We start from the raw sequence: 57,671 nt of genomic DNA on the forward strand, positions 1-57,671 counted from the left end.
GGAGGAGATACCCGATCAGGATGAGATAAAACAGCGCATCTTCCAAAATATAGAAAGCCGGATGGCCGATGTGGCACCGCAAAGCACCGCACGCAGATATTGGTGGCTGCCTGTTGCCGCATCTATATTGTTGGTAAGCAGTATCGGCTTTTTCTATATAAACGGGCAAAAGGATAAATTAAATAATAAGGTTAAACAAGTTGCAAAGGTATCAGCACCCATACTCCCCGGAACTAACAAAGCCGTACTGATATTAGGCAATGGCGATAGGGTAGACCTGAATGCCGCTGCCAACGGGCGCATTGCGCAAGCCGGTGCGCTAACCGTTAATAAACTAAAGAATGGGCAGCTGGAATATGGCAAGGCCGTTTTGCCCGATGGCGGCAGCAATGCTATTACCTACAACACTATTATTACACCGCGCGGCGGCCAATACCAGGTAACCCTGCCCGATGGTACTTCGGTTTGGCTGAACTCAGCCTCATCATTAAAATACCCAACAGCTTTTACCGGCAGCGAAAGGCATGTTGAGCTTACCGGCGAGGCATACTTTGAGGTGGCAAAAAATAAGCAAATGCCATTTACGGTAGATGCAGGCAAAGTTGGTGTGAAAGTATTGGGAACCCATTTCAACATTGCCGCTTACGAAGACGACCCCGCCACAAAAACAACCCTGTTGGAAGGCTCTGTAAAGCTTACCGGCAACCAAACTACACTTACTCTTACGCCCGGGCAGCAGGGTGTAGCTACTAAAGATGGGCATGGTCTCACAACAAAAACCGTGAATGTAGAAGATGCCGTGGCCTGGAAAAATGGCTATTTCTCTTTCAGGAAAGAGAACCTGCAGGCATCTATGAGAAAAATTGCCCGCTGGTATGATGTTGACGTGGTGTACCAGGGCAAAATGAATGATAAACTTTTGGGCGGCTCGGTATTACGCACCCAAAGCATTAACGAAATACTTGGTTACCTGGAAACCATCGGAATAGCAAAGTTTAAAGTTGAAGGAAGGAGGATAATGGTAAAACCTGACTAAACCAATTATTAAGAACTAAGACTGATAAAATAAGATCAGGAAGCGTTGCGACCGCTCCCCGATCGGCCAGCGCATAGCGCTGTATCAGGCTACAGATCAATTCTCTTTACAAAACCGATTAATATAAACCTAACACTCAAATGTATAAAGAATTTATTAAAGTTCTCGGCCGGCCTATGCCCGGCGGAGTCCCCCAATTATTACTGAAGATGAAATTAACATTTGTTTTTTGTCTGCTTGCTTTCATGCAGGTATCGGCTTCGAGCCTTGCGCAAAAAATAACCCTTAATGTTAAAAACCTGGCGTTCGAAAACTTACTTGACGAACTTACCCGGCAGAGTGGTTATCATTTCCTGTACGAGGAGCAAGTTATTGAGCAGGCCAAAGCGATAAGCCTAAACGTTAAGAACGTGCCTTTTGGTAAAGTACTTACCGATGCCTTTGCCGGCCAGCCATTTACCTATGTGGTAAACAACAAAAATATACTGCTTGTTGCCGCTAAAAAAGTAGAGGTGGCTACACCGGTTGTAAGCGCCATTACCGTAACCGGTGTGATAACCGACGAAAAGAACCTGCCTATGCCGGGTGTTTCGGTATCGGTAAAGGGCACCACGCTGGGCACCGTAAGCGGCAGCAATGGCAGCTATACCCTTGCGCGTGTAGAACCTAATGCTACCTTGGTTTTCAGCTTTTTGGGTTACACCAGCAAAGAAGTTGCTGTTGATGGCAAAACGCAAATAAATGTAAACCTGCAACCGGCAGATAATAAACTGAACGAAGTTGTGGTAGTGGGTTATGGTACGCAAAAGAAGGCTACATTAACCGGTTCGGTTGCGTCTGTTAAGTCCGAAGAGTTAACCGCGGCACCCGTTGCCAGTACCATAAACACATTGGCGGGGCGCTTACCCGGTTTAATTGCGCAGCAAAGCAGCGGGCAGCCCGGTGCCGATCAGGCAGCTATCAGCATCCGTGGTTTTGGCGGTGCGATATGGATAGTTGACGGCGTGGAATCTGACTTCAATAATATCGACCCGAACCAGATAGAAAGCATCAGTATACTGAAAGATGGTGCGGCCTCTATTTATGGTGCACGTGCAGGTAACGGTGTTGTGCTGGTAACTACCAAACGCGGTAAAGAGGGTAAGCCCGATGTAACGCTCAATTCGTCGTACACCATGCAAACCAACACCACCATGACCGAGCCTGTAAACTCGGGCCAATACGCCGAAATTACCAACCTCTTCTACAAAAACCAGGGCAAGCCGGCGCAATATACCGACGAGCAGATACAGAAATTTTACGCAGGTAACGACCCAGCCTACCCAAATACTGATTGGAAGAAAATAGCCATGAAGCCATGGGCGGGCCAAACGCAGCAAAACCTATCGGTGCGTGGCGGTAGCGATAAGATAAAATACTTCGGCTTTATCGGCTACATGAACCAGGATGCTATCTGGAGAAACAACGGTGGTGGTTATAAAAGGTACAACCTGCAATCGAACCTTGATGCTAAGATAAACGACGACCTTTCCATCCAATTACTGTTATCGAGTGTAGACGAGGCTAAATCGCAAACGCAACGTGGCCAGGGTGCAGGCGTTGGGGTATGGGGCGACTTATGGAGTTCGTTGCCGATCTATCCAGCCACCTTGCCCGATCCTACAAAAAACTCTTACGCTAATGCTTTAGGTGTGGGCAGCGTACTGCTATCGAGCGATGAGGAGATATTTGGTTATAGCCGTAATAACAACCAAAACTACAAAGGTACTTTTATAGCCGATTATAAGATACGCGCCGTAGATGGTTTAAGCGCCAAAGCATTCATCAACTACGATAAATCGTACATATCGCAAAAAGACTTTACCAAGCCCTACAGTTTCTACACCTACGATTACGATACCGACAAGTACACCCTTGCAGGCTCATTAGGTACCCAGGCAAAATTGATATACTCGCTTACCCAAAGGCGTAACATAACCGGGCAGTTCTCGCTGAATTACGATAAGGTGCTGGGGCAAGATCATCACATAACCGCCCTTGCCCTTTACGAGCTTATTGATAATAACCAAACTTACGTAATGGCAGGCAGGGAGAACTTCCTTACCCCGGCTGTTGAAGAGTTGTTTGCCGGTGCTATTCAAACCAGCCAGGCCAATAGTTCGGCACTGCAGAACGGGCGCGCCAGTTATGTAGGCCGTTTAAATTATTCGTACAAAGATAAGTACATCCTCGAATCGAGCCTGCGTGCGGATGCTTCTGCAAGGTTCCCATCAGATAGCCGCTGGGGTTATTTCCCAAGCGTGGCTGCATCATGGAGGATAGGCCAGGAAAAATTTATGCAGAAGTATAGTTCTATCGATGAATTGAAACTACGCGCCAGCTTTGGTAGCTCGGGTTTGGATAATGTGGGTAATTTCCAATACCTAACAGGTTACCAGTTCAACGGCTTTTGGTTACTTGGCAGCGGCACCAACGTGGGTATATTATCAACAGGTTTGGCCAACCCTAAACTTACCTGGCAAAAAATAAACATCTACAACCTTGCTACCGATTTCTCTTTCTGGAACAGGAAATTATTCGGTACTGCGGAGGTATTCTATCGCACGCTTTCGGGCATACCGGCCACAAGAATATTATCGCTACCCAGCACATTTGGTGCAGCGCTTCCGCAGGAGAATCTTAACAGCCAAAACAACCGCGGTTTCGATCTAAGCCTGGGTACCAGCGGCCACATTGGCGAGCTGAAGTTCGAGGTTTCGGCAAACTTATCTTATTCGCGCGCAAAATGGGATCATTACGAAGAACCCGTTTATACCGATGGAGACCAGGTGCGCCTGTACCAGCAATCGGGGCAGTGGACCGACAGGATATTTGGTTACCGCGCCGATGGCATATTTACCAGCCAGCAGGAAATCAACGACCTTAAGTTTACCTATCCCGGCGGCAACGCTGCTTTAAGGCCCGGCGACGTGAAATACATCGACGTTAATGGCGACGGGGTATTAGATTTTCGCGATCAGCAACAGATCGGTACCAGCACCGTACCCAATTGGATGACAGGTGCCAACATAAACCTGAAGTATAAAAACTTCGATTTGCAGGCCTTATTCCAGGGTGCCTTTAACTACTACAGCAATACCAACCTGTTGCGCGGAAGCCTGAACTATTCGCAAGCGCTTTACAGGAATATGTGGACGGAAGAAAACAACCGTGCCGACGCTGTAATGCCGCGTATAGCAGGCGCTGCCACCAATGGCCTATTTTCTGACCTGTATTTTAAGAAAGCAAGCTACTTGAGGCTAAAAACCATGGCGATTGGCTATAACCTGCCTGCCTCGTTGCTCAGGCAAGCGAAGATCAGGAATGTGCGTGTTTATGTGGCCGGTACCAACCTGTTCACTATTAACCCGCTTAGCAAATACGATGTGGACCCCGAGGCTCCGTCGGGCCAGGCGGGCTACTACTATCCGCAGCAACGTACCGTTTCATTTGGTTTAAACGTAACCCTATAACTTATAAGGCCATGAAAAAAATATTATTATTCATTGTTTTGATCTGTGCCGGTGCAAGTTTTTCGTGCAACAAAGAAGTGCTTGATAAACGCCCGCTCAATATTATATCCGATGCCGATGTGTTTAAAGACCCGGCGCTGATAAACGCTTACCTCACGCAGATATATTTTGATATGCCCGTACTGGGGAACGATTGTAATGCCAATGGCGCCTTTGACGGCGACGCCAGCTGGCATGCTTTTGATATCAACGATGTGTCTGACGAGAGCTTCCCGCAATTCCGCGACTGGAACCCAAGTAACGCATTTACCTATAAATACGGTAACTTAAATATAGGCGGCGGTTTGCTGGATTGGTGGGGTTATAACACCGTGCGCAACATCAACCAGTTTCTGGAAAAATTGCCCTCATCGCCGCTTCCGGCAGATGAAGTGAAGGCAAAAATAGCCGAGGCTCGTTTCCTGAGGGCCTTCTGCTATTTCTCGATGGTTAAACGCTATGGCGGTATCCCGCTGATAACCAAAGTGCAGGATGCTAACGAACCCGAAGAAACACTATATCCTGTAAGGGCTACCGAGCAAGCCGTTTACGATTTTATAATTGCCGAAGCAGGTGAGAGTTCTGCCGACCTGCCCGAAGTAGTAAGTACTGACAATTTGGGCCGCCCATCAAAATACGCCGCTTTAGCACTAAAGAGCCGCGCAGCTTTATATGCAGCAAGTATAGCTCAATTTGGTAAGGTGGAGTTGGGCGGTGTTGTAGGGATACCTTCATCAGCTGCCCAGGGTTACTACCAGGCTTCGTTTGATGCATCGCAAGCTATTATAAAGAGCGGAAAGTACGCGCTTTACAATGCAGATGCCAATAAAGCAATGAACTTCCGCAACATTTTCCTGGTGAAAAATAACAGCGAGGTGATATTCGCTAAACGCCATGATAATGTTAACCGTGATGCCGGTGGTAACGGCTGGGGTGTTGACTTTTTCAATTGCCCGAGGCCACAGGCATGGTCGCGTGGTTTGTATGAGCAATCGTACCTCGATTTTGCCGAATCGTTCGAAATGGTTGATGGCACATCGGGTAAGCTTGATCGTGCTGCCCTGGCTACTAAATTAGTTACTACCGACGAACTTTGGGGCAACCGCGACCCGCGCTTTTTTGCTACTTTTTATACCCAAAATACCGCCTGGAAAGGTACCAAGCTCGACTTCCATGCCGGTATACGCCTGCCCGATGGAAGTATTAAAACAGATGGTGCATACAATGGCATCCCGGCTACCGGCGAGCAGGATTACCAGGGAACTGGCATAGGCGTATTAAAATACCTCGACGAGGCCCACGATAATATGGCCGGTGCCAATAGCGCCTGGGCTACGTCAGCGCAAGATTGGCTCATCTTCAGGTATGCCGAAATTTTGCTGAACAATGCCGAAGCCGCTTTCGAACTGGGTAATACTGCCGAAGCCATTACTTCTATAAACCAGGTAAGAACCCGCGCCGGGATAAAAACTTTAGGCGCGCTAACCCGCGAGCAGATCCATCACGAGCGCAAAGTTGAACTGGCATTTGAAGGCCAGCGCTACTGGGATGTACGCAGGTGGCGCACTGCGGTGGCCGACCTGTCTATCCGCTGGTCGGGCATACGCTATATTTTAGATGGTGCAAGCGGCAAGTTCCAAATACAGTTTATTGAGAACGTAGACGGCTCGTCGCGCATACCGCAGTTCAGGCAGGAGAATTATTATCTGCCTATTACCAACGGGCGTACTGCCAACAACCCTAAACTGGTAGAAAACCCGGGGTATAAATAGGCCCGTAACTACTACCTAACCCTTTGCAGTCTGCAAATACCGCAGGCGGCAAAGGGTTACTATGGCAAGCACAAATTGATAGAAAAATAAAAATACGCTGATGAAAAGGATAGCTTTTAAAATGGCTTTGCTGCCCGGCTGCGAAGCCGAATACGAGAAACGCCACAACGAAATATGGCCGCAATTGGTGGCAGAATTAAAAACGGCCGGCATCAGCGATTATTCCATCTTTTTGGATAGCGAAACCAACAGCCTTTTCGGTGTGCTTAAGCTAACTGATGAAAAAGCATTAGAAGCGCTGCCGACTAAAGAAATAATGCAGCAATGGTGGGCCTATATGGGCGACATTATGCAGACGAATGATGATGGCTCGCCGCGCAGTTTGCCCCTGAAGGAAGTTTTCTATTTACCCTAAACCCTGCATCTGAATATGAATTTACGCTTAATACAAAATACCATGATGAATACTAATCTCTACAGATCAACCACCCGTTTCGCCAAAGGCAGTACGCTCGCCTTGTGTTTCTGTATGCTGATATTGCTAACCCTTAATGCTTGCGCACAGCAGAAAAAGCAAACCAAGCAGAAATACGATGTTGCCGCCTTTTACTGGCCAGGCTACCACCCCGAGCCGCGCTTTAAAGATATCGGCGTTTTCCCCGATGGTAAAGGCGAGTGGGAGGCCATCTACAAAGCCAAACCCAAGTTTGCCGGGCACGAGCAACCTTTGGTACCACTTTGGGGTTACGAAAACGAAGCCGACCCAAAAGTGATGCAGAAGAAAATTGCTACCGCTACCAAGTACGGCGTTAACGTATTTATTTTTGATTGGTACTGGTACGATAATAAGCCCTTTTTAGAAGAAGCGCTGGATGATGGTTTCCTGAAGGCCCCGAACACTAACGATATGGGTTTCTACCTGATGTGGGCCAACCACGATCATAACTCGTACCTCGATCCGGCTAACCCCGACAAAAGCAAAATTTACTGGAAGGGCGGGGTCGACCGTAAAACCTTCGAAAACATGGTGAAGCACGTTATCAACGATTATTTTAAAAAGAAGAACTATTATAAAATAAACGGCGAGCCTGTTTTTTCTATCTACGAGCTTTCTACCTTCATCAATGGTTTCGGCAGTGCTAAAGAGGCTAAAGAAGCGTTGGATTATTTCAGGGCCGAGGTTGTTAAGGCGGGCTTCCCGGGCTTGCATCTGCAGGCTATACTATGGGGGAACATCCCGTCGACGCTGAACGATGTACCCGGCGATAAATCGCAAACACAAAATAGCACCGTGGAGTATTTTGGCTTTAAAAGCATGACCAATTACCAGTGGGTGCATTTTACAGCGCCGGCAGGGGAGTATAAAGATTGGGGTAAAAAGGCCATCTCGCAATGGAGCGTGTGGGATAAGGCATTTACCATACCTTATTTCCCGCATGTATCTATCGGCTGGGATAATAACCCTCGTTTCCCGACCACTACGCAAAGCTTTGTGAAGAATGTTAACCCAACAGATTTTGAAGCGTATCTTAAACAGTCTAAAGACTATTTGGATAGCCACCCTAATCAACCTACAATAATTACCGTAAACGCCTGGAACGAATGGGCCGAAGGCAGCATGCTGGAGCCGGAGAAGAAATATGGTTATGGTTACCTGGAAGCGGTAAAAAAAGTATTTCTCGATCCTAAATAAAAAACGTTTGTTGGCAAATATGCCTGTTAAAAAATATTGATAATTAGATAGCTATTCCTTTTTATGCGTTTCAAATTCGATCTTTCGTTATGCCTGCTGCTGGTGTTTTGTGCCCTAACAACACAAGCGCAGATAAAAACCATTCGGGCAAACTTTGCCGACCCCGGTAACCGGTATAAACCGGGCGTTTACTGGTATTTTATGGATGGCAATATATCCCGCGAGAGCGTAAAGAAAGACCTTGATGCCATGAAGAAGGCCGGTATTGGCAGTGTGTTGTTCCTGGAGGTTAACGTGGGTGTACCGCAGGGCAAGATCGAACTTTTAACGCCGCAGTGGCTATCTATAATGTCATATGCTTTTAGCGAAGCCAAAAAATTAGGTATCAGCGTTACATTAGGTATTGGTCCCGGCTGGCAGGGTAGCGGTGGCCCATGGGTTAAGCCCGAAGATTCGATGCAGATGCTGGTGGCCAGCGAAACCGTTGTTTCAAGCGATGGAAGCAAGCCTGTTGTGCTGCCCGTGCCCGATGCACCCAAACCCTATTTTGGTGAAGAGGGGCTTACCGAAGATATAAAACGCCAAAGAGCAAAATACTACCGAGATGTAGCTGTAATAGCTATGCCCCTGAATGCTGGTGTGCCTTTGCTTAAAGATTATAAAGAAAAAGCATTGTATTATCGTGGCCCGTTCTCTTCAACTGACACGGTTAAGCCAAATATTCCGCTGGAAATTATAAAAGACGGTGGCAAAGCTGCAGAGGCTGCCGATGTTGTGGTACTTACCGATAAAATGGATAAATCGGGTAAGTTAAACTGGCGGCCTGCAAGCGGTAAGTGGAAGGTTTTGCGTTTTGTGAGCCGTAACAATGGTGCGGTTTCGCGGCCTGCGCCAATGCCGGGTATGGGCCTCGAATCGAATAAGATGGAGAAGGCAGCTATTGCAGCCCACCTGAAGGCTTATGTAGAGAAAATTATAGGCAACTATAAAAATACCACGCCGAATGCCGACGCGGGGCTTACCGCACTGCATATAGACAGCTGGGAATCGAGTTCGCAAAATTGGACGCCGGCTTTTATTACAGAGTTTAAAAAACGACGGGGCTATGATGCGATGCCATATTTGCCGGTTTTTAACGGGCACATTATTGGCAATGCCGAAAAAAGCCAGCGTTTTTTGTGGGATGTAAGGCTCACCCTGCAAGATTTGATTTTTGAAAACCACATCGCATTTGTTAAAACCTATGCGCAGCAACGCGGCCTTGGGCTATCAATAGAACCTTATGACCTTAACCAAACCTCCGACCTTGATATGGGCAGTTTTGCAACCATCCCCATGGCCGAATTTTGGAGCAAAGGATACGGCTTCAACACAGGTTTTACCGCGGCCGAAGCTTCATCAATGGCACACATTAACGGGCGCAGCGTGGTGCAGGCAGAATCGTTTACGGCCTTAGATACCGAAGGTTGGAAACAACACCCCGGATCGATGAAAGACCAAGGCGACTGGGCCTTTGCAGCGGGTATAAACAAATTCTTCTTCCACACCTTTGCCAACCAGTTCCTGCCCGATTCGTTGAAGCCCGGCTCCACCATGGGGCCGTTCGGGGTGCATTGGGATAGCGGGCAAACCTGGTGGCCAATGGTGAAACCCTACCACCAATACCTCACACGCAGCCAGTATTTACTACAGCAGGGGCGGACTGTTGCCGATATACTTTACCTTACACCCGAAGGTGCCCCTAACGTATTTCTGCCGCCGCCATCTGCCTTAACACGCGATACCATTGGCGACCGCAAAGGTTTCAGTTTTGATGGCTGCACAGGCAACCAGTTGATGAAGGCATATGTGAAAGGGCATGAAATAATATTCCCGAGCGGCGCTTCATATAAAGTGCTGGTACTGCCTGCTATAAAAACCATGACGCCCGAATTGTTAGCTAAAGTGGCATCATTAATAAAAAGCGGAGCCATGGTAGTTGGGCAGGCGCCACAGGCATCGCCCGGTTTAACAAATTACCCGGCTTGCGATAAGCAGGTGGCAACGCTGGCGGGTACTATATGGGGCAGTACAAATGCTTCAACCAATATTGTTTACCGCAAATATGGCGAGGGTCAAATTATAACCGGCGGCGCGCTGAATGAATTGGATGGAGGGCTTTACCCGCACTACAACGCAACGGCTGATTTGCTGAAACATTTGGGTGCAGTTGAAGACTTTACTGCCAATGCCCCCGTACGCTATACTCACCGCACCGATGCTAATTGGGATATATACTTTTGTGCCAATACTTCGGATAAACCCATTTCTTTCGACGCAAAATTCAGGTCGGCAAAGGGTGCTCCTGAATGTTGGAATGCCGCCGACGGTAAGATAAGCCCCGTGGTATACTTTAGCCAAACAGCCGGTGTTACTACCATCCCCATGAACCTGGACGCGCACGAAAGCTGCTTTGTTGTGTTTGCCAAAGACGATACGCATAAAGCAAAGCCCGGCAAATTGCAGATAAGCACAGATACGCTTAAAGACTTGAGCCACGATTGGCAGGTGGCTTTTAACCCTAAATGGGGAGGCCCTGCCAATGCTGAATTTAAAGACCTTACCGATTGGTCCACAATGGCAGACGAAGGCATAAAGTATTACTCGGGCATTGCGGTTTACCGTAAAGAGTTTGATCTGGATGGCGTGGATAAAGCAGCCGATGGTACCGTTTATTTGGACCTTGGGCAGGTGAAAAATATTGCCCGTGTAAAACTCAATGGCAAAGACCTGGGCGTAGTGTGGACGGCCCCCTGGAGGGTAGATATTTCATCGGCACTGAAGCCCACCGGCAATAAACTGGAAATTGAAGTGGCTAACCTTTGGCCCAACCGCATGATAGGCGATGCCAAGCAGCCGTATGACGGACCTAAAAATGGGCAATGGCCCGATTGGTTGTTGAACGGCAAGCCGCGCCCAACAAAGCGTTATTCTTTCGCGAGCGCCACCCCTTACCGCGAAAATTCTAAATTGTTAAGTTCGGGGTTGTTGGGGCCTGTTGCAATTGTGCGTACAAAAGCTTTAATTGCCAATAAATAACGATGTGTGATCTAATTTAGGGCTATCCGGCTATGACCAATTATTTTAAATACCCATCTGTTGATACCGAGTACGAAAAGTGGGGGCTTAGTGTGCTGAACGCGGGGTATGCCCGTATAAGGGCGGCAGAGGAATATCCTGTAAAGAACCATCCATCGCACCATTATTTTAAGTGGGACGATTGGCGCACACTGCAGGAATACCAGGTGGTTTACATTTTGAACGGGCAGGGGCTGTTCGAGTCCGCCTCGGTACCACTTACCGAAGTTAAAGCAGGCACGGCCATCGTATTATTCCCGGGAGAACGCCATAGGTACAAACCCGATAGCGCTACCGGTTGGGATGAGTATTGGGTCGGGTTCCGTGGCACCATGATAGATAATTTATTACAGGGCGGCTTCCTGAGCCGGGAAACGCCTTGTTTTTCGGTAGGTTTTAAACCCGAGATACTGGATCTTTTCAATACCATCATAGATAACATACGGCACGAACGGGCGGGCTACCAGCCCCTGGTTTCGGGCGCGGTAATGCATTTAATAGGGCAGTGCCATTCGGCGGTTAAACAAGAACCTGCCCCACGTAGGGCAAGCGAGATAGTACAGCGGGCCCGGTTCATTTTCAGGGCAAATATTGATAAACCCTACACGCCCGAGCAAGTTGCTCAGGACCTTAATTTAAGCTACTCTTCGTTCCGTAAAATGTTCAAGAGCCAAACAGGCCTTTCGCCGGGGCAATACTTTTTGCAGCTGAAAATAAACCGTGCATCAAAACTGCTTAACGATGGTACCTTGTTGGTTAAAGAGATATCTGCCAGCCTCAACTTCGAATCGGCCTATTATTTTTCGCGGGTGTTTAAAGAGAAAACCGGGATGACCCCCACCGAGTACAGGGATATGTATAATACATCGGCAAGTTGCGAATAAGAGCAGCCGTATTAATTATAAAAAAGCCCGATGTTAATTAGTTTAACATCGGGCTTTTTTGCATTTCAGGCGGTCATTTTTTCAGGGAGCAATAGTTTGAATACTCTCATTCGTTATCCCTTTTTCTGCCCTTTAACATCATCGTTTTCAATTTTCTTGCTTTCGGTTTGTTTAAATAGTTTGCCAAACTCCCAGCCAACGGTAAGTTTAATAGCCTGGTTATACTCCCGGTTTAAACTGCTCGAATAAAAACTGCTGCTTCTTACTACCGCTGTTTGCTTAACGGCTTTGGTAAAAGGGTTTACAGTTGCCAGAGTTAGGGTAATTTTTTGCGAGGTAATTTCTTTTTTGGCAGCAAAGCTATAATAGTAATTGCGTGTTTGGTAACCCTGCAGCGTTATGGTGCGGGTGTTATAGCTACCAAAAGCTTGTAACGATAAGGCATGCGGCAGTTTATAAGTTGTGTTAATGTTAAACTCGGCACCCCAGCCATTGCTGATGATTTGCAATGCGGTGCTTTTAAAATCTAACCGTGTAACGTTGGTATTGGTATTAAGCCCCCATTTTGAGGTAAGGGGTATAGTAGCCGACAAGTTTAGCCCGAATTGCCTGTTTGCTGCCAGGTTTTGCTTGCTGGTTACCGATATACCATCGGCACCCACTACGGTAATATCTTCTATAGAGTTATTGGTTTGCTTCCAAAAAACAGCCGGGTTAAAGCTAAGCCCCGAGTTAAAAGCAATGCTGTATGATAGCTCGCCCTGGTGCGCAATTTCGGGTTGTAACGTTGGGTTTCCCGTGGTAATGTTTTTAGGGTCGCTGGCGTTAACGTTGGGGTTTAAATCCCAAATGTAGGGGCGGGTAAGGCGTTTGGTATAGCTAAGGTTTAGCGTTTGCGCATCGCTTATTTTTTTTGATATGGTTGCCGTTGGTACAATGTTGGCAAAGTTGCGCGAGAAAGGCTCACTCCCCGATTGAAACTCTCCCTTCAGAAAAGTACCCTCTACCCGCGCGCCTGTTTCGGCGTACCAGTTGCCGGGCAGGTTAAATTTAAGGATCAGGTAGCCGGCTACTACATCCTGCTTGTAATTGAACAGGTTTGTACGGCCGGCAATGGGTTGCAATACATTAGGGTCGGCATCGGTACTTCCAAACACTTCGTAATTATTGCTCACCTTGCGGCTTATTATTTTTGCGCCGCTTTCTAAAGTATATTTATTGCTGTTGCCTATCGGCTGAAAATAATCTGCCTGAAACGTAAGCTCGCGGTTTTTGGTGAGGCTATTATTTAGCTCTTTATACAGCAGGGCATCAGCCAAAGATGTTTGTCCCGACTGATAGTTGGAGTTATCGCGCGAGGGCGATATTTGCGCCAGCAGGTTAAGCTCTTGCCCCGGCTTTTTAAATTTATGGATGTAGCCAATATTAAAATCGGCACCAAGGTATTTGCCGCGGCTGAATACCGCTTGGTTATATTGCTCGAGTATGGTACCATCAGGCTGCGTAACTCGGCTGTTTAGCCTGCTGTTATCGGGCCAGTTGCCAAACCACGATGTTACCCCAAAGCTTAACTGGTTAAGGCTATCGGCGGCATAGTCTACCGTAACGCTTGCCGAGCCGTGAGGGGCCACATTATCCCGAACGATGTACTGGTTTAATACCGAATTGATAGTGCCGTTATCTATATTGTTGCGTTGATAATCGCTCTCTGATTTCATGCGCAGCCTATGCAGGTGGGCATTGGCATTAATATTCCATTTTTTATTGGCCACAGCCAGGCGCGGGTTTAAAACCTGTTCCCAGTTACTTGCTGCTGCCTCGAGTGCGCCACTTAGTTTTTTACCTCCTTTTTTGGTTATGATATTTATAACACCCGCAGCGCCCTCGGCATCGTACTTGGCCGATGGCGTTGTAATTACCTCTACCGATTGAATAACATCTGCCGGCATCATGTTCAATGCATCTGCCGGGCTGCGTGCCATTTGCCCCGAGTATTTACCATCAACCAAAATTTTGATGTTGCTGCTGCCGCGCATAGTTACATTGCCGCGGGCATCAACACTCAGTACAGGCGCTTTGCGTAAAACATCAGCCGCGGTGCCGCCTTTGTTTGATGCATCGTTGCCGGCGTTATAAATAAGCATACCTGGTTTTTGCACAAGCAATTTGCGCGCGGCCATTATTTTTACCTCATCCAAGTTTTTCAAATTAGGTGCAAGGTGAATTTCTTTTACCTGTAAGGTTTGCTGGTTGGCGTTAAGCTGCACGGTTACTTCGGTTTTTGCGTAGCCAATAAATGAATATACCAGACGGACGGGGCCGTTGTATTTTAGGGTTAACGTGTAAACGCCATCGGTATTGGTATAAGTTGATGCGAGCGGGTTGCCTGTCTCGGCAAGTGCGGTAACGGTAATAAAATCGAGCGGTTTGTGGCTTAACGAATCCGATACACGCCCGGTTATCATACCGGCCGGGTTTCCCTGCTGGGCAAATAATGTAAAAGGAAGCAGCAGCAATGCCACCATGCTCCATATTTTTAAGCTTAGTTTGTGCATATGTTTTCTAAGGCGCGCCAATATAGCGTGCTTCAAAAATGTTAGGTAAGTAAAGTGATTTTTAACCAGCCTGTAATTCTGCTTGAACAGGAGGCTTGCTTTTCTTCCGGCCGGAAACTTTCTTTTTGCCTTTTTTGCGTTTGCCCCACCAAATGTAAAAGCCGGTTATGGGCAGGCTGGCACAGATCAAACTACCTAAGAAGAAGGCGATGCGGGAGGGCATGCCAATAATGGCTCCCACATGTATGCCGTAATTGGCCCGGTTTACCCAATCTGCAAATTTTTCATCGCGCAGCCTTAATTCAGAGGCCGGTAATTGTTTTAATGTATGCTGGTCAAAATAAACATAGCGCCAGGTGCCATCGTACATATCTATACAGATGGATAAAGGATCAGACGCTTTTTTGGGAAAGTCGACAATGATCTGGTCTTTATTATGTTCGCCTATCTGTGTCATCCCTAAGTGCCATACGCGGTCCACATTACTTATAGCGGCCAGCTGCATGGTTTTGGTGGTGTCTGAATAGATCTTCTCACGTTTACGCACTTTAGTTTCGCCGCCGCTGTTTATCCAGTAAACACTGTTGTGGAACCAGGCAAAACTCATCATTAAACCGGTGAAAGCTAAAAGGCCGGCTACGATGAGCGAATAGAAGCCCAGTACGTTATGCAGGTCGTAATTAACGCGCTTAAATTTAGCACTCCATTTTATCTTAAAGCTTTTGTCGGTATTGGCCTTGTTCCAGCGTTTGGGCCACCATAATACTATACCGGTGATCAGCAGTACGGCAAAAATAAATGTACCCCAGCCGGTAATATGATGCCCTATCTTTTCGGGGAACCAAATGTAGTAGTGCCCGTTTTTTACGAACTCAAAAAAACCGTCATGATCCTCGGCTATCCTCAATACTTCAGCGGTATAGGGATCAACAAAAATAGTACTATCACTTTTCACTACCGATACATGGGCCGTTCTGCCCTCGCCATGATACCACACCGAGCGTAGTTCTTTACCCGGCAAGGCTTTGGCAGCGGCCCGGTAGATCACACTGGGGGGCAGCATAGCCTTTCCCTCCGGCTTGGCAGCGTTATACCAGGGAGTCGTGAGGTCGCGTAACTCGGGTTCAAAAACCAGGATACAGCCGGTGAGGCTTAAGATAACCACAATAATGCCGGCAACAAGGCCCAGCCATAAATGCAGCCAGGCTAATATCTTTTTGATCATGCTTCATCTATTACAACAGTGCTGCCCCTGATCGGGACAGTACTGTTGTGAAATAAGTTTTATTTAAGTTTTTCGATGCGTAAGATGTAATCGATACCACCTATAAACTCAAGCCCTTTGGTTAGTTTGTCGGTAGCCGGGTCATATTCCCAGATGTAATCTTTATCGGCTGCATTAACGGCTATATACGCTTTACCGTCCTCTACTATCACCGCGTTAACCATACGCTCGCCTTTGTCAGTCGGCAGGTCAAGTTTTTTAATAAAGGTGCCTGTTTTTACATCGATCAACGAGAAAGAGTGGTCGGCATCAATATTGTTGCCTGCCACACGGGTGCGTACTATGGCCTTGCCATTGCCTATATACCACATAGCCGCGCCCATACCGTTAGATACGGTGCTGGAGAAGTTGAAGAAATAGGTAGGGTCGAGGTCGTTAGAGCCATTTTTAATACGATAAACTGCCGATGGTTTTGTGGTGTTGTACACATTGATCGGGTCGCTGATGAAATAGATATCGCCTGTTTCATCCACAAATGATGATGCAGCGTAAACCTGTGAACCGCCCATACCGGCCGAACGTGTCTCTTCGATAGACTTATCCACGGTCATGGCGGGGTAGGTAACTACAGCAACGTACGATTTGTCGTAGATCGGCATTACCGGATAATTCGTCCAATCATCAGAGCCAAAGCCATAGCCAATGAAGATCTTGCCTCCTCTGTATTCGGCAAAGCCAAAGTCGATACGCACAAAGCCCGCAGGGTTAGCGTTTATGCCCAATTTACCGGTGGTAACGGTCATGTCTTTCACTTTAACAATGGCGTACCTTGCTTCGCCATTACCATCGCCGAAGATCACCAATGTTTCGCTGTCTACCCAGGTGTAGGTGCTCCAGCTCAGGTACGTAAACGGAATTTCTTTATCGGTAACCAGTACGCCTTTATCCACATGGTACTTACCAAAGCGGCCCGCGCCTGAGTTAAGGTGGTAGTAAAAGCCATCTTTTTGCAATACGTCCTGCGCATATACTTTACCGGTTAGCTCGGCACCATTACCGGCAATGCTTAGGGTACCGCTGGTAAGCGAGGGTACATCGGCAATGTAGTAAGCTGTGTTGGGCCAGCTGCCAACGGCAACCAAGGCCGAATACTGGCCTTTTTCGGTAGTATCCGGGTTAGTGGTGTTGTCAGATTTCTTACAGGCGTTCATCGCAGTTACGACCAAAGCCAGCAGGAATATTTTTACTGTTGATTTTAATGATCTGTTCATTGTTTTAATTTGATGGGTGTTTATTTAATAAAGTATCTGAATTTGATAGAGAAGGACCTGCCCGGTTTTTGCAGCTTAAAGTTGTCATAAGCCAGCATATCGCCAAGGTTGCGGCACTCCGCCGTTATGTTATATTTCCCGTTTTCCAGCGAGTAGGTGAGGGCGGCGTTGTGAATGAACTGGGTGGGGATATTTGATTTGCCGTTGGTGTTACCGTAATTTTCCCAGGTTAAATAAAACCAGTGTACGTATTGAGTAAACCAGTTAAACTGCAGGCGTGTATTTTTGCCCAGCAGATCGTTTTTCCCGATAGACAGATCTGCATTACCGAATAACCAGGGTTGGTTAGGTATCTGATTTAAATAAGTAGCCTCGGGCACATTGGATTCTGTGCTGCCAAATTTGGTGGTATTGATAGCATTTTGGTAGGTAACATTGGCGCTTAAAGCGAGCAAGTCCTGATAGTTATACCTGGCATCTACTTCGAAACCGGTTACACGCACGCTCGATTTATTTTCATTTTTCAGCGCCCCCGAACGAACATCGGGTACCAGGTAAATAAAGTTTTTGGCATTACGGTAAAAGCCCGCTGCTTCAATAAAGAAATGGTGGCTGCCGTTGTTTAGGCTTGCAAAAGCGCCCGCGTTAACATTGTCGCTGCTCTCGGGCACCAGGTCGGGGTTGGGTTGTACGTTCAAACCATCGCCAAACATTTCTTCGGCTTCCTGTAAGCGGTAAGCGCGTTCGGCCGAAAGTTTCACACCTATCTTTTCGTTGATCTTAAAGCGGGAAGCAACGCCGTAGCCGATATTGTTGAAAGACGTATCCAACTGCGTAAGCACGTTGCCCACGTATTTATTACGGCCCAAGCCCAGGTTGTAATTTTTAACAAACCAGGTATTGGTCAGCCTTTTATCCAAAAACTCCTGCTGGTAAGCCAGTCCCAGTATCTGCTTATTCAAGCGGCCCGGCATATAGTCGCGGTCCGTAAGTAATTCATTGTAAGTTTCGTTCTTTAAATTATCCAGCGTGTAGTTGATGCTGATAGAATGCTGCTCGTTGATGATGTAGCCGGTATTTGCCCTGATAAATTTGCGCGGCCTGATGATGTGTGAAAGCTGCTTAATGCCTCCCATTTCTGCCGAACCTTTCTCTGTCCAGCTGCCATCCCAGTAATATTGACGCAGAAGTGTATCAGCGGTAATGTAAGTGTCTTTAGAAACCGATCCAAAAAGACTCAGGCTTAATCCTTTGGTAAACAAATTATCTTTTTTATACCTGATTGATCCGCTTAGGGCATCGCTTTTACGGGTAACCGCACCATAAACCGTTTTCTGGTCGAAGCCGGTTTGCAGGTCCTGGTTGGCTTTGGTGTAAGCGCCGCTGATAAAGATGGCATCAGCCCATGATTTGTTGATCAGGCCAACTTCTGCCTGCCCCATGCCCGAACGATAGTTATCGTGAAAGCGCTCAATGTCGGTAGTTACAAAACTGGCACCACTCAAATCGGTGATCTGTTTACCATTGCGTGTACCGCCTTCCAGAATTTCTACCCCTTTCATTAAATAATTGTTGTTTGAGTAGTTATAAAAACCGTTCGCTTTAAATATCAGCCCGGTCTTTTTATCGCCATATTGCGCGGTTAAAGCTGTACGGTTAGTATTAAACGAACCATAACTATGGCTGAAATCGAGATAGTTGCTTGTTTTTTGATTGGTGATGATATTTACGGCGCCGCCCATGGCATCAGCACCTAATTGTACGGGCACCACGCCTTTATACACTTCTAAACGTTCGGCCAGGTTAACAGGGATGTTGTTTAACGACATTGCCGTCCCCATCAATTCCAACGGTACACCATCAATAAAGTATTTTACTGCTTTACCCGATAAACCGTTGATGGAGAAGTTGAAGTTAGAACCCAAACCACCCTGCTCCCGTATGCGAACCCCGGCGCTGCGGCTCAAAACCTGGTTAAGGTCGGCGGTAGTATTGGCAAATTTTTTGGTTTCGATGGCATTAACCGCAAAGCCCGTCTCCCTGACTTCCTGCGATTTGGTTTTACCCACCACAGTTACCTGTTGTATATCGTTGCTGGCTGCTTTTAGCTCCAGGTTCAGGGTTTCACTGCGCCCTGCCTGTACCGTTATGTTTTTTTGTTGGCTTATGTAGCCGATAGAAGAAACTACTAATACATATTCACCCGGTTTTACGTTGGTCAGTTCAAAAACGCCTTTTTCGTTGGTTAAAGCCCCACGGTTAGTGTTCTTGAGCGTTACAGATACCCCTGCCACGGGACCGTTATTGTCTTTGATGACTCCGGAGATGCCGGTTGTATTTTGAGCTACAGCAAAAAGCGAAAAGAGGCAAAAAGTAGCTAAGAGTAGAAGTTTATTAAGCGACATTTAGACTAATTAAAAATAATGTTTTTTAATAGTCGAGTAGCTTAGCCCGGCATTTACCGAAGGTGCGGTTCGAAAAAAGTTTTAGTTTTTTTTGGTAATTGGGTTAATTGCTTTTGAATCAGTATAAAAACTTTTAAAAGTTTTTATCGATACGATAAATGTAGTCGGTATCGCCGCTTAGTTGCAAGCCTTTTACCAGTGATTTTGTGGATGGCGTATAGCACCAGATGTAGTTTCCGTCTGTTTTCGAGTTAACGGCGATATAAACCTTATCACCTTCGGCTATAACACATTCGCGGCGGGTTCCGCGGTCAAGCGGCAGGTTGAGTTTTTCTTTGGTTTGTTTAAGCAGGTCAACCACATAAAATTCAAAATGGGCCACGTCCCAATGGTCATTCAAGTCCTTATACAGGTCTTTACGCTCGCACCTAATGATTGCTTTGTTATTGCCGATGTACCAAAGGCCATAAGCATGATTGCTTATCGCAGCCGAAATATTAAAGAAATAGTTTCGGTCGAGGGTATCTGCACCTTTATTGATTCTGAAGATGCCGGTGGGCAAGTCGGTGCGGTTACCCAGCGCAATGCCGGGGCATGTCATGTAGTAGAAGTTTCCGGCCTCATCGTTAAAACTATAATTCTGTATGGTATTATCTCCGCCGGGATAAGTGGAGCGGGTGTCTTTATCGGTATGTAAGGTTTTAAGCGCCGGATAGCTCAGGCTTGTGATGTAAGCCGTATCGCTGGTGGTATAGTTGGACGCATCAAGTTGTTTGTGATAGGTGTAGCCCAAAAATAGTTTACCATCCAGCATGGTGGTTAGGCCAATAGAGGTAGAAGTAAAGCCATGGCCGGGTTTAGGTATGGGCAGCAAGCCACTTTGCACCAGCTTCAGGTCGCCAACCGATATTTTGTAGTACCAGCTGTTAGTGAAAGTTTTTTGGTCGAGGCCTGTTAACAGTAAAGTATCGCGGGCGATCCAGTAATAATTCTCGACGATGAAATTCCTGATCTCGAGAGTCCCCACTTCTTTCAACTCGCCGGCCGTCTTCACATACTTTGAAAGGATATGGTTCCTGCCGTTGAGGTGATAATAAAAGCCATCTCTGATCACTACATCACGGTCAATAATATCGGTGTTCAGTTTAACGCCATCGGTTTCCGGTTTATAGTTCCCGGCAGCAAAGCCATCTGTTTGAATAATGTATTCGCGATGCTCGTTGCCCAGTATATAAATGCTGTATTTTTTTTTCTCAACCTGGTCATTATCCGTGCCAGGCGTGCAACCGCATAATATGCCCGATACGAGCACGGTTAAACACAGGGAAAACAATAGGTTACAAGACTTCGGGCCGGTGTATTTCAAGTTGATGGTTTAGATGCTAAACTGTGTGGATAGCTGGCGCTGCATTACCGGCGGCAGGTTGTAAACGTCTTTTTCGTTAATAATAATTGGTTTGTCTGACGGGCAATTAGTGCTCAATACAATATACTTTTGCCCGGTTTTCAGCTTAACTTTTTGCTTTAACCCGGCAAATGACAACTCCATATCGCTTTTAGGGCTAAACAGCAAACTGCCGCAAAAGTGCAGTAGGCCGGTTTTAGCATCCAGTTTAATATTACTGTTGGGAGCAAGTTCAACGTTGTAGCCCGCAACGTTTATGTTTTTTACTTCGGTAGGCGAAAAGTTGCTCGCGCTAACACCCTGTAAAGATGGTTGTGAAACCGATCGGTACAAAAAGGCACCGGCCAATAGTAAAAGCACAGCCGCTGCGGCCATTTTCCCGAAAGTATAAAAGTTGAATGTTTTAACAGGTGCAGGCTTATCTGCGAACGTCGATATCTCTGCCCACATTTCAGCAGCTGTGTTTTCGGGCATATCCGTCACCGGGACCTCATCGCCAAATGTTTCTTCTTGCAGCCAGGCTTCTACCGCTGCCCTTTCGGTGGCAGTACAGTTTCCCTGGTGGTATCGCTCTAAAAGTTCTTTATTGATCTCCATTTATCAAAGCATACGAACGCGTACATGCCGGTTTAAAAATACTAAAATATAAAAACAAGTAGCATCTAAATGAGATAACCGTAAGCGTGGGTAAAATTTTAATAAGAGTGGTAGGGTTGTAAGCCTGTTTTCAGGGTTTTTAAGGCGCGGGTGATGTGATACTCAACCGCCCGCTCGGAAATGAGTAGTTCTGAGGCTATTTCTTTGTTACTGAGCCCTTTTTCGCGGCTCATTTTAAAAACGCGTTTGCATTGTTCGGGCAGTTTATCCACCAGTGCCGTCACGGTTTCGGAAAGGTTGTTAAAGAGCACGCGTTCTTCGGTACAATTGGAGGCATGCTGGTAGTTTTGAAATTTGATCTCCAGGTGGCGTTCGCGGGTAGTTTTGTTGCGAATGAATTCAAAAGCCTTATACTTAGCAGAACGCACCAAAAATTGCTCGATGGTGTTGATCTGCAACTCGGCCCGGCGTTCCCACAGCGACCTGAAAATATCCTGCACCATTTCCCTGGAGGTTTCGTGTTCGCGGGTATTGTTATAACAAACAGCGTAAACCTTGTCCCAATAGCGATTATAGATCTGCTCGAAACTCTCGCGGGTTATAAAAGTGGTTGCGGTGATGTTATGATCTGAGTGAGCCAAAATGGGGGCATTTTGCGGCAAAGGTACTTATTTAGATTGATTATAAATAATGTATTTTGAAATGCCTTGCCCTTACCGCACACTCCCTCCAGTTTTCCGCATGTTTACGCAGTCGATAAGTACCTGTGTGCAAAAAACAAAAAGCTGTGTTATATTTGTATTGTATGGCCAAGCTATTTATTGTAGGCATCCCGAGGGATATGGATGAGATTGAACTGTTAGAACTGTTCAGTGTATACGGAGCGGTGAACACCGTTACAATTGTTACCGACCAATCTACCGGCGAAAGTAAGGGTTATGGCTTTGTTACTACTACAGACGACGCAGGGGCAGAACGCGCAATAGCAGCCCTCGACCAGGCCGAGATAGACGGGCGTACTATTAGCGTAAGGTTTGCGGATAACAGGGCAGAGGCTACCGGCATGCCCAATCCGGATAGAGGAACCTTGGCTGATACCAATGCGGCGCAACCAAAGCCGCGAAGCAAAAGGCCGCGCCTTAGTAAACGCTAAGCTTAAACTGCTATATTTTCGACTCGCTTTTTTATTTTTCGGCAAGTTTAAATGCCCCGGTTTTAATATTGAGCGACCATGGTTGCGGTTTGGGTAGCCATAACTTGCCATCGCCAATTTCCAATGGCATCCACAGGTAGCGCGAATCCCATTGGGATTTGGGTTTCCATTGGTCGGCCATAAATATTACCGTGGTGGCTTTAGTGCCAATTACCTTAAGCATCATGGTCGATTGCGATTGGTATGTATTGGTCTCGGGCGGGGCAATATCTTTAAAGTCTGTCCATGGCCCTTCAAGCGATGTTGCGGTTGCATACTTGTTGGGGTTAGGGTCCCAGCCTGTTAGTGCAGAACCTATGGCATAATACAGCCCTTTATAATGCACAATCGCGCCTCCCTCTAACGATTCCTTTACCAGGCTCATTTCTTTTTCAACGCTCATTAGGTCGTCGGCAAGTTTAACGATGTGGAAGCCTAACTCGCGGTCTTCAAAAATGAGGTAAGCCGAACCGTCATCGTCAACAAACTGGCCAATATCGCGGCTTTGGTGCCCCAATGGCCTAAAACTTTTTACAAATTTAAAATTACCGGTAGCGCTGTCGCTTACGGCAATGCCCACGCGGGCGTATTTATATTGCCTGTCATCCAAATGGAAGTACATTACATACTTTTTCGTTTTGGCCTGGTAATAAACTTTTGGCCTTTCCAATATCCAGCCAGCGCCCAGGTTCTCGGGGTCGGCCATTTGAACTACATCTTTCTGAAACTCCCAGTTCATTAAATCTTTAGAGGAGTAGCAGCTTACGTAACGCAAATTCGGGTCGAGCCCCTGGCGGCGCTCTTCTCCATACCAATAGTAGGTTTTGTTTATTTTTATAATGCCACCGCCGTGCGCCTGTATGTGGTTGCCATTCTGATCGGGCCAGGGTTGGCCAGGCTCTACGGCATTACGTTGTGCTAATGATGCAGTTACCGATAAGATGGTGCAAGCAATTGTGAGTATATATTTCATAAAGTGTGATGCTATAATGTAAAGACAAATTTTGCCCTAATGGGCTTACAAATGTGATTAATAAATTTGGCGCGCTTAAATAAGGTATCACCTTCTGCTTATAACGTAAACTTGTTCAGGTAATGCCCTTGGGAACCATCCCTGAGAATGGGAGCGTTCTTTACTCAGCTACGGTAGATTCGTGATTTTGCATGTTGCTTGGTATATCGCCAAAGACGTTAGAAAACCATGTAGCCAAAGCCCTGAAACAACTGCGGAATGCCTCGCACTTAATTATCACTTTTCTTTTACTTAGCGGCGAGAGGCGGAAGGCTCTGCCGGCAATTAATACGCTACCAAGGCCTCTGTAAAGGTATGCCGGCCTCATCTTACAACCATCATTCTACAAATTTACAATGCCATGTTTTACTGCATAAAGAGCCAGGGCAACTCTGCTTTTTACTCCGCATTTTTGGAATAGGGCCTCACGGTATCCATCTATTGTTTTGGGGCTTAAAAACATCTTATCAGCAATTTGGCTGTAAGTCATTTCTGTGCAAACAAATTGTAAAAAGTCCCTTTCTTTCTGTGAAAGAAACTCTTTGGGGTCAGCTATCTTTTTTGATGTGTCAGCGTCGGTTTCCGAGAATGAACGCGAAATAATATCAGACGCAAAATCGGAATAATAATAGCCATTGTGAAGAATCGCTTCAAGTGCCATATGCATATCTTCTACCTCTATATCTTTTGATAAGTACCCTTTAACTTTTAGCCTTATCATTCTTAAAACAGCCTCTTCAGTTTCAAACATCGAAATCACCAGCACATTCACTGTTGGATAGCTTCTTAGCAACCATTCAACAGTTTCATAACCATCCATACCCGGCATATCTATATCCATTAAAACGATATCGGGCAACTCTTCTTTTTTTAATTTGTCCTTAAGGTCTGTACCGCTTTCTGCCTCAAACAACACATTATACTTCTTTTCTGCATCTCCAAGATTGATCAACTTTATCAACCCTTTGCGAAACAAATTGTGGTCATCTACAATGCCCAGATTTATAGTACGCTTATCTTTAAACATATTAATAGGTAACTGGTACTGTAATGATTACGTTGGTACCCAGGCCGGGCACACTTTTTATATCAACCTCAGCATCAATAAGCCGGGCTCTTTTTTGCATATTTAACAGCCCTGTGCTTTCTTTTTTGGCACGCTCGAGTATAGCCTTTTCAACGTCAAAACCAACGCCATCATCGGCAATTTCCAATTTAAAAAGGCCATCGCTATAAGTTAGGGCGGCCGTTATTACGTTAGCCTGGGCATATTGTATAACGTTATTAAGCACCTCCTGGCAAAGGCGAAACAAAATGATCTCATGTTCGGGGCGCAACCGAAATTCTTCTCCCGTTTTAGATGATGTTACTGTAAACCTTTTGGTTTTAATTAGCCTGTTAAGCTCGTTATCAAATGCTTTTGCAAAGCCTATATGTATAATGTGATCGGTATTTAAACTGGCGCTTAATGCCTTAAGTTCCGATAATAACTGCTTGGCCAATGATTTGGTTTCCGCAACACTCTCCTTCATGCTGTCGGAACTTTGCGGTAATATTTCAGCCAGGTTAATATTGATCAAAGAAACTAATTGGCTAAAGTTGGCATGCAATTCTTTTGAAATATGATCCAGCGTTTGTTCCTGTATTTCCAGTTTAGACTGAAGCAATGGCTGAGTTCGTTCATAAGGCCCATTATGGGGTTATTATTTGCCGGGCAATATACAGGGGAAAGCGTTTTTATCAAGGCTTGCTGTTGCTACCTTTTTCTGTTCATTTTCCTGGTTACTTATTTGCCTTACCTGTTAATACATATCGCGCTTAAATCTATTCACAATATTGGTATTAAAACTTATGAACAACATTTCACCTCCACCACGTAGGCCATACTCGTGGATTCAATATTTTTTCTGGTTGTGGTCTGGTGCCGAAATTGGCATCCTTAAAGATTGCCCTACAGATTATAACCGCCAGGCAAGTATTGGGTTTACCATTTTTATGACCACCATGCTGGCCTTTTGCTCCGGCAGCTACGCCGGCTGGTATTTTGGCCAAACTTATGCAACAGCGTTTATTTTTGGTGGTGTATGGGCTGCGTTAATATTTAGTATAGACCGCAGCATGGTTATTACGCTAAAAAAAGACCCGGATGCAATAAAGCAAAAATTCTGGCTACCATTTTCGTCGCGCGCTGTATTGGCTGTCCTTGTTGCTTTTATCATATCTATCCCCCTTGAATTGCTGATTTTTCAGGAAGAGATACAAGCTAACATGCTGTTTTTTAAAGAAAAGCAAACCAACAGGCTATTAGCGATGACCGATATGAACAGCAATTTGGCAACCAGCCAAAAACAACATAAGATAGATAGTATTGAAGCTGCGCGTATCGAATCGTTGTTATCATTAGACGAACCACGCAATAACAGTATTTATACCGCCCTCAAATCAGATCACAGCCAAAGGTTAAACGAATATACGCGTTTAACAGATGCAGCAAGGAAGGCCCGTGCGAATAGCGTAGTTAGCTGGGCGCGCATACCGGTTGTGGACGGATATAAAGATATGAATACAGCACAAGCGTATGTTTACCGGCGCTACAAGCAGGTTTCGGACGCACGGCGGGCAGAATTACGGCGGTTTGACCTGCAGGGGCTGAGGCAGGCACTGGCCGATAAAAACGATTTTTTGAAAAGGTGGCGTGAGGAAAACGAAAAGAATAAAAAAAAGGCAGATAGCAACAAAGAAAAAACCGCAGCAAGAGTTGAGGCGGCCCTGAAAAACAGGGATGACAAAAAGCATTTGCAAGATAGCCTTACAAAAGATTCTAAAGGGTTTATTACACGCTTTATGGTTCTGGAAGATCTGGCGAGCTTCAAAAACCAAAAAGATAACCCATCGGCTGTAACCGTGTTTTGGTTTCTTTGGCTCATTAGGGTGCTGTTTTTTGTAATTGAAGTTTTGCCCACTATTGCCAAAATAGCAACCCCGGTTGGTGCTTACGATATTGCCATCAGCGCAAAAGAGAAGGACATAGAGCAGGACCTGTTGGCGCGAACGGATGATTACCTGGCAGAGCAGAAGTCGTTGCGAACTATTGAACACGACGCCGTGCAAACCCAATTACAGGACCGCATTGAGATTGAAAGCGAACTACACAAATTATTACTTACTGAAATTGCCGCTGCCCAGGAAGAAGTTGCCCGGCAAAAGTTGGACGCATTTAAGCGAGAGCATCTGTTAAACAAAGGAAGTGAACACTCTGTTGTTGGTGGCTCCTGGCACCAGGAAAATATTACGGAAAACGTTGAGTATTTTTTCAGAGACGGGGCGCTTGGGCCTTTACAGCAACTATTTATTTTAAATGAAGGCGCGTTAACTACCGGTACATGGGAATATACAGCAAACCAAACGGGGCTTGAGTTAGTGCTTCAGGGCAATCAACTAAACTATTTTATAGCCAGGTTAACCAGGGATAGACTAACGCTATTGAAAGAGGGCGGAACAGAGGTGCTCGCATTTTCGAAGTTAAACGCGTGATGTTTTAGCGTGAAAAAAGAATAGCGTAAAAAGACGGCGAGATTTACCGTCGTTTTACGCTATATAGCTGTATAGGTACATTTTATCTTGCAGCATGTTTCCTAACATATTAACAGGAAGGAAAGTAAAAAGCTAAGTATATTTTAAATAAAAAAATACAATGAAAAAACTATTATCATTTGCGCTTTTATTAAGTATTGCATGTTTTTCAAATTGCAAAGTGACCATAATTACAGGCTACGATCAAACGCTTGATGAAACCGTAACCCAAATGCAGAAAGATTTCAATTTGCATTTTATCAAGCTACAACGTGCCCTCCTGACGCAGGACGGAAATCACGATCAGGCGTATGCAAATTTCCAGGACTATTATGATCATCTGGATGCCAACATTATTAGTGTTACAACAAGAAGTTCGTTTATCAGTAAGAAAACGGGTACAACGGTGAAATCTTTAGCTGGTAATCTTATTAAGGCTTTACAGGATTTCGAGTCTAAACATAAAAGCGCCGAAAACGTGTTTAACGACAGGACCAACGACGACAGGCATGGGCTGCAGGATGCAATAAACACTCACTTTGATTCGCTGATATTACTCGAAGAAAAGCTCAAAGCTTCCGGAAAAGCTAAATAATTTTTAAACCTTTAATTATAAGTGCAATGCCATTAGATTTTGATCAAATACTGAAAGACTGCATAGCTGCAGCCAAAAAAGAATTAGGTGCGGGTTGGAATGATGCCGCCCCGTTTGCAGAACAGAAATTTAAGCAATACCTGGAGGATATGGCCGACCTGAATAAGCTAAGGGCCGATGGGACAATAGATGAGGACGAGTTTAAGTACAGAGCAGATTTGCACAAAAGTAGTATGCAAAGTGTTCTTTTGGCTGTAAAAGGCATTGGATTAATTGCGGCCCAAAATATTATAAATGCTGTTCTTGGCATTGTTGGGAAAGCAATTGGTGCCGTTTTGATCGGTGTGTAATACAACCACCGCTTTAGGCGCTTTAATAACCATATGCCCAAGATGTAAATATCTATTTATGAAAATAAAGAGCATTAAATATCTTAATTAGTATAAACCGGGCGACGGACAGTGCGGTGCCGTCAGTTTGTTTTTATTGAATTTTAAAGTTAAAACCCTTGCTATGATAAATATTGTTTGCAAAACACCAAACTGTGGTTTTCCGGTAGATACCAGCGTTGCCTGTACCGACGTGACCTCTCTAATGGGGTTACGTTTTATGGTGGAGAATAAGATTGATAGTTTGAGAACTGTTGATAACGATGAGTCTCATGCACATTTAACTACTGTTAACCGCTATTTAAAGATGTATATTCCTGACGATGAACGTTTAGAGAAAATGTATAATGAATTCAAAGTCTCCAGCCAAACTGGAGAGGCACCGGCAGCAAAAGTAAAGAACCTTTACCTCCAATGCACCAATCCCAAGCCAAGCCCCGACGGACAACACCGGAACTACTATGATGTGAAATGCTAAATCTGACGAAATATGGCAATTAACGACAAAAACATGGCGGGCGGCGACTTTTGGTGCAACGTTGCCGCGGAAAGTATTTATACTTCTGCCGATAGGCGGGCAAAGGCTGCAGATTCGCTGAAAACGGTTATCACCTGGGCATTCGGCGTGTTTTCTACAGGTGGTTTTGCCGTGAGCCTATTCGGCAGCATTAAAGAATTTAATGGTTCTGCACTTATCTGTTTGGGTGTTGCTTTTTTTCTACTCACTATAGCCTATTGTGTTGCCAATATGGCGCAATATCCGGTATCAGAAACATATAATGCGCAGGACCCCGTAGAAATTACTATTGCTTTTTCAAAGGCAGTGAAGCACCAGGCAACAGTGTTTAATACAGCTGTTATTATTTCCTCATCCGGCTTTTTCTTTTTTGCGCTGGGGCTACTCCTGCAATTTACCCATGTTAAAAGCAATCCACCCAAAATACCGCTTCCGGCTCCATTTACCTTAAATACCAGCATACAATTAAAGGACGGCAAAATGTATATCCCTGTTACCGTCAGAGCCGGGAAAAACGATAGCGTAAATGTCGCTATTTATAATAGCACTCCCCCTAAAGTTGGTAAGGTTGCCGCTGTATTATTATTTTCGGTAATACTTAAGCCTGATACTGCCGGCATAGTTTATTATTCGTACAGCCGACAGGCAGAAGATAGCGTAAAAGCCATAACGGTTACCGCGAGTATCGAAAAAAAGAACGGGGATACGATTGCTGAACAAAAAAATACAGCAAACCTAAAGATAAAATAGATTTGCTAATTATCTCGGGCGAAAGAGTAGTTAGGGCCTGTTAAAACAAAAGCCTGCAAATTGATGATTTGCGGGCTTTTGTTATTTAATCATTTTTATGCGGAGAGAGAGGGATTCGAACCCTCGATACACTTTTGGCGTATACACACTTTCCAGGCGTGCTCTTTCGACCACTCAGACACCTCTCCGTATCTTTTTTTGAAGGATTGCAAAAGTAGTAAACTTCTCTGCATTTGGCTAATGAAATATTTAGCCGTTAAGGCGGGCGTACAGAGCATAAAAAAAGCAGGCCGGTTATCAGGCGGCCTGCTCAAACGAAAACTCTAACTCACAAAAATCAAAACTTATATACTGTATCGAAATACACTTATATAGAGCATTATTACTGCCGAAGGTTTAATTGTCGCTAAAAAATAGGCGTTTAAGCATGTATATTTTTTAAGTATGTTTGCTGCGAATTAACCGGCCAAATAAACCGGGCTGTTGCTGATGCCGAACATCGACGAGATAAAGAAACCTATTGCTGCAGAAATTGATGTTTTTGAGGAGAAGTTTAAAACTTCGATGCGAAGCTCGGTGCCTTTGCTTGATCGTATTACGCATTACATTGTAAAGCGCAAAGGCAAGCAAATACGCCCTATGTTCGTGTTTTTTTCTGCCAGTATTGCCGGTGGTATTAACGAGAGCACTCACCGCGGTGCTGCTTTGGTTGAACTGCTACACACCGCCACCCTGGTACACGATGATGTGGTGGACAATTCTTACCAGCGCCGTGGCTTTTTCTCTATCAACGCCCTTTGGAAAAATAAAATAGCTGTACTGGTGGGCGATTACCTGCTCTCGAAGGGCTTGTTACTATCTATCGATAATGGCGACTTTGCCCTGCTGAAAATAGTATCCGAAGCGGTGAAACAAATGAGCGAGGGCGAACTGTTGCAGGTAGAAAAAGTGCGCCGCATGGATATTGGCGAATCGGTTTATTACGAAGTAATCCGCCAAAAAACGGCTTCGCTTATTGCGGCTTGCTGTGCCTGCGGAGCCGCCAGTGCCGGTGCCAGCGATGAAGTGGTAGAGAAAATGCGCCAGTTTGGTGAGCACATCGGTATTGCCTTCCAGATAAAAGATGATATGTTTGATTTTGGTACCGATGATGTGGGCAAACCGCTGGGTATCGATATCAAAGAAAAGAAAGTTACCCTGCCGTTGATATACGCATTGGCCAACAGCACCCCGGCCGAACGCAAACAGATGATAGGCCAGGTGAAGAACCATAACGACGACCCCAAGAAGATAGCCGATATCATCACCTTTGTAAAGCAAAAAGGCGGGCTTGAATATGCCGAGATACAGATGAAAAAATACCAGGAAATGGCTTTTGCCATACTGGATACTTTCCCCGCCGGGCCTTCACGCACCGGGCTGGAGCAATTGGTGCGTTACACCACCGAGCGCAGCAAATAAGGCGTGCCAATGTTGCCCAAAACTTATTAACTTCGTGGCATGCAGCCGTTAGATTTTAGCTTCCTGAAACCCACCATCCCCAATATATTGGATGTGCTGCTGGTTGCCTTTATTTTATACCAGCTGTATAATTTAATTCGCGGCACCATAGCTGCCAACATCTTCATCGGTTTTATAGCTATATGCCTGCTCTATAAAATTGTAGACCTGCTGCACATGCAGTTGCTGAGCGCCATACTGGGCAAGTTTGCCAGTGTGGGTATCATCGCCATTGTAATTGTATTTCAGCAGGAGGTAAGGCGCTTTCTGTTGCTGGTGGGCAAAAATGCTTCGCTGCAACGTAACAAAGCCTGGTGGAAGTATTTTTTTGGCAAGGCCGAAGCAGAGAAAAACAATTACGCCCGCATAAAGCCTATTATTGATGCCTGCAAGGTAATGAAGCAAACCCGCACGGGTGCACTCATTGTTTTTACCAAATATTACGACGAGCAATTTTACCAGAACAGCTGCGAGGTGGTTGATGCCAAAATATCTAAACGCTTGCTCGAAAGTATCTTCCAGAAGAATAGCCCGCTGCATGATGGAGCGGTGGTGATATCTGAAAATAAAATTAAGTCGGCCAGCTGCATTTTACCGGTCACCGAAAAATCTGACCTGCCTGCACAGTTCGGATTGCGCCACCGTGCGGGGATCGGCGTGACTGAAGCAAATGATGCTACGGCAATCATCGTATCAGAAGAAACCGGCGAAATATCCTACGCCAAACAAGGCCGCATAAAAATGAATATCAGCTTCGCCGAACTGGAGAAACTGTTGAATAAAGATTTTTAGTCCTACCTTAGTTGCGCTATTGGAACCGAAGCTCGCGCACGCGTGCCGCGTATGCTTTAATAGTTACGGCGTAACTATTGTTGCCCTGTTTTTCTTGTTTAAATCCTTATCATAAACAGGCATTTTTGAATAGCCATCCAACTTCACAACAGGCATTTTAGAGTTTCCCTGTAGTACCGCAACCGGAGTAAGGTAGCCTTGCATCGGGCCTATCAGTTTGGTTTCGTCCACCTTGGCCTGGTTGAAAGGTGCAAGCGTTGCCAGTTCTTTTAATTTGTTTGCCTCGGGTAGTTTGGTCCAGTCCTTTACCGAGGGCGACGTAAGTGTGGTATCAGTTTTCAAATAAAACAGCGGCGAGGGCTTTTCGCCGGGCATTTTCATATCAGTTTGCGCCATCAAACGGCCGCTGCCAACAAGCAGCATAGCGAAGAGTAATACTTTTTTCATAGAGGTTCGGTTAACTAATACTAAGATAGCGAAATAGTAATTTAACTTAAATGTTAAAAGAGGTTAAAAAGTGTTAAAATAAATGAACACGAATTTGTTCGAATTAAGGCGAATTACACGAATCAAAGCTGTGAGACATAATGCTAACCATGCTTTGTGGAAATTTTCTTCAATTAATTCGTGAAATTCGTGTTCATCAAAAAAGCCGCCCTAAATTCTTAAGGCGGCTTTAACTTCTTAAACGGAAACTACTACTTCAAATCAGCGATAGCTTTTTCAGCAGCGGCAGCCGAAGCGGTATCACCGGCTTTGGCGCGGGCATCTTTTACTGTCCCCAGTATTTCGGCTACTTGCGGGCCAACGTATTGTTTAAACCGTACGCCAAAATCGGCAATGGTTTTTACACCGGCTAATGCGTATTCGTTGTTTTTTAAACGGCCAACCAGGGCGGCAAATTTGGGCATAATGCCAAACTGGGTTTGCGGACCCATTTCGCTGATGGCTTTAGATACGTAAGGCCATTCGGCATCGCCACCGGCGCTTGCATAGGTATTAATTATAGCTTGGGTTAGAGCACCTTCGCTATCTTTTTCGTAGCTTTTAGCCAATGGTAAAGCTTCAGCAGGGTTTTGCAGGCCAATAGCTGTTAAAGCTGCGCCTTGTATAGCATAGCTTTGGCTGCTTAGCGATTGTTTGAACAAATTCATGTTGCCTGATGCTTTTAGTTTACCCAAAGCAGTAATGGCCGCGGCACGCACCAAATTGTTCTCGTCGGTTTGGGCAAGCCTAACAAGTATCGGTACGGCTAAATTGCGCACATCATCCTTGGTTAAGTCGGCAACGTTGATGGCTTTTACACGCAGCATGTAAAATTTATCCTGAATAGCTGCTATGATAATTTTCTGCGCAGTTTTTTCGCTTTGGCGGCTTTTGGCGTAGTCGATAGCTTCGTTACGGTCTAAAAACAAACCTGCATTGAAGTATTGGTAAGCAAACTCATCCAGCGATTTGCTGTCGGTTTTTTTGGTTAACAGTATTTTATCACCATCTACGTTCACCAGATCAGGTTTCGATGGAACTGAGAAAGTGAGGGTGTCTGCTTTATCGCGCATCCAAACCTGGTGGCGTGTTTTTTTGCCGGCGGCATAAATGTCAATAGCCATTGGCAGGGTAAAGGCATTGCCATCCTGCGTTTGCTGCAGGTAAACGGTTTGGGTTTTGGTGCCTTCATCCCATTTGTAGCTGATGTTTAGCACCGGGTGGCCTGCACCGTAGTACCATTGGTTGAAGAACCAGTTCAAATCGCGGCCGCTTGCTTCTTCCATGGCCAAACGTAGTTGTTGTGCTTCGCCGTTTTTCAACCCATTAGTTTTCAGGTAAATGTTCAAACCTTTGTAGAAGGCTGCATTACCTAAGTAATTACGCAACATATAAAGTATGCGGCCACCTTTTTGGTAGGTAACTACATCAAACACTTCCTCTTTATCGTTGTAATGGAAACGCACCAGGTTTTTGTCTTTAGCGCCCGGTGTGTTCAGGTAGCTTTGCATGGCTTCGTAGCTGTGCGCATCGCCTGCATCTTTACCGTATTTGTATTCGGCCCAAATGCTTTCGCTAAAATCGGCGAATGATTCGTTAACCGTCAGGTTGCTCCAGCTTTCGGCAGTAACATAATCGCCAAACCACTGGTGGAACAATTCGTGCACAATGGTGCTGCGGCCGGCATCGTAGTAGCGGTCGGCCAATTCGCGTTTAGTGCCTTGCACGTATTCGCCATGCAGGGTGGCCGAGGTGTTTTCCATCGCACCGCTAACGTAATCGCGCACTACAATTTGCGAGTATTTATACCATGGGTAATCAACGCCCAGGATCTTAGAGTAAAACTCTATCACTTCGGGCGTAAAGCCAAAAATGTCTTTTGCGTAAGGCGCGTATTTTGGCTCCAGGTAGTAGCTTACCTCTTTGTTGCGCCATTTATCTTTATAAACTTTAAAATCGCCAACGGCCATCATAAACAGGTAGGGCGAGTGCGGCAATTCCTGTTTCCAGGTATCGGTGCGCGTGCCATCTTTGTTCACCTTAGATAATACCAAGCGACCGTTGCTCAGCGTAACATACTGCTTAGGCACGGTCATGGTAATTTCTTCAGTAGTTTTTTGGTTTGGCCTGTCAATGGTAGGGAACCAGCACGATGATGCTTCGGTTTCGCCCTGCGTCCATATTTGCACCGGCTTGTCTTTATCGGTACCGTCGGGGTTGATGAAGTACAAACCTTTGGCATCGTTAATGGCAGCGCTGCCTTTTACATGCAGTTCGTTCGGCTTGGCGGTATAATCAATGTAGATAGTATATTTTTCGGCAGCGGTATAAACGCGGTCAAGCTTAATGGCAACGCTCAGGCTATCGTAAGTAAAGGTAAGTGGCGTGTTTTTGCCATTTTTTACTACGGCTATGGTTTTCAGGTCCATGCCTTTTGCATCAAGGCGAAGCGTATCGGTAGGGTACATGTGCGGTTTTAGGGTAACCCATTCTTTACCGTACATATAGCGTTTTGCGTAATCGAACCTTACATCGAGTTTTGTGTGTACAAGGTCGTTAATTTTGGTGGGAGTGGCCCGGTATAGTTTGTAGGCGGGCGTTTCGGTAGGGGCGGTTTCTTGCGCGATAGCTGTGTTTAGTGCGCAGGCACCGATGCTGCCGGCTAATATGGCAGCGCGGAAAATTTTCATATTGCTCGTTTAGTTTTTGAATGATATGCGTGCATAATAAACGCTAAATTATTAGTTTTTATTTGGAAATAAGACGTGTACCACGGTGGAAAGTTACAGCAGGAGCGGGGACAAATGCGGGACGGGGCGTCCATCTAATTTAGGGTTTGGATTTCAGCCCCATTTTTACAAATCCTCTCAATTCCTCATTATCAATGCACATAAAACATTTCTTCACGAATGTTACATACACCCTACCACATAAAAAGCTACTTTAGCCTTTACCAATTATTGCACAAATACATTTACCAAACCGTTTATGCAACGAAGAAGATTTATACAAAACGTGGCCCTTACCGGCACCAGCTTTTTGGTGGGCTCGCAAATGGCCATGGGCGGCATTTTTAAAGGCTCGCCCAACAAAAAAGTAGTGTTAGGCATAATGGGTGTAAACAGCCGCGGCGATTTTCTGGCGCAAAAGCTGGCTGCCATACCCGATGCCGAGATAGGCTACATTTGCGATGTAGACAGCACCGCTATGGCTAAAACCATAGCCAACATCGAAAAACTGACCGGCAAAAAGCCCGAAGGCATTACCGACATCCGCAAACTGCTGGAGAAAAAAGACCTGGATGCGCTGGTAATTGCCGCGCCCGACCATTGGCATGCACCCGCAACCATCATAGCCTGCCAGGCCGGCAAGCATGTTTATGTAGAGAAACCTTGCAGCCACAACCCCCACGAGGGCGAAATGGCCATTGCTGCCGCCGCTAAATATAACCGACTGGTGCAAATGGGCAGCCAGCGCCGCTCGTTTAATAACGTGCAGAAGATGGTGCAGGAATTGCACGATGGCATTATTGGCCGCGCCTACTTTGCGCGTGGCTGGTACGTAAACAACCGCAAGTCCATCAGCTTCGGTAAAGCTGCGCCGGTGCCCGCTAATTTAAATTACGACTTGTGGCAGGGCTATGCTCCGCGTCGCGCATACAAAGATAACCTGATACATTACAACTGGCACTGGTTTTGGAACTGGGGCACAGGCGAGGCACTCAACAACGGCACTCACGAAATTGACGTGATGCGCTGGGGGCTTGGTGTCGATTTTCCGGATAAAGTAACTTCATCGGGCGGGCGTTTTGCCTTTAAGGATGATTGGGAAACACCCGATACGCAAACCATTTTGGTTAACTTCCCCAACAATACCGCATTGAGCTGGGAAGGGCGTAGTTGCAACCCATACAACTCCGAAGGTGTTGGCCGCGGCGTAGTATTTTATGGCGATAAAGGCACCATTAACTATGGCGGCGGTAACGGCTACCAGGTTTATGATTATGCCAACAAACTGGTAAAAGATGTGAAAGACGAAACCCCGGTAGATGCCGGAAACAAAGTAAGCCCCACCGAACTGTTGGACAGGGTGCACCTGCAAAACTTTATCACCTCTATACAGGGCGATACGCAACTGAACCAAACCATCATCAACGGGCACAAGTCGACCTTGATACCGCAACTGGGTAATATAGCCCAGCGCGTAGGCCGCGTACTAAATTGCGACCCGAAGAACGGGCACATATTGCACGATGCAGAAGCCGAAAAGCTCTGGAGCCGCGATTACGAACCGGGATGGAATTTGAAAGTATAGGGGAAGCAAAACGCAGCTAATTTCCCCTCTTGAGAGGGGGCGCGAAGGAAAGTGCGGCTGCAGGGGTGTGTTAGCCACAATGCTATTGCGGCTAATACCGCCCCTGTACCGCCCACTTAAGCAAAGATGCTTGATTGTGCGGTAGTAATGATAATTAGAGTAAACTAATCACATCATGACATTAAAAATATTGAAAAGATAGATTTAATGAAAAACATTAAATTTTTAAAAGATGAAAAAGTTGTTTTAAAATCAGGTGGTCCTGTAATGATGATTGAAAAATACATTTGGGATGATTTTAACGAAGGCTACTCCTCTGAAAGGGTGACTTGTATTTGGTTTACAAACAGTACATTGAATAGAGAAGATTTTAATACTGGTTCTTTAGAGCATTACGAAGATTAATAATTTCCCAACCCTCGGTCAAGCGTCCACGCATGAAGAGGCGATATAAAATACAACAACATCAACCCAAATATGAAGAACAACTTAAAAATATGGATGCTTGCCGGCGTTACCGCTTTGGGCGTGCAGACGGCATCGGCACAATTACAACCGGGCTACACCAAACTATTCGATGGTAAAACCCTTAAAGGCTGGAAAAAACTGGCAGGCAATGCCGACTACACCGTAGCAGACGGTGTAATAACCGGTACCGCAGTACTCAATAGCGGTAATACCTTTTTGGTTACGGAAAAAGAATACGGCGATTTTATTTTGGAGCTGGACGTGATGACCGAAAGCAACCTCACCAATTCGGGTGTGCAGGTACGCAGCCATTACGACCCTGCCGGGCACGAAGGCAAGGGAAAGGTTTACGGTAAACAATGCGAAGTTGACCCCAGCGACCGTGCCTGGACAGGCGGTATATACGACGAAGGCCGCCGCGACTGGCTTTACCCTATGGAACTAAACGCTAAAGGCAAAACCGAATGGAAACCCGGCGTTTACAACCATATTAAAATTGAGTGCATTGGAAACAGTACCAAAACCTGGATAAACGGTACCCCTGCGGCTTATGTAGTTGATACGCTGGATAAAAAAGGTTTTATAGGTTTACAGGTGCATGCCATTAGCGAAGCAGGGCAGGCGGGTAAAAAGATATTCTTTAAAAACATTCAGATAAAAACCGATAAGTTGAAACCGCAGGCTTTTGCCAAAGATGCCTATGTGGTTAACCTGACGCCGAACAGCCTTACCGATTTTGAAACGCAAGGTGGCTGGAAGCTTTTGTTCGATGGCAATAGCAGCAAAGGCTGGCGCAGTGCAAATGCCATGACTTTCCCCGAAAAAGGTTGGAAGGTAAAAGATGGCATGCTATCAGTTATCGGTGCTAATGGCGGCGAATCTACCAACGGCGGCGATATTATAAGTGACGGACAGTACACTGCCTTCGATATGTCGTTCGAGTTCCGGATGTCGAAAGGGGCCAATAGCGGTGTTAAATACTTCGTTACCCTGAGCGAGAAAACGGTAGGTTCGGCTATTGGGCTGGAGTACCAGGTGTTGGATGATGTGGTACACCCCGACGCCAAACTCGGGCGCGACGGTAACCGCACGCTGGCTTCGCTGTACGACCTAATAACCGCCAAAAAACAACCGCGCTTTACCCATCCTATAGGTGCATGGAACATCGGCCGTATTATAGTTTACCCTAACAACCACGTGGAGCATTACCTCAACGGCGTTAAAGTATTAGAGTACGACCGTGGTTCACAAGCCTTCCGCGACCTGGTGGCCATCAGCAAATACAAGGTTTGGAAAGATTTCGGCGAAGCCAAAGAAGGGCATATCCTATTGCAGGACCACGGTTTCGATGTGAATTTCAGAAGTATTAAGATAAAGACTTTGCAGTAGAATTATTTAACCGCAAAGGCCGCAAAGTTTTCGCAAAGGGCGCAAAAATGGTATTCCCAGTTTTGCGCCCTTGTTATATTATCAAGATTTGTGAAATTCGAATAAATTAGAAAAATTCGTGTTAACTCACATTGCGTTACTTTGCGTTTTTCCTCTGCGTTCTTTGCGGTTAAATCGCAAACATACCCCTAACCAACAAGCCTATTACCGAACACCCCACCGTCCGAAACCGAACAGCTGAACGATTTGAAAATTTATTAATTTGCTGTATTACAGATTTTTATAAAATTGGCATACATCTTATATGTTTACCATATAGCAAGCTTGCTTGCGCCATAAGTTCTTGTTAGTCAATTCAAATCAAATCGAAGGTGTCATTCTTCATCAATAGGATCGCAGCTAATCGGTGGAATCAAAAATAATCGGTGTAATCATGCTAAGAAATTATCTAAAAGTTGCCTGGCGCAACCTGCTCAAAAACAAAACGCATACATTCATTAATGTATCAGGTTTATCGGTTGGTATGGCGGTAGCCATGCTGATAGGTTTGTGGATATGGGACGAGTTATCGTACGACAAATACCACGATAATTACAACCGCGTGGTAAAGGTGATGCAACACCAAACCATCAATGGCACCACGCACAGCCAGGTAGCTATCCCTATCCCATTGGGTACTATGCTGCGCAACGATTATACCGGCCCCAACCGCGACTTTAAATACATGGTAATGTCGAGCTGGAATTTTGAGCATATCCTTACGGTGGGCGATAAAAAACTGGCCATGACCGGTAGCTACATGGAACCAGAAGCAACCGATATGCTATCGCTGAAAATGCTTAAAGGCACCCGTAAAGGATTGCAGGATCCTTTATCCATCGTGATATCAGAAAAAGTAGCTACCGCTATGTTCGGTAATGATGACCCTCTGGGCAAAACCATTAAAATAGATAATAAAAAAGATGTTACCGTTACCGGCGTATACGAAAACCTGCCCCGCAATACCGAATTTAACGAACTTACCTATATTTTGCCATGGCAGTTATACCTTGATACCGAAGAATGGCTTAAACGCGCATCTACCCAATGGGGCAATAACTCATTCCAACTGTTCGCCCAGCTTAACCCCGGTGCCGACATTGCCAAAGTAGATGCCCGCATAAAAGACCTTAAAAAGAAAAACATTGCCGCACAGGGCGATAAAGTAGGCGCATCATTCAACCCGACGGTGTTTTTACACCCTATGGAAAAATGGCACCTCTACAGCGAGTTTAAAGAAGGTAAGAATACAGGCGGCGCCATTCAATTTGTGTGGCTGTTCGGTATTATCGGAGTTTTCGTTTTATTGCTGGCTTGTATCAACTTCATGAATTTGAGCACCGCCCGTTCCGAAAAACGCGCGAAAGAAGTAGGCATACGTAAGGCTGTTGGTTCTATCCGCGGGCAGCTCATCGCGCAGTTCTTCAGCGAATCGTTAATGGTGACGGCGTTTGCCTTTGTGCTTTGCATTTTGCTGGTATGGGTAACCTTACCATGGTTTAACCAGGTGGCCGATAAAAGCATGAAGATGCTTTGGAGCAACCCTGCGTTTTGGGCAATAGGGCTTGGCTTTAGCATGCTTACGGGCATTATTGCCGGTAGCTATCCTGCCTTTTACTTGTCGTCGTTTCAGCCTGTAAAAGTTTTAAAAGGTACCTTCAAAGCCGGTAAGTATGCTGCTGTGCCGCGTAAAGTACTTGTAGTGCTGCAATTTTTCGTGTCGGCTACACTTATTATTGGCACCATCATCGTGTTCAGACAAGTGCAGTTCACCAAGAACCGCCCGGTAGGTTACGAGCGTACCGGCGTGGTACAGCTGAACATGAAAACCGAGGATATTCACAAGAACTTTACGGCTGTACGTAACGAGTTATTGGCAAGCGGAGCTATTATAGAAATTGCCGAATCGGGCAGTCCGCTTACCGATGTTTACTCTAACAGCAGCGGTTTCGATTGGGAGGGCAAAGCACCCGACCTGCAGGACGATTTTGCTTACATCCGTATAACCCCTGAGTTTGGTAAAGTGGCACAATGGCAGATCATAGAGGGGCGCGATTTCTCGCGGGACATCAAAGCCGATTCGTCGGCCCTTATCCTCAACGAAGCATCTGTAAAATTTATGAACCTGAAACACCCGGTTGGAGCCATTGTAAAAAGCGGCGATTACAAAATGCATGTTATTGGCGTGGTGAAAGACCTGGTGATGTCGTCCCCATACGAGCCGGTGAAAACTACGTTCTTCTCCATGTCGGGCGGGGGGGGCGATCTGGTGGATATTCGCCTGAACCCTAAAATGAGCAGCCATAATGCATTGGCTAAAATTGAATCGGTATTTAAACAGTACGACCCGGGTAGCCCCTTCGATTATAAATTTACTGATGATGAGTATGCCCGTAAATTTGCCAGCGAAGAGCGCGTAGGTAAGCTGGCAGGCTTCTTTACCCTGTTAGCCATCTTCATTAGCTGTATGGGCCTGTTCGGTATGGCATCGTTTATGGCTGAGCAACGCACCAAAGAGATCGGTGTGCGCAAGGTGCTGGGCGCATCGGTGTTTAGCCTGTGGCAATTGATGTCGAAAGATTTTGTGGTACTGGTATCTATCTCGCTGATGCTGGCCATACCGGTTGCTTACTACTTTATGGGCGGCTGGCTGCAAAACTATAAATACCGCGCCGACCTATCGTGGTGGATATTTGCTGCTACCGCTTTTGGAGCCATAGGTATAACCATGCTTACGGTGAGCTATCAAAGTATTAAAGCAGCATTGAGCAACCCGGTAAAGAGTTTGCGCAGCGAATAAATTATAAAGCCCGATAGCTACATGGACCTTAAAAATCAAATTTGGAACCTGGTAGCAAAGAAGCTGGCAGGCGAAGCATCGGCAGAGGACCTGAAAGAGCTGGGAACTCTGCTTAAAAAAGACTCCGTTACTGCCAACAAGGTATACACCATTGAAGGCTGGTGGGAGGATAGCCGGGAGGCAGAACGAGATAATAGTGTTATATTATTTAACAGGATACGCAGCAGAATAGAGAGCCAACAGCCAAACGCAACATCGTTTAAGATGCCGGAAGCTGAAAGGAATAACCTAATAAATACAGGTATGATACGAAATTATTTAAAAGTTGCCTGGCGCAACTTAACCAAACATAAGGTTTATAGCGCCCTTAATGTTGGCGGTTTAGCCATAGGTATTGCCGTTACCATGCTGATAGGGCTTTGGGCATATTTTCAATATAGTTACGACCGCTTTTTGCCCGGCTACGAGCAGGTATACCAGGTGCGCCGCAACTTTAACAGCAATGGCGATACGCTAACCTTCAGCAGTACTTCGTTAAAACTCGCCGATGCCCTTCGCGCGCAAATACCCGAAATGGAATACGTAGCCGAAACCGACCAGGTGGGCTTTCATGGTTTGCTGGCGGATAATACCAAGTTGTTTATGAAAGGCATGTTTGTAGGAGAAGATTTTCTGAAGATATTCCCGTACCCTGCCGCCAAAGGGAGTATCGGCAAAGCTCTGGATGACCCTTATAGCATTGTAATAACCGCCTCAACAGCCAAAGCTCTTTTCGGCACCACTGATGCCATTGATAAAACAGTAAAATTTGATAACCGCGATAACCTGAAGGTAACCGCAGTTATTGATGACGTGCCCGCAAACTCTACCCTGCAGTTTAGTTACCTGGTGCCTTTTAAATATTACGAAATGAGCCAGCCTTGGGTGAAGGAGGTGCGCAATGGCAGTTTCAGCGATAACTCTTTTTGGCAGTACGTGAAACTTAAGCCAGGTGCCGATTACAACCGCGTGATGGCCAAAATACGCGATATAGAAAAGGTAGAAACCAGCAGCGTAAATGCCGTAAACTCCAACGTAATTATCCAGCCTATGGCCGACTGGCACCTCTACGGCACCTACAAAAATGGAAAAGCCGTTGGCGGGTTCATCGAGTATGTGCGCATGTTCAGCATTATTGGCGTATTTGTGCTGGTGATAGCTTGCATCAATTTTGTGAACTTGTCTACGGCACGCTTCGAAAAGAGAGCGCGAGAAGTTGGCGTTCGCAAGGCGATCGGCTCCGACCGTAAGCAACTCATCATCCAGTTTTTGGTAGAGGCCGCTATGGTGGTAGTTGTATCTTTTGCGCTTTGCCTTTTACTGGTGCAAGCCGTGCTGCCATATTTCAATTCGCTTACGGGCACTAATATTAATATACCGGCCAATAGCCCGGCATTTTGGCTCATTACATTGGTGAGTATAGTTTTGGTATCCTTACTGGCAGGCAGCAGGCCTGCGTTCTACCTGTCATCATTCAACCCCGTGTTAGTATTGAAAGGGAGCGTGAAGGCTGGCAAGAGTGCCGTGGTATCGCGCAAGGCTTTAGTTATTGTGCAGTTTAGTTGCTCCATTGCTTTAATTATAAGCACCATTGTGATATATAACCAGATCATGTATGCTAAAGATCGATCTACAGGTTACGAGGTAAGCAAACTGGTAACCACCAGCATGAACGAAGACCTGAGCAGAAATTATACCGCCTTAAAGAACGATTTGCTGCAAAGCGGTGCCGTGGAATCAGTAACTACAGCTTCCAGTCCGGCTACCGGCGTTTACTCGCATGGCGATGTAGATTCGTGGCCGGGCAAATACCCCGGCGAAACGGTAGAGTTAGGGTATATTTTCATGAGCGATGATTATTTTGAAACGCTTGGCATGAAGCTGCTTTCGGGCAGGGAGTTTATTAAGGGCTCTAAAGCTGATTCTACAAGCATCATCCTGAATGAAGCCGCCGTAAAACGCTTGCGCCTGAAAGATCCGCTTAACCAAATGATCGTAAAAAACGGCATGCAGTACCGCGTTGTTGGCGTGGTAAAAGATGCCCTGATGGATTCGCCCTACGCTAACGCCGACCCAACTGCCTTTATAGGCGGTGGTGGCTGGAATATGATATACAAGCTGCCTGCAAAAGCAGATACGCATGCTGCAATAGAGAAACTTACCGGCATATTTAACAAATATAACCCCGCATTCCCCTACGATTACCGCTTTGTGGATGATGACTACAACCAGAAGTTCAGCGAAGAATTATTGGTAGGCAAGCTTTCGGCAGTGTTTGCTGCACTGGCGGTTTTTGTATCGTGCCTGGGGCTGTTCGGAATGGCAACCTTTATGGCACAGCAGCGCACCAAAGAAATAGGCGTACGCAAAGTGCTTGGCGCAAGCGTTACGCAGCTTTGGGCAATGTTATCTAAGGATTTCCTGGTGTTGGTAATAGTGAGCTGCGTGGTGGCATCGCCCATTGCCTGGTGGTTTTTAGAAGGCTGGCTGCAAAAATATACCTACCGCATTAGCATAGGCCCCGGCGTGTTTTTACTTGCCGCCGCATCGGCCGTTGTCATAGCTATTTTAACGGTAAGTTACCAAAGCATTAAAGCCGCACTGAGCAACCCGGTGAGGAGTTTACGGAGCGAGTAAGTGGAGTTAAGAGTCAAGAAATTAAGATTCAGGAATCAAGACAAAAGACAGAGACTTGATTACTAAATAAAAAAGACCCGGCGTTTTGCACCAGGCCTTTTATTTTTTCTTAGCTCTTGATTCTTTTATCTTGACTCTAAAGCTTAGCAATACTCGTCAAAAGCATCTATCAGGTTATCTGCAATCATTTGTGCAGGGCGGCCTTCTATTTGGTGGCGCTCTATTATGTGTACCAGTTTACCATCTTTAAACAGCGCCATTGATGGCGACGATGGAGGGTAAGGCAACATCAGGCTGCGTGCAGCATCAACGGCTTCGCGCTCCATGCCGGCAAATACGGTTACCAGGCGGTCGGGGTGTTTTTCGTTAGCAGCAGCCATACGCGCAGCAGGGCGGGCATTGGCAGCAGCGCAGCCGCAAACCGAGTTAACCATCACAAATACAGTACCTTCGCTTTTAATAGCGCTGTTTACTGCATCGGCGTCCTTCAATTCTTCAAAACCAACTTTGGTTAATTCTTCCCGCATTGGGGCAACTAAATATTCCGGGTACATATGTGTATTAGCTTAATTCTAAATTTTATACAAAAATACCAAATCATTTAACAAAAAATATACGTACAAAGAATAAACCCGAATTATTGACGTTCGGGTTATAAACAGCGTTTTTGCCCGGCAATTAAAATTTATGTTTATATTGCGTTGTCGGTTAACGCTGATCCCTGATTAATTAACTAAAGAAAAAACTTAAAAACTGCACGTTTAAGTAATGGGCATCTTTACTCAAAAAAATCAAACCCAACCCAGGGTAGTACAAGTAAAAGCAAAGCATTTTAATAGTATAAAATTAGCCATAGCGGCGGGCATCATCATGGTAATGGTACTCATGACAGCCGTTTTTCGCCTAAACCGCCAGGTGGCCGAACAAAGTAACGAGAACCTGCGCCTGCATTCGCAAATTGCGGCCTTGCAAAGCGAGGTTGATAAAAGCACCGAAGACGCCATGCTGGCCAACTCCGAAAAAGAGGGGAACCGCAGCAAAGCAGTAGGCTATATCGAGAGCATACAATCTAAACTAAAAAGCATTAATACATATCTCAGTAAACGTGGCCTGCGCAGCATCAGCTTCAAAACCGTTAACCTGAGTACCAATAAAGAGAAAAGCGATACCAAAATGTACAGCGAGTTTAACGCTTACCTGGATAGGTTGGTGAACAATATTGCTTACATGCCAATGGGCTACCCGCGCTTAAGCTCGTTTACTTCGTTTTTTGGCTACCGCAGTAACCCTTTCGATTTTGGTGGTGGCGAGTTTCACCCGGGGTTAGATTTTAAAGGCCGTAAAGGCGAGCCTGTTAAATGTACCGCCAGCGGCAGCGTTATTTATGCGGCCAAAGCAGGTGGCTACGGTAACTGCGTGCGTATAAAACACCCTAACGGACTGGAGACCTGGTATGGCCACCTTTCGAAGATCAATGTTCGCGAAGGCCAGCGCGTTACCGTGGGCGATGTTATTGGCAAAGTAGGCTCAACCGGCCGCTCTACCGGCCCGCACCTGCATTACGAGATACGCAAGAACGGCCGCCCGGTAAACCCTAAAGGGTATTTGAGTTTGAATATGTGATCGTAGATTTGAGATAGATAATCTCAAGCATAAGATGAAAAGCAGTTGGTTTACCGGCTGCTTTTTTCGTTCTATGTAAAATGTGGTATTGTTTGGGAAACGTACTTCCAATTGATTAAAAATGTGAAAGTTAACGCAATGTTAATTTGCAGATATGGTTCACATTATTTATTTTGCATTCCCTAATTATTAAAACTGATGGCCCCAAAGACATCTGACGTTACTACCATTATGATCCTGAATCGTAACGAGAGCACCCGTTCGTTGCAAGTAAAAACCAAACACATAAAAAGGCTTAAACATTATACGGCAGCATTGGCTGCTGTTTTTGTGTTGCTTGGTGGCGTTATTTATTACATGTATGCCCAGAACTTACGCCATGAGCAGGAGAAAATGCAGCTGATGTCGCAAATAGTGAAGCTTAAGGGCCAGATACCGGCCAGCCTGATAAAAGCAGGCGAAGAGCATTCGGCCCAGGGCTACATCCAGCAAATAGAGGGTAAGCTTAAAACCATAAACGATTACCTGCGCCGCCGCGGCCTAAAAGGGTTCAGCACCAAAGGTACGGGTGGCGATAATAATGCCGAGGGCAAAAAACTATCAGATAAAGAAGTTTACAGCCTGTATAACGATTACTTGAACCGACTGATGGGCAACATCGCCTTTACACCAATGGGCTATCCGCGCATGGATGGCTTTAGCTCGGTGTTCGGCTATCGCAGCGATCCGTTTAACTCTGCAAGTGCCGAATTTCACCCCGGTATTGATTTTAAAGGCGACCGCGGCGACGAAGCCCGCAGCACTGCCAACGGTAAGGTTATTTTTGCCGGCTGGTTCGGTGGTTACGGCAATTGCGTGCGCATACAGCACGGTAACGATTTCCAGACCCTTTACGGGCACCTCTCGCGCATCAGCGTAAAAGTAGGGCAGCAGGTAGTGGTTGGCCAAAAGGTAGGCGAGGTAGGCTCTACAGGCCACTCAACCGGAACGCACCTGCATTACGAAGTACGCAAAGGCGGTAAACCTATTAACCCTGTAAACTTTTTGACTTTGAATAAATAAGGGTTAGTGAGTGGAGAACGGTGAGTAGAGAATGGTTGCTTTTGTTGCAGCTTTATTTCACCGATAAACCAACCACTCACCACTCTCTCAATAAACCACTCACCCTCCCCAAAATATGTTCAACAAAAAAGAGAAAGTAGCATTAGACCTGCAAGCTATATCAACCCTGGTTAGCGAAGGTGCTGTGATAGATGGTAACCTTAAGGCCCCGGCATTTGCCCGTATAGATGGTACCGTGAACGGTAATATCACCGTTGACGAAGGGCTTATACTGGGCGAGAAGGGCCTAGTTAAAGGCAACATCGTTACCAAAGAAATTGTTGTTTATGGCAAAGTTACCGGCAATATCAATTGCACCTCGCTGGAGATACGCAGTACCGGCAATATCAACGGCGAAGTAAAAACTGAAACCCTGCAGGTGGAGCGCGGTGGCATACACAATGGTAGCCTGATGATGGCCCCTGTGGTTGCCGGCAAAACTATTGGCGAGAAAGCGGCTTAGCTTCAGTTTGCAGTGTGCAGTTGGCAGTTTAGCTAATAACACACCGTCACATGAATGAGATTTTACCCTTGGTTTGTAACTGACGGTTGGCGATGTGGTCAGTTGAACGACCGCAACCCCTCCCTGCCTTTGCGCTCCTACCAGCCGCACCCCTCCCACGTGGGAGGGAATTTCTCAGCGGCATCATTCCATCATTGAAATCAGCGGTTCGGGCTTATCCTATGGCAACAAAACCTTTTAGCTTTTCCGTAAAAAAATTATATTCTTTACTTTTGAGGAAAAAAACACAGAAAAGCTATGTCGACAGTAGAAACCACCTACGTTAAAAATAAAGTGAAAGATATTTCACTTGCTGCCTGGGGCCGCAAAGAAATTGAATTGGCTGAAGCTGAAATGCCGGGCCTGATGGCCTTACGTGCCGAGTATGGCGCAAGCCAGCCACTTGCCGGTGCACGCATTGCCGGCTGCCTGCACATGACTATTCAAACTGCGGTTTTAATTGAAACCCTGCAGGCGCTGGGTGCCGAGGTTACCTGGTCATCATGTAACATCTTCTCTACGCAAGATCACGCTGCTGCTGCTATTGCTGCTGCCGGTACTTCTGTTTACGCCTGGAAAGGTATGAACGAGCAGGAGTTTGACTGGTGTATAGAGCAAACGCTTTTCTTTGGCGAAGACCGCAAACCATTGAACATGATATTGGATGACGGTGGCGACTTAACCAACATGGTTTTCGACCGTTACCCTGAATTGGCCAAAGATATTAAAGGCCTGTCTGAAGAAACTACTACCGGTGTACACCGTTTATACGAGCGTATGAAAGCAGGTACTTTATTGATCCCGGCTATCAACATCAACGACTCGGTTACCAAATCGAAATTCGATAACAAATACGGCTGCCGCGAATCGTTAGTTGACGCTATCCGCCGCGCTACCGACGTAATGATGGCCGGTAAAGTAGGTGTTGTTTGCGGTTATGGCGACGTAGGTAAAGGCTCTGCCGATTCACTACGCAATGCAGGTGTACGTGTTATCGTTACCGAGATCGACCCTATCTGCGCCCTGCAAGCTGCTATGGAAGGCTACGAAGTGAAAAAACTTTCTACCGCTATTGCCGAGGCTGACATTGTTGTTACTGCAACCGGTAACAAAAACATCGTTCGCGAGCAACACTTCAGTGCATTGAAAGATAAAGCTATCGTTTGTAACATTGGCCACTTCGATAACGAAATCGATATGGCATGGTTGAACGGCGCTTACGGCAGCACTAAAATTGAAATTAAACCACAGGTTGATAAATACACCATAGAAGGTAAAGACGTTATCGTATTAGCCGAAGGCCGTTTGGTTAACTTAGGTTGCGCTACAGGCCACCCAAGCTTTGTAATGAGCAACTCGTTCACCAACCAAACTTTGGCTCAATTAGAGCTTTGGACCAACACCGCAGCTTACGAAAACAAAGTTTACACCCTACCTAAACACCTCGACGAAAAAGTTGCCCGTTTACACCTTGCCAAAATTGGTGTAGAACTGGAAGTTTTAGACCAGGACCAGGCCGAGTACATCGGCGTAACTGTAGAAGGCCCGTTCAAACCGGAGTACTACCGTTACTAATTTCAGAATCAAGACTTTTAGAGTCAGGAATCAAGATAGAAAAGGGATGTGGCGATCAGCCATGTCCCTTTTTTGATTAGCAATTGGAAAGAAAGGAGTTATTTCTTTTTCTTGTACCTAACCGACATTAGTTCGGCAGTTAATGCGAAGTAACGCTCGATGCTCTCGTCGGATAAGCCCGTGATGGTTTTAGTACGTTCATTTCTGATGGTTGCTTCATCGCGGACTTCTTTATCCTTACCGTCTCCCTTGGTAAATTCTTTGCGGTCATGTAACACGAAGGCTTTGGTCGAGTCGGCGAGTTTATTCTCGGCCAGCAATTTGTTTAGCAGGCTGTCGCCCCTATCAGTACTTAACAGGTTTAAAACCACTGCAGCATTGTGTTTGCCGGTTGGCGTGCCGTTCTCAGTAATGCCTATCAAATTGTCTTCGGCGGCTTTAATGCTCATCAGGTTATACAAAAACAAGCTGGCATCAATAGCGCTTAGGTCGATCGCGTGCATTGCAAGGTAAACGTGCACTTTGGGTGTACTGATCAATTTTTCGGCTAAGGGGGCTATGTCTTTTCCTTTATTTCCTAACAGAAAACTAACGTTTAAATAAGGTTCTCCCTGTATATTGTTAAGGTCGGTTTTCTTTACCGATGCCAGCACCGCATCTAAATATTCTTCCTTTTTATCAAGTGTAAGTATCAGCGTGGCCGCATCGAAACAAAAATAAGGGTCGTTGTTTTCTGCCAGTACCATTTCTTTAAGGCAGGGCAGGGCCGCCGCGGGGTCGGTTTTTGCGAGGTCCCAAAACTTATCAAGCTGGGCCGATTTGGCGTCGGTTTGCTTGTCATTTAACGTGTTTGGCTTGAAGCCATAATATTCTTTTTTTAAAGTTGCCAATTTCTCGCAAAGCGATTGAGCGGAGCAAGCACACGAAAAGCAGGCAAATAAGAGAGCGGTAATAATACGGGCCATGTGTTAAGGTTGATAAGTCTATTTTTTAAATATACTGTTTTGAGGATATAACAAGCAATGTAAACAGAAAGAAACATCTAAGCTTTAGCTCTATTTGTTGGTTTCGACCGAAAGCCGCCGATAGCTTTTTGTTATATTTGTGGGTAAACCAAAGCCTTAAAATGAAATACCTCAAGATACTGTGCCTGCTAATTGCAATGACACATTTCGCGGCCATAACCACTGCACAAGAGAGCATTAATACCGAAGTTTTTAAAAGTAGTTTTAAACCCACCGCAACAGGCGGCGATATCTGCTATAATGGTAAAAAACACTCTTTCAGGTTGCGTGCGGGCGGCAAAAAGATCACGCTCGCTGCGCCAAAGGGGCAGCAGGATAACCAGATGTATTTACAGATAGATGGCGTGCCATTCCAGGCCTCATTAGTCCCGCTGCCGCAACAAATGCTTGGATCGGTCCGGTTGGAGAACCTAACCTACCAGCAACAAAGAGAGATATTGGAAGGTTATGTAAAGTATGAGATAGACTATCTTGAAAACGAGCTTAAGATGAAATTAAGCAATATGAGGAAAGAGTGGGTTTACATCAACAACAGGCTGTACTATATTTGGCGGTTCGAGGCAAATTACGGCAGCGTTAGTTCGCAAGTAGTTAAACCGGTTGTGGCACAGGTTTATTATTCCACCGTGTGCTTCAACCAGGTGTTAGACCTAAACCGCCCCGTGTTTAAAGGCGATGATGTGAATAAGGTAAAAGGGCAGATCGATAAAATAGCTACTACTTTGCGGTTATACAGCACAGCAAAGCCGCCCCAAATTTAATGCGCGCTGTATACCCGGTGCAAACAATTCTGCCGGGCTGGCCTTTTATAAGCATACCAATAAGTAAAACTGTTATGCAACTCATAAAAAGAACCATAGCCATCATTTTATTTTTGGCAGTAAGCACGGCATCGCTTTTTGCGCAAACCAAAAAAGTGGCCAACTATTTTATAGGTAAGCCAGGTACCGACACCTATAAAAGCTATTCGTTTTGGGTTACCGATGGCAAACCCTCTGAGATATCATTAGCAACTGGTGCCAATCGCACCGAAACCAAAGCAACCTACAACGGCAAAGCCACCTACCAGGGCAAAACCTGTTTTAAAATGACAGCTGCCGATAAAAAGGTATATTACGTTTACCCCATTGATACTAAATTAGCCGTTGTAAATGCTGCCACCAAAAAGATAGAAACCTTCACTTGGGAATACGAAGGCCCGGTTGATGGCGTAGGTACCTTTTGCCAGCCCTGCGCTCAAGACGAAAAAGAAAGCATGAATTTGATGAAGGGGAGTTATTTGAAATAGCTGCTTTCTTTCTTACCACAAAGTGCGCAAAGAAAGAAACACAAAGAAGCACAAAGCCTTTTTGACGGTTATTTTAATCACGCCAAGGCGCTAAGCCGCAAAGAAAACTTACAGTAAATTCGCAAAGCTCTGCGCCCTTTGCGCTAACGACGTTGCAAATGCTCTGCGTACTTTGCGGTTAAATCGCCGCATCGGGCACTAATGCCAAACGTTGCTCATGAGGGTCTTCCGCCCACCAGGTTTCTGCCTCCTGCCAATAGCTTAATATTTCTTTTGCCCGATTGGTATAAACCCCATTACTGTTTTCTCCTTTACCACTTTGCAGAAAGAGATTTTTTATACCGCGTAAAAACATTACCCTGCGGTTATCTTTTGCCCCATTAGTGTAAGTCTCATTATTCGTCGATTCTTCACTAAAGTCAAACCAATAATCTTTGTTATGTTGCTTGCTTCCTATTCTGTGCCTGCGGTGCATATGATGTGCCGTACATTTTGAGGGCGGAATATCGGCACCCCATCCGAGCTGTACACCTTTTGGCGAGCAGTTTGAAATTTCGACAACGAAACTCGGCTCAGAACGATTGAATTGGAATGTCAGCAGATTGATTCTGTCCTCCTGTATCCTCCTAAAGTGGGGATAGCTCCCGGTAAAGCCTTTCTCCCGAAAAAAAGGAATTGCAATTTCTTTTATTGCTTTATCCATCAAAACCCTGAGTTCTTTACCTGTCATACCAATAAACGTCAATGCTCAATGCAGGGCTGTCTCCCAATCCTCATACGAGGGCTGTACTTCGAAACTTCTATCCATATAAGAACGCAAATAATCGGTTGCACGCTTTTGTGCGTATGCGTCGTTAAGTACTTCTCCCATTTCGTCCATCTCAATTACATTGGCGTAAATGGCAAAAACTTGCTCTATGGCGCTAGGTTCTTTGCCATACAACAACAAATAATCAACACCTTCGAGTGTATTTTGCCTGCCGCTCGCCATAAAATAAGCAAACTCCCTGAGGGCGCCGCTAAATGAATTACTTAGTTTCATGATTTACTGTGATTTTCACCAATAAAAAAGGCTCCGTAATGGAGCCTCAATTTAATCATTCATCTGCACATTTGAAATCTGAAATCTGCACATCCGCTGCTCACGTTCCGTATTCAGGCGTGGTTACTTCGCTTTCTTCGAACTCGTAATCGCTTAGCGGCGGGCATGAACATATTAAGGTACGGTCGCCGTAGGTATCGTTCACACGGCCTACCGATGGCCAGAACTTGTAGGCAGCTACATAAGGCAGCGGGAAGCCTGCTTTTTGGCGGGTGTAGCTGTGCTCCCAATCGTTACCGGTAATTACAGCAGCAGTGTGCGGTGCGTTTTTCAATGGATTATCGGCTTTGTCCGACAGGCCTTTCTCGATATCCTCTATCTCATGGCGGATAGATATCATGGCATCGCAGAAACGGTCGAGTTCGTGTTTCGGTTCCGATTCTGTTGGCTCTATCATCACCGTACCCGCAACCGGGAACGATACTGTTGGCGCGTGGAAACCGTAATCCATTAAGCGTTTGGCTATATCCACTACCTCTATGCCGTATTGTTTGAACGAGCGGCAATCCAATATCATCTCGTGTGCGCAACGGCCTTTGCTGCCGGTGTATAACACACTGTAATGCGCTTTAAGGCGGGTTTTAATATAGTTGGCGTTCAGTATGGCGTATTTGGTAGCATTGGTTAAACCTTCGCCGCCCATCATAGCTATATAAGCGTGAGATATCAGCAATATAGAAGCTGAACCCCATGGTGCCGATGACACAGCGTGGATAGCTTTACCATTATCGATATCAACCACGGCATGGCCGGGCAGGTAAGGTACCAGGTGTTTAGCTACGCCGATAGGGCCCATACCGGGGCCGCCACCGCCGTGCGGAATGCAGAAAGTTTTGTGCAGGTTAAGGTGGCAAACATCGGCACCAATGTTAGCAGGGCTTGTTAAGCCTACCTGTGCGTTCATGTTAGCGCCATCCATATAAACCTGGCCGCCGTTGGCGTGGATGATCTCGCATATCTCGATGATCGATTCTTCGAACACGCCATGAGTAGATGGATAAGTTACCATCAGGCAGCTTAGTTCGTTTTTATACTGCTCGGCGCGGGCACGCATGTCTTCCACGTCGATGTTACCGTTCTCGTCGCATTTTACTACCACGATCTTCATGCCGGCCATAGCTGCCGAAGCAGGGTTGGTACCGTGTGCTGATGACGGGATAAGCGCGATATTACGGTGGCTATCGCCGCGGTCGTTGTGGTAAGCGCGGATAACCATCAGGCCGGCATATTCGCCTTGTGCGCCGGCATTTGGCTGCAGGCTCATGGCGGCAAAACCGGTGATCTCGCTCAACCATTTGTTCAGTTCATCGAATATTTGCATGTAGCCGCCTACCTGGTCGGTTGGTGCAAAGGGGTGCATTTTGCTGAACTCGGCCCAGGTAACGGGTACCATTTCGGTAGTAGCGTTCAGTTTCATGGTGCAGCTGCCCAGGGCTATCATTGAGTGGCAAAGCGAAAGATCCTTTGTCTCTAATGATTTAATGTAACGCAACATCTCGTGCTCCGAGTGGTGCGAGTTGAACAACGCGTGGGTTAAGTATGCTGAAGTGCGTTGCAACTCGGCAGGGATAACGCTTTCGATGTTCTCGCGCAGCGCATCAAAATTAGCATCGGCTAAAGTTTTGCCTTTTACTTTGGCAAAGAAACGAACGATGTTCTTCACATCCTCGGGCGAAGTGGTTTCATCAAGCGAAATGGTTACTTCGGTGCCATTGTAGTGGAAGTTCGATTCGTTGTTCAGCGCCTCAGAATGTATCGGCCCTGCCAAAACACCCAAGTCGAATTTCAACGTATCAAAATAAGCTTTGTTCAGTTGCTCGTATCCCAACTCGTTCAAAGCTGAAGCTAACAATACGCTTAAGCCGTGTATACGCTCGGCTATCAGCTTAACGCCTTTGGGGCCATGGTATACAGCATACATACCAGCCATAATGGCCAGCAGTGCCTGCGCGGTACAAATGTTAGAAGTTGCTTTATCGCGGCGGATGTGCTGCTCGCGGGTTTGCAGCGCCATACGCAGAGCATAGTTGCCTGCCGAATCGATAGTGACACCGATGATGCGGCCGGGGATAGAGCGTTTGTACTCTTCTTTGGTAGCAAAGTATGCTGCGTGCGGGCCGCCAAAGCCCATTGGTATACCAAAGCGCTGGGTGCTGCCTACCACAATATCCGCACCCCATTCACCCGGAGGGGTGAGCAGGGTAAGGCTCATGATATCGGCAACAACGGTTAGTTTTATATTTTTTTGGTGCAGGGCATCGGCAAAGCCTTTGTAGTTGTACACCTCGCCATTGCCGGCGGGGTATTGTACAATGGCACCAAACATATCATCGGTAAGCTCGGCAGTTTGGTGGTTGCCTATCTCCAGCTTAATACCATAAGGCTCGCTGCGGGTCTTTAAAATATCAATGGTTTGCGGGAACAGTTCTTCACTCACAAAAAACACATTGGCTTTTTGGTTTTTGCGCAGGCTGTATTGCATAAACATAGCCTCGGCAGCAGCAGTACCTTCGTCAAGCAACGATGCGTTGGCAATCTCCATCCCGGTAAGATCTATCACCATGGTTTGGAAGTTGAGCAGCGCCTGCAAACGGCCCTGTGCTATCTCTGCCTGGTAAGGGGTATATTGGGTATACCATCCGGGATTTTCGAGGATATTACGCTGAATAACACCCGGTACAATTACATCATAATAACCCTGGCCTATGTACGATTTGAAAACTTTATTCTTAGATGCCGTTACTTTCAGCGTGTTGAGGTAATCAAATTCGCTTTTGGCAGCGGGCAGGTTAAGGGGCGCTTTTAGCCTTATTTTCTCGGGGACGGTTTCGCCGATAAGCTCGTCAATGGTGCTAACACCAATGGTTTTCAGCATTTTTTCGGTATCCTCGGGGTTGGGTGCTATATGGCGGTGCTGGAATTTCTCCTGGTAATCAATGTTCAGCTTCATGGAGGTGACTTGCCTTTTAAAATTTACCGCAAAGGTACGATTTTAAGCATTAGTAACAATTGAGTAACATGATATTGACAGGGTAGTTACAATGCTCCTAAAGCGTGGTATAATAGCGGTGCAGGTATGCCTTTAACTATTCTGCATTAAATTAATTATTGCGGGTGCTATTCGTTATTTTGCAGGTCGATCACTGATGCGGCACCAACGGCTATTAATACTTCTGTTTTTTATAGTTTTTGCTTTTAATGCAAAGGCGGCGGTATTTACGGTTACCAGCAATGCCGATAGCGGGCCGGGGACGTTGCGGGAGGCGCTAACCTTGGCAGCGGCTAATGGGAGTACGGAACAGGACTTTATTTACTTTAACCTACCGGACCAGAGTGAACAGGGGAGAACAATTTTACTTACGGATTTTTTGCCCGCTTTATCGCCAAATCTTACTATAGATGGGCTTACGCAGCCTGGAAGTGCTTTTGGAATATCTTACGCAAAAGTAAAAATTACCTTACCCGGTGGTTTGCAAGACTGGCCGGAAGGCTACCATCTTTTATATGGATCGAACTTGCAAAATGTTACCATAAGTGGCCTTTGGATTTGGAGTGACTATATTTATTATATGTCAGCCAGGATCATAGATATTGCAAATTCGACGCGTGTTGAAATTAAAAATAATCTGGTACAAGGGGGGCGTGTTTATGTAGAGCTTACCGATGAGGTGCGCGTTCAGGGCAACATTGCGGGCTTTGTGCCTGACGGAATAACATCTTTTAAAAGCAGTATTGAATTAGTGGACGTGAAAAGCTCGATAATTGGTGGCAGTTCTACAACCGGTAATCTTGTTAGTGAAACTATCGATATAAAAAGCTATACGCTTACAGGCCCATGGGGGTACGATATTTCGTTTAACAAAGTTGGGGTAGACTATACCGGTGCTTCCTCCAGCCCTAATTTATATACGGAGAAACGCCGCATCAGTGCAGATGTGCAAAATACTGTGGCACTTACCGGTACCATAACGGGTACCATTAGGGAAAATGTAGCCGGAAACAATTCCAGTGTGGTGATCTACGCTTCGGGCAATGGCACCGTAGAAATATCAGGCAACAGCATCGGTATCGACAAAAGCGGTACTGTAGCTTTCCAGGATTTTTATCCCGATTGGGTAAAATCCAACCCGCCTGCAACTACTGGTATCGTAATTGAGTCGGGTATGAAAGCATTAATACAACAAAATACGATAGCCTATGTTGCCAATGGTATATTAGAACAACTTGCAAATGAAGTAACGATAACGCAGAACAGTATTTTTTGCTTGCAAAAGTATTATAATTATAATATACACGATTTTATTGCCTACCCGAAGACACTGCCATTTGTAAAAATAAACCCGTACACCAATAATTCGATCTCGGGGAGAGCAACCGCCGGCGCTCGCGTAGAACTGTTTTCCAATGAGGGTGAAACCTGCGCAGGATGCGGCGCAAAGCGTTTTTTAACCGCAGTTAACGCCGATGCTCAGGGTAATTGGGCCTATAGTGGCATTTTGCCCGGCACCATAGTGGCATCGGCCCTATCAAATAATCAAACATCTCTTTTCACAAAACCGGAGCTTGACCTCACAAACATCACGGTTACACAAATGGATTGCGATGGCGCATTAGGGAAAATAACGGGTGCGAAATTTTATAATGCGGCTGCAGTTAAATGGATGGATGAAAACGGTAATGTTGTTTCTACCTCTATTGATGCCGAAGGGCTGCCTGCGGGTAAATATAAATTGGTAGTAGGCACTGATGGATGCAATGCAGTAAGCCAGGAAATAGAAATTATTGACCCGAGGCCCCGGATAGATGCTTCTAAAATTGTTATTGTTAGAGCAGGTTGTAACCAGTTGGGATCGGTAAAAGGAATTACTGCGAGCGCCAATGCCGGCGATCTGTTAACCTTTGTTTGGTTTAATGAAAATCAAATTCCGGTGTCGTCTGATTTAGACGCAACCGATTTGCCCTTTGGGGAGTATACTTTACGTGTTACAAACGAAACTACCCAATGCATAGCCCGTTACGGGCCTGTTATATTAGCCAACGACAATCCTCTTTCCATTAACGATGCATCCCCCACTATCACTCCTTCCAAATGCTATGAGAAAACCGGCTCCATTACCGGCATTACAGCTACCGGCACGGGCACCATTAAATATAGCTGGCGCGGAGACTCTAATTTAGAGGTAGGTACCGATCGCGATCTGATCAACCAGCCCCCCGGCAAATATATGCTGATGGTTACCGACGACAGTAACTGCGGCTACCTCTTCTCTAAAGAACACGTGATTCCGGCCATCCCTAATGATATCGCTATAGATATCTCTACCCGCACTGTAACCGATGCCACTTGCGATAATGCCAATGGCTCCATAAAAAACATCACCGTTACGCCCGATGTTCCGGGAGCGCTGTACATATGGGCCAACGAACGAAATGATATAGTGGGCTACGGCAA

The 57,671-nt window shown here is 45.9% G+C and carries 44 protein-coding genes and 1 tRNA gene (2 of these 45 cut by a window edge); 27 read left to right on the forward strand and 18 right to left on the reverse strand.

Going from position 1 to position 57,671, the window contains the following annotated elements; all coding sequences use genetic code 11:
* From BC343_RS19585 to BC343_RS19615, 7 genes are all read left to right on the forward strand, one after another.
* Window positions 1–1,036, forward strand: the 3' portion of a protein-coding gene (locus tag BC343_RS19585; protein WP_162276899.1) for a FecR family protein. The gene continues 122 nt to the left of window position 1, outside the view; the window shows 1,036 of its 1,158 coding nt (coding positions 123–1,158); the start codon falls outside the window, past its left edge; its stop codon occupies window positions 1,034–1,036.
* 209 nt (window positions 1,037–1,245) lie between these two features.
* A complete protein-coding gene (locus tag BC343_RS19590) occupies window positions 1,246–4,548 on the forward strand; it encodes a TonB-dependent receptor (RefSeq protein ID WP_162276900.1) in 3,303 nt (1,100 codons plus the stop codon).
* Between the two features lie 11 nt (window positions 4,549–4,559).
* Window positions 4,560–6,359, forward strand: coding sequence for a RagB/SusD family nutrient uptake outer membrane protein (locus BC343_RS19595; RefSeq protein WP_078349489.1), 1,800 nt, complete (start codon window positions 4,560–4,562; stop codon window positions 6,357–6,359).
* A 100-nt stretch (window positions 6,360–6,459) separates the two neighbouring features.
* Window positions 6,460–6,774, forward strand: a complete 315-nt coding sequence (rhaM, locus tag BC343_RS19600; protein ID WP_078349490.1) for an L-rhamnose mutarotase — start codon at window positions 6,460–6,462, stop codon at window positions 6,772–6,774.
* Between the two features lie 15 nt (window positions 6,775–6,789).
* Complete coding sequence (locus tag BC343_RS19605; RefSeq protein ID WP_202909824.1) at window positions 6,790–8,052, forward strand: glycosyltransferase WbsX family protein; 1,263 nt, start codon at window positions 6,790–6,792, stop codon at window positions 8,050–8,052.
* A 63-nt stretch (window positions 8,053–8,115) separates the two neighbouring features.
* Window positions 8,116–11,130 (forward strand): glycosyl hydrolase, encoded by a 3,015-nt coding sequence (locus tag BC343_RS19610; protein WP_078349491.1) that lies wholly within the window; start codon window positions 8,116–8,118, stop codon window positions 11,128–11,130.
* A 32-nt stretch (window positions 11,131–11,162) separates the two neighbouring features.
* Entirely contained in the window at window positions 11,163–12,053 is an 891-nt protein-coding gene (locus tag BC343_RS19615; RefSeq protein ID WP_078349492.1) for an AraC family transcriptional regulator, read from the forward strand.
* A 113-nt stretch (window positions 12,054–12,166) separates the two neighbouring features.
* On the opposite strand, the gene BC343_RS19620 is transcribed toward BC343_RS19615, so the two are convergent.
* From BC343_RS19620 to BC343_RS19650, 7 genes are all read right to left on the reverse strand, one after another.
* Window positions 12,167–14,608 (reverse strand): outer membrane beta-barrel protein, encoded by a 2,442-nt coding sequence (locus tag BC343_RS19620; protein ID WP_078349493.1) that lies wholly within the window; start codon window positions 14,606–14,608, stop codon window positions 12,167–12,169.
* A 61-nt stretch (window positions 14,609–14,669) separates the two neighbouring features.
* Entirely contained in the window at window positions 14,670–15,833 is a 1,164-nt protein-coding gene (locus tag BC343_RS19625) for a PepSY-associated TM helix domain-containing protein (RefSeq protein WP_078349494.1), read from the reverse strand.
* 59 nt (window positions 15,834–15,892) lie between these two features.
* Window positions 15,893–17,104, reverse strand: a complete 1,212-nt coding sequence (locus BC343_RS19630) for a DUF4374 domain-containing protein (RefSeq protein WP_078349495.1) — start codon at window positions 17,102–17,104, stop codon at window positions 15,893–15,895.
* A gap of 20 nt (window positions 17,105–17,124) precedes the next feature.
* Entirely contained in the window at window positions 17,125–19,509 is a 2,385-nt protein-coding gene (locus BC343_RS19635; RefSeq protein ID WP_078349496.1) for a TonB-dependent receptor, read from the reverse strand.
* A gap of 133 nt (window positions 19,510–19,642) precedes the next feature.
* On the reverse strand, window positions 19,643–20,875 hold the full coding sequence (locus BC343_RS19640) for a DUF4374 domain-containing protein (protein ID WP_143822273.1): 1,233 nt from the start codon (window positions 20,873–20,875) through the stop codon (window positions 19,643–19,645).
* 9 nt (window positions 20,876–20,884) lie between these two features.
* The gene (locus BC343_RS19645; protein WP_078349498.1) at window positions 20,885–21,511 is read right to left on the reverse strand and encodes a hypothetical protein; all 627 of its coding nucleotides are present in this window, start codon (window positions 21,509–21,511) and stop codon (window positions 20,885–20,887) included.
* A gap of 98 nt (window positions 21,512–21,609) precedes the next feature.
* Window positions 21,610–22,152: an RNA polymerase sigma-70 factor gene (locus tag BC343_RS19650; RefSeq protein ID WP_078349637.1), complete on the reverse strand. Its 543-nt coding sequence runs from the start codon at window positions 22,150–22,152 to the stop codon at window positions 21,610–21,612.
* A 164-nt stretch (window positions 22,153–22,316) separates the two neighbouring features.
* Between BC343_RS19650 and BC343_RS19655 the strand changes: the two genes are divergently transcribed.
* Window positions 22,317–22,664, forward strand: a complete 348-nt coding sequence (locus BC343_RS19655) for an RNA recognition motif domain-containing protein (RefSeq protein WP_078349499.1) — start codon at window positions 22,317–22,319, stop codon at window positions 22,662–22,664.
* Between the two features lie 31 nt (window positions 22,665–22,695).
* On the opposite strand, the gene BC343_RS19660 is transcribed toward BC343_RS19655, so the two are convergent.
* The 3 genes from BC343_RS19660 to BC343_RS19675 form a co-directional block, all read right to left on the reverse strand.
* The gene (locus BC343_RS19660) at window positions 22,696–23,676 is read right to left on the reverse strand and encodes a family 43 glycosylhydrolase (protein WP_078349500.1); all 981 of its coding nucleotides are present in this window, start codon (window positions 23,674–23,676) and stop codon (window positions 22,696–22,698) included.
* 382 nt (window positions 23,677–24,058) lie between these two features.
* Window positions 24,059–24,742, reverse strand: a complete 684-nt coding sequence (locus BC343_RS19670) for a response regulator transcription factor (RefSeq protein WP_078349502.1) — start codon at window positions 24,740–24,742, stop codon at window positions 24,059–24,061.
* Between the two features lies 1 nt (window position 24,743).
* Window positions 24,744–25,382 carry a sensor histidine kinase gene (locus tag BC343_RS19675; protein WP_143822274.1) on the reverse strand — a complete coding sequence of 213 codons (639 nt, stop codon included), beginning with the start codon at window positions 25,380–25,382 and terminating at the stop codon, window positions 24,744–24,746.
* 184 nt (window positions 25,383–25,566) lie between these two features.
* Between BC343_RS19675 and BC343_RS19685 the strand changes: the two genes are divergently transcribed.
* The 5 genes from BC343_RS19685 (at window position 25,567) to BC343_RS19705 (ending at window position 29,539) form a co-directional block, all read left to right on the forward strand.
* Window positions 25,567–27,249, forward strand: coding sequence for a DUF4407 domain-containing protein (locus BC343_RS19685; protein ID WP_078349505.1), 1,683 nt, complete (start codon window positions 25,567–25,569; stop codon window positions 27,247–27,249).
* A 160-nt stretch (window positions 27,250–27,409) separates the two neighbouring features.
* Complete coding sequence (locus BC343_RS19690) at window positions 27,410–27,883, forward strand: hypothetical protein (RefSeq protein ID WP_078349506.1); 474 nt, start codon at window positions 27,410–27,412, stop codon at window positions 27,881–27,883.
* A gap of 26 nt (window positions 27,884–27,909) precedes the next feature.
* On the forward strand, window positions 27,910–28,233 hold the full coding sequence (locus BC343_RS19695; protein ID WP_078349507.1) for a hypothetical protein: 324 nt from the start codon (window positions 27,910–27,912) through the stop codon (window positions 28,231–28,233).
* A gap of 163 nt (window positions 28,234–28,396) precedes the next feature.
* Window positions 28,397–28,750 carry a hypothetical protein gene (locus BC343_RS19700; RefSeq protein ID WP_078349508.1) on the forward strand — a complete coding sequence of 118 codons (354 nt, stop codon included), beginning with the start codon at window positions 28,397–28,399 and terminating at the stop codon, window positions 28,748–28,750.
* Window positions 28,751–28,762: 12 nt separating this feature from the next.
* The gene (locus tag BC343_RS19705) at window positions 28,763–29,539 is read left to right on the forward strand and encodes a hypothetical protein (protein WP_078349509.1); all 777 of its coding nucleotides are present in this window, start codon (window positions 28,763–28,765) and stop codon (window positions 29,537–29,539) included.
* A gap of 100 nt (window positions 29,540–29,639) precedes the next feature.
* On the opposite strand, the gene BC343_RS19710 is transcribed toward BC343_RS19705, so the two are convergent.
* Window positions 29,640–29,727 (reverse strand) — tRNA-Ser (locus tag BC343_RS19710).
* A 301-nt stretch (window positions 29,728–30,028) separates the two neighbouring features.
* On the opposite strand from BC343_RS19710, the gene BC343_RS19715 reads away from it, so the two are divergent.
* Window positions 30,029–31,000 carry a polyprenyl synthetase family protein gene (locus BC343_RS19715; RefSeq protein WP_078349510.1) on the forward strand — a complete coding sequence of 324 codons (972 nt, stop codon included), beginning with the start codon at window positions 30,029–30,031 and terminating at the stop codon, window positions 30,998–31,000.
* A 39-nt stretch (window positions 31,001–31,039) separates the two neighbouring features.
* Window positions 31,040–31,831 (forward strand): diadenylate cyclase CdaA, encoded by a 792-nt coding sequence (cdaA, locus tag BC343_RS19720; RefSeq protein WP_078349511.1) that lies wholly within the window; start codon window positions 31,040–31,042, stop codon window positions 31,829–31,831.
* A 63-nt stretch (window positions 31,832–31,894) separates the two neighbouring features.
* Here cdaA and BC343_RS19725 read toward each other — a convergent pair whose 3' ends face one another.
* Complete coding sequence (locus BC343_RS19725) at window positions 31,895–32,278, reverse strand: hypothetical protein (protein ID WP_078349512.1); 384 nt, start codon at window positions 32,276–32,278, stop codon at window positions 31,895–31,897.
* 251 nt (window positions 32,279–32,529) lie between these two features.
* Window positions 32,530–35,007: a M1 family metallopeptidase gene (locus BC343_RS19730; protein WP_078349513.1), complete on the reverse strand. Its 2,478-nt coding sequence runs from the start codon at window positions 35,005–35,007 to the stop codon at window positions 32,530–32,532.
* A gap of 298 nt (window positions 35,008–35,305) precedes the next feature.
* Here BC343_RS19730 and BC343_RS19735 point away from each other — a divergent pair, with 298 nt between their 5' ends.
* The 5 genes from BC343_RS19735 to BC343_RS19755 all read left to right on the forward strand — a co-directional run bounded on the left by BC343_RS19735 (window position 35,306) and on the right by BC343_RS19755 (window position 44,003).
* Window positions 35,306–36,631, forward strand: coding sequence for a Gfo/Idh/MocA family protein (locus BC343_RS19735; protein WP_078349514.1), 1,326 nt, complete (start codon window positions 35,306–35,308; stop codon window positions 36,629–36,631).
* Between the two features lie 207 nt (window positions 36,632–36,838).
* A complete protein-coding gene (locus BC343_RS19740) occupies window positions 36,839–37,036 on the forward strand; it encodes a DUF2158 domain-containing protein (RefSeq protein WP_078349515.1) in 198 nt (65 codons plus the stop codon).
* Window positions 37,037–37,108: 72 nt separating this feature from the next.
* The gene (locus BC343_RS19745; RefSeq protein ID WP_078349516.1) at window positions 37,109–38,488 is read left to right on the forward strand and encodes a 3-keto-disaccharide hydrolase; all 1,380 of its coding nucleotides are present in this window, start codon (window positions 37,109–37,111) and stop codon (window positions 38,486–38,488) included.
* A 433-nt stretch (window positions 38,489–38,921) separates the two neighbouring features.
* A complete protein-coding gene (locus BC343_RS19750; protein WP_078349638.1) occupies window positions 38,922–41,327 on the forward strand; it encodes an ABC transporter permease in 2,406 nt (801 codons plus the stop codon).
* A 21-nt stretch (window positions 41,328–41,348) separates the two neighbouring features.
* On the forward strand, window positions 41,349–44,003 hold the full coding sequence (locus tag BC343_RS19755; protein ID WP_238381812.1) for an ABC transporter permease: 2,655 nt from the start codon (window positions 41,349–41,351) through the stop codon (window positions 44,001–44,003).
* 143 nt (window positions 44,004–44,146) lie between these two features.
* On the opposite strand, the gene BC343_RS19760 is transcribed toward BC343_RS19755, so the two are convergent.
* Window positions 44,147–44,557 (reverse strand): BrxA/BrxB family bacilliredoxin, encoded by a 411-nt coding sequence (locus BC343_RS19760; RefSeq protein ID WP_078349517.1) that lies wholly within the window; start codon window positions 44,555–44,557, stop codon window positions 44,147–44,149.
* 214 nt (window positions 44,558–44,771) lie between these two features.
* On the opposite strand from BC343_RS19760, the gene BC343_RS19765 reads away from it, so the two are divergent.
* The 4 genes from BC343_RS19765 to ahcY all read left to right on the forward strand — a co-directional run bounded on the left by BC343_RS19765 (window position 44,772) and on the right by ahcY (window position 48,804).
* Complete coding sequence (locus BC343_RS19765; RefSeq protein WP_078349518.1) at window positions 44,772–45,626, forward strand: M23 family metallopeptidase; 855 nt, start codon at window positions 44,772–44,774, stop codon at window positions 45,624–45,626.
* Window positions 45,627–45,824: 198 nt separating this feature from the next.
* The gene (locus BC343_RS19770; RefSeq protein ID WP_078349519.1) at window positions 45,825–46,688 is read left to right on the forward strand and encodes a M23 family metallopeptidase; all 864 of its coding nucleotides are present in this window, start codon (window positions 45,825–45,827) and stop codon (window positions 46,686–46,688) included.
* 115 nt (window positions 46,689–46,803) lie between these two features.
* A complete protein-coding gene (locus tag BC343_RS19775) occupies window positions 46,804–47,190 on the forward strand; it encodes a bactofilin family protein (protein WP_078349520.1) in 387 nt (128 codons plus the stop codon).
* A gap of 297 nt (window positions 47,191–47,487) precedes the next feature.
* On the forward strand, window positions 47,488–48,804 hold the full coding sequence (gene ahcY, locus BC343_RS19780) for an adenosylhomocysteinase (RefSeq protein ID WP_078349521.1): 1,317 nt from the start codon (window positions 47,488–47,490) through the stop codon (window positions 48,802–48,804).
* Between the two features lie 98 nt (window positions 48,805–48,902).
* On the opposite strand, the gene BC343_RS19785 is transcribed toward ahcY, so the two are convergent.
* Window positions 48,903–49,694, reverse strand: a complete 792-nt coding sequence (locus BC343_RS19785) for a hypothetical protein (RefSeq protein WP_078349522.1) — start codon at window positions 49,692–49,694, stop codon at window positions 48,903–48,905.
* Between the two features lie 236 nt (window positions 49,695–49,930).
* On the opposite strand from BC343_RS19785, the gene BC343_RS19790 reads away from it, so the two are divergent.
* Window positions 49,931–50,590 (forward strand): hypothetical protein, encoded by a 660-nt coding sequence (locus BC343_RS19790; protein ID WP_143822275.1) that lies wholly within the window; start codon window positions 49,931–49,933, stop codon window positions 50,588–50,590.
* Window positions 50,591–50,664: 74 nt separating this feature from the next.
* The gene (locus BC343_RS19795; RefSeq protein ID WP_143822276.1) at window positions 50,665–51,117 is read left to right on the forward strand and encodes a hypothetical protein; all 453 of its coding nucleotides are present in this window, start codon (window positions 50,665–50,667) and stop codon (window positions 51,115–51,117) included.
* A gap of 178 nt (window positions 51,118–51,295) precedes the next feature.
* Here the strand turns inward: BC343_RS19795 and BC343_RS19800 are convergent, their stop codons facing one another.
* The 3 genes from BC343_RS19800 to gcvP form a co-directional block, all read right to left on the reverse strand.
* On the reverse strand, window positions 51,296–51,847 hold the full coding sequence (locus BC343_RS19800) for a DUF4304 domain-containing protein (RefSeq protein WP_078349525.1): 552 nt from the start codon (window positions 51,845–51,847) through the stop codon (window positions 51,296–51,298).
* An 18-nt stretch (window positions 51,848–51,865) separates the two neighbouring features.
* A complete protein-coding gene (locus BC343_RS19805) occupies window positions 51,866–52,159 on the reverse strand; it encodes a DUF7677 family protein (RefSeq protein WP_078349526.1) in 294 nt (97 codons plus the stop codon).
* 100 nt (window positions 52,160–52,259) lie between these two features.
* Entirely contained in the window at window positions 52,260–55,169 is a 2,910-nt protein-coding gene (gcvP, locus tag BC343_RS19810) for an aminomethyl-transferring glycine dehydrogenase (protein WP_078349527.1), read from the reverse strand.
* 619 nt (window positions 55,170–55,788) lie between these two features.
* Here gcvP and BC343_RS19815 point away from each other — a divergent pair.
* A protein-coding gene (locus BC343_RS19815) for a gliding motility-associated C-terminal domain-containing protein (protein WP_162276901.1) crosses the window boundary here: on the forward strand, window positions 55,789–57,671 show its 5' portion. It continues 1,369 nt past the right edge of the window; 1,883 of the gene's 3,252 nt are visible here — the first part of the coding sequence; it begins with the start codon at window positions 55,789–55,791; the stop codon falls past the right edge of the window.

Origin of the sequence: Mucilaginibacter pedocola (assembly GCF_002013915.1) — a bacterium.
In the GTDB taxonomy this organism is placed as follows: Bacteria; Bacteroidota; Bacteroidia; order Sphingobacteriales; family Sphingobacteriaceae; genus Mucilaginibacter; species Mucilaginibacter pedocola.

Excerpts from the sequence above, each read along its gene's own strand:
- BC343_RS19590 (WP_162276900.1), top strand. The coding sequence starts at position 1,246 with ATGAAATTAACATTTGTTTTTTGTCTGCTTGCTTTCATGCAGGTATCG.
- BC343_RS19595 (WP_078349489.1), top strand. The coding sequence starts at position 4,560 with ATGAAAAAAATATTATTATTCATTGTTTTGATCTGTGCCGGTGCAAGT.
- rhaM (WP_078349490.1), top strand. The coding sequence starts at position 6,460 with ATGAAAAGGATAGCTTTTAAAATGGCTTTGCTGCCCGGCTGCGAAGCC.
- BC343_RS19605 (WP_202909824.1), top strand. The coding sequence starts at position 6,790 with ATGAATTTACGCTTAATACAAAATACCATGATGAATACTAATCTCTAC.
- BC343_RS19610 (WP_078349491.1), top strand. The coding sequence starts at position 8,116 with ATGCGTTTCAAATTCGATCTTTCGTTATGCCTGCTGCTGGTGTTTTGT.
- BC343_RS19615 (WP_078349492.1), top strand. The coding sequence starts at position 11,163 with ATGACCAATTATTTTAAATACCCATCTGTTGATACCGAGTACGAAAAG.
- BC343_RS19620 (WP_078349493.1), bottom strand. The coding sequence starts at position 14,608 with ATGCACAAACTAAGCTTAAAAATATGGAGCATGGTGGCATTGCTGCTG.
- BC343_RS19625 (WP_078349494.1), bottom strand. The coding sequence starts at position 15,833 with ATGATCAAAAAGATATTAGCCTGGCTGCATTTATGGCTGGGCCTTGTT.
- BC343_RS19630 (WP_078349495.1), bottom strand. The coding sequence starts at position 17,104 with ATGAACAGATCATTAAAATCAACAGTAAAAATATTCCTGCTGGCTTTG.
- BC343_RS19635 (WP_078349496.1), bottom strand. The coding sequence starts at position 19,509 with ATGTCGCTTAATAAACTTCTACTCTTAGCTACTTTTTGCCTCTTTTCG.
- BC343_RS19645 (WP_078349498.1), bottom strand. The coding sequence starts at position 21,511 with ATGGAGATCAATAAAGAACTTTTAGAGCGATACCACCAGGGAAACTGT.
- BC343_RS19655 (WP_078349499.1), top strand. The coding sequence starts at position 22,317 with ATGGCCAAGCTATTTATTGTAGGCATCCCGAGGGATATGGATGAGATT.
- BC343_RS19660 (WP_078349500.1), bottom strand. The coding sequence starts at position 23,676 with ATGAAATATATACTCACAATTGCTTGCACCATCTTATCGGTAACTGCA.
- BC343_RS19670 (WP_078349502.1), bottom strand. The coding sequence starts at position 24,742 with ATGTTTAAAGATAAGCGTACTATAAATCTGGGCATTGTAGATGACCAC.
- BC343_RS19685 (WP_078349505.1), top strand. The coding sequence starts at position 25,567 with ATGAACAACATTTCACCTCCACCACGTAGGCCATACTCGTGGATTCAA.
- BC343_RS19690 (WP_078349506.1), top strand. The coding sequence starts at position 27,410 with ATGAAAAAACTATTATCATTTGCGCTTTTATTAAGTATTGCATGTTTT.
- BC343_RS19695 (WP_078349507.1), top strand. The coding sequence starts at position 27,910 with ATGCCATTAGATTTTGATCAAATACTGAAAGACTGCATAGCTGCAGCC.
- BC343_RS19700 (WP_078349508.1), top strand. The coding sequence starts at position 28,397 with ATGATAAATATTGTTTGCAAAACACCAAACTGTGGTTTTCCGGTAGAT.
- BC343_RS19705 (WP_078349509.1), top strand. The coding sequence starts at position 28,763 with ATGGCAATTAACGACAAAAACATGGCGGGCGGCGACTTTTGGTGCAAC.
- BC343_RS19715 (WP_078349510.1), top strand. The coding sequence starts at position 30,029 with ATGCCGAACATCGACGAGATAAAGAAACCTATTGCTGCAGAAATTGAT.
- cdaA (WP_078349511.1), top strand. The coding sequence starts at position 31,040 with ATGCAGCCGTTAGATTTTAGCTTCCTGAAACCCACCATCCCCAATATA.
- BC343_RS19725 (WP_078349512.1), bottom strand. The coding sequence starts at position 32,278 with ATGAAAAAAGTATTACTCTTCGCTATGCTGCTTGTTGGCAGCGGCCGT.
- BC343_RS19730 (WP_078349513.1), bottom strand. The coding sequence starts at position 35,007 with ATGAAAATTTTCCGCGCTGCCATATTAGCCGGCAGCATCGGTGCCTGC.
- BC343_RS19735 (WP_078349514.1), top strand. The coding sequence starts at position 35,306 with ATGCAACGAAGAAGATTTATACAAAACGTGGCCCTTACCGGCACCAGC.
- BC343_RS19740 (WP_078349515.1), top strand. The coding sequence starts at position 36,839 with ATGAAAAACATTAAATTTTTAAAAGATGAAAAAGTTGTTTTAAAATCA.
- BC343_RS19745 (WP_078349516.1), top strand. The coding sequence starts at position 37,109 with ATGAAGAACAACTTAAAAATATGGATGCTTGCCGGCGTTACCGCTTTG.
- BC343_RS19750 (WP_078349638.1), top strand. The coding sequence starts at position 38,922 with ATGCTAAGAAATTATCTAAAAGTTGCCTGGCGCAACCTGCTCAAAAAC.
- BC343_RS19755 (WP_238381812.1), top strand. The coding sequence starts at position 41,349 with ATGGACCTTAAAAATCAAATTTGGAACCTGGTAGCAAAGAAGCTGGCA.
- BC343_RS19760 (WP_078349517.1), bottom strand. The coding sequence starts at position 44,557 with ATGTACCCGGAATATTTAGTTGCCCCAATGCGGGAAGAATTAACCAAA.
- BC343_RS19765 (WP_078349518.1), top strand. The coding sequence starts at position 44,772 with ATGGGCATCTTTACTCAAAAAAATCAAACCCAACCCAGGGTAGTACAA.
- BC343_RS19770 (WP_078349519.1), top strand. The coding sequence starts at position 45,825 with ATGGCCCCAAAGACATCTGACGTTACTACCATTATGATCCTGAATCGT.
- BC343_RS19775 (WP_078349520.1), top strand. The coding sequence starts at position 46,804 with ATGTTCAACAAAAAAGAGAAAGTAGCATTAGACCTGCAAGCTATATCA.
- ahcY (WP_078349521.1), top strand. The coding sequence starts at position 47,488 with ATGTCGACAGTAGAAACCACCTACGTTAAAAATAAAGTGAAAGATATT.
- BC343_RS19790 (WP_143822275.1), top strand. The coding sequence starts at position 49,931 with ATGAAATACCTCAAGATACTGTGCCTGCTAATTGCAATGACACATTTC.
- BC343_RS19795 (WP_143822276.1), top strand. The coding sequence starts at position 50,665 with ATGCAACTCATAAAAAGAACCATAGCCATCATTTTATTTTTGGCAGTA.
- BC343_RS19800 (WP_078349525.1), bottom strand. The coding sequence starts at position 51,847 with ATGACAGGTAAAGAACTCAGGGTTTTGATGGATAAAGCAATAAAAGAA.
- BC343_RS19805 (WP_078349526.1), bottom strand. The coding sequence starts at position 52,159 with ATGAAACTAAGTAATTCATTTAGCGGCGCCCTCAGGGAGTTTGCTTAT.
- gcvP (WP_078349527.1), bottom strand. The coding sequence starts at position 55,169 with ATGAAGCTGAACATTGATTACCAGGAGAAATTCCAGCACCGCCATATA.